The 57671-nt window shown below is 47.2% G+C and carries 52 protein-coding genes (1 of these 52 running past the window's edge); 6 read left to right on the plus strand and 46 right to left on the minus strand.

The genetic code is table 11. The annotated features are described in order from the left end of the window. Nucleotides 1-454: Spy/CpxP family protein refolding chaperone (locus ABY044_RS07520; protein ID WP_373019612.1), on the plus strand; the 454-nt coding region annotated here is incomplete at its 5' end. 432 nt (nt 455-886) lie between these two features. Here the strand turns inward: ABY044_RS07520 and ABY044_RS07525 are convergent. The 3 genes from ABY044_RS07525 to ABY044_RS07535 are packed head-to-tail and all read right to left on the minus strand — an operon-like array spanning nt 887 to nt 2756. Further along, nucleotides 887-1765: a carbon-nitrogen hydrolase family protein gene (locus tag ABY044_RS07525; RefSeq protein ID WP_373019613.1), complete on the minus strand. Its 879-nt coding sequence runs from the start codon at nt 1763-1765 to the stop codon at nt 887-889. Beyond that, on the minus strand, nt 1762-2349 hold the full coding sequence (locus tag ABY044_RS07530; protein WP_373019614.1) for a GNAT family N-acetyltransferase: 588 nt from the start codon (nt 2347-2349) through the stop codon (nt 1762-1764). The genes ABY044_RS07525 and ABY044_RS07530 overlap by 4 nt, the downstream gene beginning before the upstream one ends. Further along, nucleotides 2349-2756, minus strand: coding sequence for a ketosteroid isomerase-related protein (locus tag ABY044_RS07535; RefSeq protein WP_373019615.1), 408 nt, complete (start codon nt 2754-2756; stop codon nt 2349-2351). Before ABY044_RS07535 ends, ABY044_RS07530 begins: the two co-directional genes overlap by 1 nt. Nucleotides 2757-3055: 299 nt before the next feature. Between ABY044_RS07535 and ABY044_RS07540 the strand changes: the two genes are divergently transcribed. Next, nucleotides 3056-4669: a diguanylate cyclase gene (locus ABY044_RS07540; RefSeq protein WP_373019616.1), complete on the plus strand. Its 1614-nt coding sequence runs from the start codon at nt 3056-3058 to the stop codon at nt 4667-4669. A 176-nt stretch (nt 4670-4845) separates the two neighbouring features. Here the strand turns inward: ABY044_RS07540 and ABY044_RS07545 are convergent, their stop codons facing one another. From ABY044_RS07545 to ABY044_RS07620, 16 genes are all read right to left on the minus strand, one after another. Then, complete coding sequence (locus ABY044_RS07545) at nt 4846-5895, minus strand: putative zinc-binding metallopeptidase (RefSeq protein ID WP_373019617.1); 1050 nt, start codon at nt 5893-5895, stop codon at nt 4846-4848. Nucleotides 5896-5928: 33 nt separating this feature from the next. Next, nucleotides 5929-6870 carry an alpha-E domain-containing protein gene (locus ABY044_RS07550; protein WP_373019618.1) on the minus strand — a complete coding sequence of 314 codons (942 nt, stop codon included), beginning with the start codon at nt 6868-6870 and terminating at the stop codon, nt 5929-5931. Nucleotides 6871-6880: 10 nt separating this feature from the next. Next, nucleotides 6881-8323, minus strand: a complete 1443-nt coding sequence (locus ABY044_RS07555; protein ID WP_373019619.1) for a circularly permuted type 2 ATP-grasp protein — start codon at nt 8321-8323, stop codon at nt 6881-6883. Between the two features lie 24 nt (nt 8324-8347). Further along, nucleotides 8348-10120: a sugar phosphorylase gene (locus ABY044_RS07560; protein WP_373019620.1), complete on the minus strand. Its 1773-nt coding sequence runs from the start codon at nt 10118-10120 to the stop codon at nt 8348-8350. A 78-nt stretch (nt 10121-10198) separates the two neighbouring features. Beyond that, nucleotides 10199-11410: a glycosyl transferase gene (locus tag ABY044_RS07565; RefSeq protein WP_373019621.1), complete on the minus strand. Its 1212-nt coding sequence runs from the start codon at nt 11408-11410 to the stop codon at nt 10199-10201. 32 nt (nt 11411-11442) lie between these two features. Continuing rightward, nucleotides 11443-12222, minus strand: coding sequence for an HAD-IIB family hydrolase (locus ABY044_RS07570; protein ID WP_373019622.1), 780 nt, complete (start codon nt 12220-12222; stop codon nt 11443-11445). A gap of 32 nt (nt 12223-12254) precedes the next feature. Then, complete coding sequence (locus tag ABY044_RS07575) at nt 12255-13121, minus strand: hypothetical protein (protein ID WP_373019623.1); 867 nt, start codon at nt 13119-13121, stop codon at nt 12255-12257. Between the two features lie 69 nt (nt 13122-13190). Beyond that, nucleotides 13191-15788 carry a methyl-accepting chemotaxis protein gene (locus ABY044_RS07580; RefSeq protein WP_373019624.1) on the minus strand — a complete coding sequence of 866 codons (2598 nt, stop codon included), beginning with the start codon at nt 15786-15788 and terminating at the stop codon, nt 13191-13193. A gap of 17 nt (nt 15789-15805) precedes the next feature. Next, complete coding sequence (locus ABY044_RS07585; RefSeq protein ID WP_373019625.1) at nt 15806-17050, minus strand: EAL domain-containing protein; 1245 nt, start codon at nt 17048-17050, stop codon at nt 15806-15808. A gap of 199 nt (nt 17051-17249) precedes the next feature. After that, entirely contained in the window at nt 17250-17849 is a 600-nt protein-coding gene (locus tag ABY044_RS07590) for an ANTAR domain-containing response regulator (RefSeq protein WP_373019626.1), read from the minus strand. A 309-nt stretch (nt 17850-18158) separates the two neighbouring features. Then, nucleotides 18159-19415: a hypothetical protein gene (locus ABY044_RS07595; protein ID WP_373019627.1), complete on the minus strand. Its 1257-nt coding sequence runs from the start codon at nt 19413-19415 to the stop codon at nt 18159-18161. Between the two features lie 711 nt (nt 19416-20126). Next, nucleotides 20127-20687 carry a flavodoxin domain-containing protein gene (locus ABY044_RS07600; RefSeq protein ID WP_373019628.1) on the minus strand — a complete coding sequence of 187 codons (561 nt, stop codon included), beginning with the start codon at nt 20685-20687 and terminating at the stop codon, nt 20127-20129. Between the two features lie 829 nt (nt 20688-21516). Then, on the minus strand, nt 21517-22896 hold the full coding sequence (locus ABY044_RS07605; protein WP_373019629.1) for a 4Fe-4S binding protein: 1380 nt from the start codon (nt 22894-22896) through the stop codon (nt 21517-21519). A 9-nt stretch (nt 22897-22905) separates the two neighbouring features. Continuing rightward, nucleotides 22906-25002, minus strand: a complete 2097-nt coding sequence (locus ABY044_RS07610; RefSeq protein ID WP_373019630.1) for a TonB-dependent receptor — start codon at nt 25000-25002, stop codon at nt 22906-22908. Between the two features lie 156 nt (nt 25003-25158). Then, nucleotides 25159-26907, minus strand: a complete 1749-nt coding sequence (locus ABY044_RS07615) for a cache domain-containing protein (protein WP_373019631.1) — start codon at nt 26905-26907, stop codon at nt 25159-25161. 200 nt (nt 26908-27107) lie between these two features. Further along, nucleotides 27108-28691 (minus strand): SulP family inorganic anion transporter, encoded by a 1584-nt coding sequence (locus ABY044_RS07620; protein WP_373019632.1) that lies wholly within the window; start codon nt 28689-28691, stop codon nt 27108-27110. A 234-nt stretch (nt 28692-28925) separates the two neighbouring features. Between ABY044_RS07620 and ABY044_RS07625 the strand changes: the two genes are divergently transcribed. Next, nucleotides 28926-29219 carry a hypothetical protein gene (locus ABY044_RS07625; protein ID WP_373019633.1) on the plus strand — a complete coding sequence of 98 codons (294 nt, stop codon included), beginning with the start codon at nt 28926-28928 and terminating at the stop codon, nt 29217-29219. A gap of 135 nt (nt 29220-29354) precedes the next feature. Here the strand turns inward: ABY044_RS07625 and ABY044_RS07630 are convergent, their stop codons facing one another. Then, nucleotides 29355-29672, minus strand: coding sequence for a pyrimidine/purine nucleoside phosphorylase (locus ABY044_RS07630; protein ID WP_373019634.1), 318 nt, complete (start codon nt 29670-29672; stop codon nt 29355-29357). 139 nt (nt 29673-29811) lie between these two features. Between ABY044_RS07630 and ABY044_RS07635 the strand changes: the two genes are divergently transcribed. Next, on the plus strand, nt 29812-30219 hold the full coding sequence (locus ABY044_RS07635; protein WP_373019635.1) for a hypothetical protein: 408 nt from the start codon (nt 29812-29814) through the stop codon (nt 30217-30219). Here the strand turns inward: ABY044_RS07635 and can are convergent. The 8 genes from can to ABY044_RS07675 all read right to left on the minus strand — a co-directional run bounded on the left by can (nt 30216) and on the right by ABY044_RS07675 (nt 38652). Then, a complete protein-coding gene (gene can, locus ABY044_RS07640; RefSeq protein WP_373019636.1) occupies nt 30216-30872 on the minus strand; it encodes a carbonate dehydratase in 657 nt (218 codons plus the stop codon). The two genes, ABY044_RS07635 and can, sit on opposite strands and share 4 nt — an antisense overlap. A 100-nt stretch (nt 30873-30972) precedes the next feature. After that, a complete protein-coding gene (locus ABY044_RS07645; protein WP_373019637.1) occupies nt 30973-33237 on the minus strand; it encodes a nitric oxide reductase activation protein NorD in 2265 nt (754 codons plus the stop codon). 184 nt (nt 33238-33421) lie between these two features. After that, nucleotides 33422-34222, minus strand: coding sequence for a CbbQ/NirQ/NorQ/GpvN family protein (locus ABY044_RS07650; RefSeq protein ID WP_373019638.1), 801 nt, complete (start codon nt 34220-34222; stop codon nt 33422-33424). 213 nt (nt 34223-34435) lie between these two features. After that, a complete protein-coding gene (locus ABY044_RS07655; RefSeq protein WP_373019639.1) occupies nt 34436-35815 on the minus strand; it encodes a ribulose-bisphosphate carboxylase in 1380 nt (459 codons plus the stop codon). Between the two features lie 304 nt (nt 35816-36119). Continuing rightward, a complete protein-coding gene (locus ABY044_RS07660; RefSeq protein WP_373019640.1) occupies nt 36120-36950 on the minus strand; it encodes a LysR substrate-binding domain-containing protein in 831 nt (276 codons plus the stop codon). A gap of 82 nt (nt 36951-37032) precedes the next feature. Beyond that, a complete protein-coding gene (locus ABY044_RS07665) occupies nt 37033-37260 on the minus strand; it encodes a DUF2798 domain-containing protein (protein WP_373019641.1) in 228 nt (75 codons plus the stop codon). Between the two features lie 158 nt (nt 37261-37418). Beyond that, a complete protein-coding gene (locus ABY044_RS07670) occupies nt 37419-37997 on the minus strand; it encodes a YceI family protein (protein ID WP_373019642.1) in 579 nt (192 codons plus the stop codon). Nucleotides 37998-38097: 100 nt separating this feature from the next. Next, nucleotides 38098-38652: a cytochrome b gene (locus tag ABY044_RS07675; RefSeq protein WP_373019643.1), complete on the minus strand. Its 555-nt coding sequence runs from the start codon at nt 38650-38652 to the stop codon at nt 38098-38100. A 302-nt stretch (nt 38653-38954) separates the two neighbouring features. On the opposite strand from ABY044_RS07675, the gene ABY044_RS07680 reads away from it, so the two are divergent. Beyond that, entirely contained in the window at nt 38955-39884 is a 930-nt protein-coding gene (locus ABY044_RS07680) for an MBL fold metallo-hydrolase (protein ID WP_373019644.1), read from the plus strand. 80 nt (nt 39885-39964) lie between these two features. Here ABY044_RS07680 and gloA read toward each other — a convergent pair whose 3' ends face one another. Genes gloA through aroC form a run of 4 tightly spaced genes read right to left on the minus strand, consistent with a single transcriptional unit; the run spans nt 39965 to nt 42822 of the window. Next, nucleotides 39965-40360, minus strand: a complete 396-nt coding sequence (gene gloA, locus ABY044_RS07685) for a lactoylglutathione lyase (RefSeq protein WP_373019645.1) — start codon at nt 40358-40360, stop codon at nt 39965-39967. A gap of 38 nt (nt 40361-40398) precedes the next feature. Then, a complete protein-coding gene (locus ABY044_RS07690; RefSeq protein ID WP_373019646.1) occupies nt 40399-40563 on the minus strand; it encodes a hypothetical protein in 165 nt (54 codons plus the stop codon). After that, nucleotides 40560-41735, minus strand: coding sequence for an MFS transporter (locus ABY044_RS07695; protein WP_373019647.1), 1176 nt, complete (start codon nt 41733-41735; stop codon nt 40560-40562). Before ABY044_RS07695 ends, ABY044_RS07690 begins: the two co-directional genes overlap by 4 nt. Then, nucleotides 41722-42822 carry a chorismate synthase gene (gene aroC, locus ABY044_RS07700; RefSeq protein ID WP_373019648.1) on the minus strand — a complete coding sequence of 367 codons (1101 nt, stop codon included), beginning with the start codon at nt 42820-42822 and terminating at the stop codon, nt 41722-41724. The genes ABY044_RS07695 and aroC overlap by 14 nt, the downstream gene beginning before the upstream one ends. A 62-nt stretch (nt 42823-42884) precedes the next feature. Between aroC and ABY044_RS07705 the strand changes: the two genes are divergently transcribed. Beyond that, nucleotides 42885-43361: an acyl-CoA thioesterase gene (locus ABY044_RS07705; protein WP_373019649.1), complete on the plus strand. Its 477-nt coding sequence runs from the start codon at nt 42885-42887 to the stop codon at nt 43359-43361. A 34-nt stretch (nt 43362-43395) separates the two neighbouring features. On the opposite strand, the gene ABY044_RS07710 is transcribed toward ABY044_RS07705, so the two are convergent. From ABY044_RS07710 to prmB, 14 genes are all read right to left on the minus strand, one after another. Further along, nucleotides 43396-44079, minus strand: coding sequence for an arginine N-succinyltransferase (locus ABY044_RS07710; RefSeq protein ID WP_373019650.1), 684 nt, complete (start codon nt 44077-44079; stop codon nt 43396-43398). A 109-nt stretch (nt 44080-44188) separates the two neighbouring features. Next, on the minus strand, nt 44189-44830 hold the full coding sequence (locus tag ABY044_RS07715; protein ID WP_373019651.1) for a hypothetical protein: 642 nt from the start codon (nt 44828-44830) through the stop codon (nt 44189-44191). 4 nt (nt 44831-44834) lie between these two features. Further along, nucleotides 44835-47144, minus strand: a complete 2310-nt coding sequence (hypF, locus tag ABY044_RS07720) for a carbamoyltransferase HypF (protein ID WP_373019652.1) — start codon at nt 47142-47144, stop codon at nt 44835-44837. A 24-nt stretch (nt 47145-47168) separates the two neighbouring features. Beyond that, nucleotides 47169-47744: a HyaD/HybD family hydrogenase maturation endopeptidase gene (locus tag ABY044_RS07725; RefSeq protein WP_373019653.1), complete on the minus strand. Its 576-nt coding sequence runs from the start codon at nt 47742-47744 to the stop codon at nt 47169-47171. Then, nucleotides 47745-49445, minus strand: a complete 1701-nt coding sequence (locus ABY044_RS07730; protein WP_373019654.1) for a nickel-dependent hydrogenase large subunit — start codon at nt 49443-49445, stop codon at nt 47745-47747. Beyond that, complete coding sequence (locus tag ABY044_RS07735; protein WP_373019655.1) at nt 49442-51883, minus strand: hydrogenase small subunit; 2442 nt, start codon at nt 51881-51883, stop codon at nt 49442-49444. The genes ABY044_RS07730 and ABY044_RS07735 overlap by 4 nt, the downstream gene beginning before the upstream one ends. A 66-nt stretch (nt 51884-51949) precedes the next feature. Continuing rightward, complete coding sequence (gene hypA / locus ABY044_RS07740) at nt 51950-52294, minus strand: hydrogenase/urease nickel incorporation protein HypA (RefSeq protein ID WP_373019656.1); 345 nt, start codon at nt 52292-52294, stop codon at nt 51950-51952. Nucleotides 52295-52316: 22 nt separating this feature from the next. Further along, on the minus strand, nt 52317-53324 hold the full coding sequence (gene hypE / locus ABY044_RS07745; protein WP_373019657.1) for a hydrogenase expression/formation protein HypE: 1008 nt from the start codon (nt 53322-53324) through the stop codon (nt 52317-52319). Beyond that, the gene (gene hypD, locus ABY044_RS07750; protein WP_373019658.1) at nt 53321-54487 is read right to left on the minus strand and encodes a hydrogenase formation protein HypD; all 1167 of its coding nucleotides are present in this window, start codon (nt 54485-54487) and stop codon (nt 53321-53323) included. The genes hypE and hypD overlap by 4 nt, the downstream gene beginning before the upstream one ends. Continuing rightward, a complete protein-coding gene (locus ABY044_RS07755) occupies nt 54484-54744 on the minus strand; it encodes a HypC/HybG/HupF family hydrogenase formation chaperone (RefSeq protein ID WP_373019659.1) in 261 nt (86 codons plus the stop codon). Before ABY044_RS07755 ends, hypD begins: the two co-directional genes overlap by 4 nt. A gap of 26 nt (nt 54745-54770) precedes the next feature. Beyond that, nucleotides 54771-55520 (minus strand): hydrogenase nickel incorporation protein HypB, encoded by a 750-nt coding sequence (hypB, locus tag ABY044_RS07760; protein ID WP_373019660.1) that lies wholly within the window; start codon nt 55518-55520, stop codon nt 54771-54773. 34 nt (nt 55521-55554) lie between these two features. Continuing rightward, nucleotides 55555-56196 carry a hypothetical protein gene (locus ABY044_RS07765; RefSeq protein WP_373019661.1) on the minus strand — a complete coding sequence of 214 codons (642 nt, stop codon included), beginning with the start codon at nt 56194-56196 and terminating at the stop codon, nt 55555-55557. Nucleotides 56197-56466: 270 nt separating this feature from the next. Beyond that, nucleotides 56467-57438, minus strand: a complete 972-nt coding sequence (locus ABY044_RS07770) for a carbonic anhydrase (RefSeq protein WP_373019662.1) — start codon at nt 57436-57438, stop codon at nt 56467-56469. Nucleotides 57439-57548: 110 nt separating this feature from the next. Then, a protein-coding gene (gene prmB, locus ABY044_RS07775) for a 50S ribosomal protein L3 N(5)-glutamine methyltransferase (protein ID WP_373019663.1) crosses the window boundary here: on the minus strand, nt 57549-57671 show its end. It continues 810 nt past the right edge of the window; only the last 123 of its 933 coding nucleotides appear in the window; its start codon lies beyond the right edge, outside the window — the gene reads right to left on this strand; it ends in the stop codon at nt 57549-57551.

The following is a 57671-nucleotide window of genomic DNA, read 5'->3' on the forward strand; positions in this document are numbered from 1 at the left end:
GATGGGCGGCTACGGACCGGGTATGATGGGCGGCTACGGCATGGGCATGATGGGTGGTTACGGACCGGGCATGATGGGTGGTTACGGACCGGGCATGATGGGCGGCTACGGCATGGGCATGATGGGTGGTTACGGACCGGGCATGATGGGTGGTTATGGTATGGGCATTAATTTGAGTGACGACCAAATCAACAAAATGCAAAAAATCCAATCAGAGTTTATGAAGGATATGTTTTCTACGATGAACACTATGTGGAAAGCCCGAAACGAAATGTGGAAAGCAATGCGTTCACAGGACAAAAAAGCGGCCGGAAAAGCCATTGACGATATGTCCAGCGCGATGAAGGAGATGTTCATGCAACGCATGGATATCCAAGAAAAGATGCAAAATTTATTAACGAAAGAGCAAAAAGAAAGGTTTAACAATGCCTATAGAGGCATGATGAATTATTAACTTTTGATCATCCCTGTGCAAACAGGGCTATTTAGAGCAAAATCCGAATGAAGGTAGTCAGTGTGCTCTAACATTAGTGTTTATACTGTCTCTAAAAACCCACAAGATATTTATCATATATACTTCTTTAAAGCCACTTTCAACTGAGTGGCTTTTTTATGGCTTTAAGTGGGGAATTTGAAATGGCAATAACTGGATTATTAGCGCCAATAAGAGGGGAATTTGCGTCGATAATTAGTGGTGACTCTGACCAGTAATATGCACGCTTCATTAGACTCGTCAAAATTACGATCATGCCTATCAGAAAGGCTTAGTCCAATAATACACAAATCCAAACATGAAAAAACAAAAAAAACCACTTATTCTTTACGGATAAGTGGCTTTTTATTTAAGAAGTGAAAATGAATAATCGATTGATAATCATTGAGTTGATTATTTCACCGTCAGTTGCAGTTCGTCCTGTTTCGGCCAATCGCGATAATTAAAAACCTGCCCGCTGTTTCTAATCTCTCGCGCTTTAGCTAAATCCAACTCGGCAAACACCCACTGGCTGGTTTGCGCTTCGCCTTCGGCCAAAATCCCGTTGGACGGAAAACCGTAATCGATCGGTGTATAAATACTGGCAAGGCCGGTATTGACGTCCACGGCTTCCGACCAAGGCGCTTCGCCTGCCGTCGGCGATTGCACCACATAACACTGGTTTTCCAACGCGCGCGCCTGACAGCCTACTCTCACTCGATGAAACCCGGCATCGGTATCGGTACAACTCGGAACGAGAATCAGATCGGCTCCGGCACGTACCTGCTGTTGAGCGATTAACGGAAACTCCGAATCGTAACAAATGTTGATGCCGATCATGCCAAGATCGGTCGGGATGACTTGAATCTCTTTCCCCGCCGTAACCAACCACTGTTCGTTTTCGAAACGGGTCATGATCAATTTATCTTGATAGCCGAGAATGCCTTCGGGCCCATAAAGGGTCGCCCGGTTTCGAAAACGGCCGTCTGCCAACTGCAGCGGAAAACTCGCTCCCAAAATAATACAGTCATGCTGACGCGCCAGACTCAAATGCAACGCCTGTACGTCTTGATACAATGCCTGCATTTCATGAAGTTGTTTATTCAAATCCCGGTAGACGGTTTCGTCGAACAAAGACGCCAATTCCATGCTGCCGTATTCCGGAAACACCAATAACTGCGCTTCTTTCGCAGTAGCGGAAGCGATCCAGCTTTCCAATTTCGCGGCGTAATCGTCCCAATGCTGAAAAAAGCCGATGTCATATTGAGCGGCGGCTACCTTAAACGCACTCATGCCAGTTCCTTCATCCAAAAGGTCATCAGCTTGGGCGATTCGGTTTCTTCCCCCACTTCCTTCCAACTGAATTCGGTCTGCAATTGCGGTTGAATCCGATATCCCCGATTCTCCCAGAACCGGTTCAACGGTACATAATCCGCCGGTCGCAAAGGATGATCTTGCGGGCGTTGCACCGCACAAAAACAGCTGTATTTATAGCCGTTCTCTTTGGCGTGCGCTTCGCGGTGTTCGAAAAATGCGACCCCTGCACCCTGACCTCGATATTCGGACAACAACACCGATTCGCCACAGTAGAATATCTCGTCAACCGGATACCCGGCTTCGATAAAAGGGGCTTTAACATTTGGCGTCTCTTCGCTCAAAGGAATTCCGGTCGATGCGCCAACGATCCGCTCGCCGTCCCACGCCAACACCACAACGCTGCCTTTAGATTCAATATAGGTTTGCAGATAACGTTCTTCATAAGCCATCTCCCCCTCATAAAGATAAGGAAATTCCCGAAATACCGTTATCCGTAAACGTGCTAAATCCGGCAGATATTGTTGCAGCGCCTCACCGGAAAGACGTTCAATGCGTAACATTAAGCTTCCACCTGACGAATCCAATCGGCAAGGTTGTAATAGTTTGTCACGCGGGCAACTTTACCGTCACGAATTTCAAAAAAAGCACCGGCCGGCAACACGTAAGTTTGACCGTTAGCTTCCGGCAGGCCTTCATCGGTATTGAGGTATTCGCCGTTCACTACAAACTCGGCCGATGCCCGCGTACCGTCTTCGTTCGCCATGATCACCATATCGGTTAGTTGCTCACGGTAGTGATGATTCATGCGCTCCATAAAAGCGGCAAAAACATCTTTGCCCGCTTCTCTGCCACCCTGATTGATGTCATGAACCACGTCATCGGTCAACAGGCTAAGAAACGTATTCATATCCTGACGGTTGAATGCAGCGTAATAGTCTTGAATCAGTTTAATGGAAGCGTTTTGCATGTTTGAATCCCACATAAATAAAAAGAACCGAGAGGCCGCTATTATAAAAGTCATCAGCCGCCTCGAAAACAAATTCCACAAAATAATTGTCATTACCTCTAAACATCATTCAGTTTTTACCTTATAATGCATACATTACGTAATTTTAGTTACGTGTTTAGTTTTTAAACCCATTGTATTCGATTTATTTCTAACCAACGTATGGCGAATTTAAAAGACCAACTTAAATGCTTAGGAAGGCGTCAAGTTATCTCCCTTCCGAAATACCGATCGAATCATTTACGAGAAGCTGAAATTCCATGTTATCCATCAGATTAAGAATCGTATTAATCGCGTTATTGTCCATCGGTGTCGTGGCTTTACTCATACATCATGAATATAGCGTTATCAATAAAGATCTCGAAAACTCGACCGCCTCTTTACAGGTGGTTAACGAAGTCACCACGCTTTCCGAACTGATCCACCCTCTGCAAAAGGAACGTGGGCTGACGGCAACGCTGTTGGTAAAGCATGCCGATGCACTTCAAGAAAAACTGGAAAAACAGCGTCAAATCAGTGATATACATCTGAAGAAAACCATACATTTTTTCAAAGCGTCCAAGGCCGGCGATTTTTTAGCACTTCAGGAACAAATTGTGCAAATACGCCGCAAATTCGATGGCGGTGAAGCGACTTGGAGAGAAGTAAAAAACGTCTATTCAGACGGAATTGAAATGCTATTGACAAGAATGTCCGTGCTTTTGTCCGAACTCGAACATTCAAAATCGGTGACTCATCAACTTTACGCTCTGATCCACCTTGCCAAAGCACGTGAAAATATGGGATTGTTACGTGCCAACATGTCACGCTACTACCAACGTGGTGAAATCACGCGTAAAGAATTATTGGACATCAGCAACTACTACGGGATTTTCTCCGAAGAATTAAGTCGTTTCCGTTTTCAAATGAAACAAACGCAATGGAATAATAGCCTGCAGAGCAATGTCCTTTTCGCTGTTAGAAACCAAATTCTCCAGGTTTTAAACAATGCGCAAATCGACGATAGCCACCTGTTTGAAAATTCGGTTTCAACCTGGTGGAGCGAATCGACACAAGTCATTGATTCAATGAAGAATCTGGAGAACGCCATTCTTAAGGAAGTTCAAACGTATTCGGATCAAAAGATCGAAACCGATCAAAAACACCTTTTAACCTTTATCTTTCTGGCGATCATCACCATGATCACCATTATTATGTTAACGATCATCACCGTATTTAGAATACTGCAGGCGCTTTCGATTCTGATTCGTTCCATGAACAAAGTTGAAGAAACCCAAAATTTTGGCGTTCGCATCAAAGCCAATGCAAACGACGAATTCGGGCAACTCGGCGTCTCGATCAACCGCCTATTGGACTACACCGATCGGGTGATTCAAGAAAAAGAAAGACTTGCCTCGATCGACTTGTTGACGGAGCTTATGAATAGACGCAGTTTTTTACAAGCCGTAGAAAGAGAAATCGCTCGCAGTCGCCGTTACAATACACCGCTGTCCTTAATCTTCTGCGATATTGATAAATTTAAATCGATTAACGATCAATTCGGCCATGCCGTAGGCGACCAGACCCTTCAAATGTTTGCGAACTTATTGAAGTCCAAAACCCGAAAGAGTGATTATGTAGCGCGCTGGGGTGGTGAAGAGTTCGTCATTCTCGCCACCGAAACCAATCTATCTCAGGCCTCGATGCTGGCAGAAAAACTGAGAAAAGATGCCGACGCTCTCGATATTCCTACGGTAGGTCACATGACGTGTAGCTTTGGAGCAAGCGAGTTATTAGAATCGGATTCTTTTGAAAAACTGTGCGATCGAGCCGATCAGGCCGTCTATCATGCTAAGCAATTAGGAAGAAATCAGGTTTATGCAATCGATCAATAAAAAGCATCGCCGCAACAAAATAAATTAGCGTAATAACAGATAATAACGCACATAAAAAAAGCCGCTCTTACGAGCGGCTTTTTATTTAGGGATATCTTTATAGACCGGCTTGAATCGTACTCCAAACCCCAAATGTCTCTTCGCTTGCTCTTACAGATTGATCACAAGAAGTCCGGCTAAAAAGTCAAATCCGCCGAGTCGACTAATTCATCGATAAACCGCAGTTTGCCTTGAACCACCGGAGAAAGGGTAAAGGGATAGGGATCGGCCATCCCCATACTACGGTTAAGTGCATTCATCACCTGAGAAACCCGACGCCATTCGTTGAACCATCTGTCGAAATCGTTCTCTTTCGGCTCGTAAACACTCAGGCCGTAACTTACGGCCGTTTCCAGCGTATCGACAATGTGCATATAGTGCGCCCAAGTCTCAGCCCAATCTTCATGCGGATGACTACTGGCGTAAAGCGTAATGTAACGCCCCATCCAATGATTTTCCTTACCCTTCTCGTAATAGCGTTTTAATGCCTTTTCGTAGTCTTGACGTTCGTCGCCGAAGACCTCCCTGAAAGAGTCTTCCAAATGCTTGTCGGCGATCAGATGCTGCCAATAATAGTGACCGACCTCATGTCGAAAGTGCCCCAACAGAGTTCGGTATCGCTCCCCCATCTGCTCTTTCATGGTATGCAAAAAACCTTCGTCGGCCTCGGCAGCGTTCAATGTGATCAGACCTTTATGATGTCCGGTCAAAACGTGCTCCAAAGTGACGTTCGGATTGGTTCTGCGGTCTTCCAAAAAATCGAATTTCAGATCTTTATTGGCTTCCCCGCCGTGCGGCGAAATCAGTTTCAACTCCAGCAAGGTATACATCAATTGGCGTTTAGCCCTTTCCAGATATTGCCAGCGCTTAGGATTCTTTTCCTGACTCAAATCCGGTATAACCCGGGTAGTCCGGCAAGAGATGCACTGACACTCCGACTCACTGTCGCCGGAAGCGATAAGCCAGTTGCAGTTGACTTGCGATTCGCGCAACTGACATAACTTAAGGCTTTTCGGCGGCGGTAAATTCGGATCAGAAGAGTGTGGATAAAAATACTGGTCGTCGTGAATTTCGCCACTCCACATGGTTTGAATAGAAGGGTCGTAGGCTAAATCCCGACCACATTCACCACAATACAAATTGTGAAAAAAGACTTCTTGTCCACATTGACAAAAAAATCGTTTCATCGAGCTCTTTTCCTTAACAAATATGCTGCCAAATTATGCTACCGCCTTTGGATTAAACCAAACTTCATAAAACTTGGAATGAATGGATGAAAGCTCTAATTGTATTTCATCTAGGTAATCATGTAGAGCCGTTGAGCCCACTTCATAGAAATCATTTTCGTCGATGTACTTTAAAAACTTCTCAATGTCCGCACTCATCTCGCTGCCGTTCGGCAATTTAGAAACCATACGGCGCATGACGCTGACGCAATAACGGATCGAACGGGCGAATTCCTTATCATGTATAAGGTAATCCACCACTTGCTGACCGTTGATCTCAGTCTGCACATTCTGACGGTACATGAAATAGGCGCTGATCGATTTCAAAAGATTCGCCCACAAAATTCCCTCATACTGGTATTCATGGTCAACGGTGGTTTCCTGCGATACGAACAAGCCTCCCACATCCAGAATACGCGACGTCATATCGGCACGTTCGATGCTCATACCCAGTTTGATGAAACGGTATGTTTCATTCTGACTCATGGTGCTCGACAACATGCCCGACCAAGCCTGACAGGAACGAATGATTTTCTCCAGAAGCTGGTTGCGCTTACTTCGAACCTGAAAATCGGCCTGATTATCCTTGACCAACAAATACAGTTCGTTGATGTGAATCCAAGCTTCACGCGGCAGGATATCCCGTGCGGTACGGGTATTTTCACGCGCCCACCACAAAGAAGAAATCAGCGATGCCGGATTGTTTTGATCCGCTAATAACATCGTCATGCAATTCTGCTCGGTTCTGGCGTCATAATGCCGATCGAAATAATCTTCATTGCTGGTGATCTCTACCAGGCTGTACCAATTTAACTTAACCGACTTGGGCAAATCGAACATCAGCTGTGAATGCACTCTGGCCAAACGCGCAGTATTCTCAACCCGCTCGATGTATCGAGCCAACCAATAAACCCTTTCCGCTACTCTAGATAACATCGCCGCTCTCCTATGATTCCACAATCCACGTGTCTTTACTGCCCCCGCCCTGCGAGGAATTGACCACCAGCGAACCTTTCGTCAAGGCCACACGGGTCAATCCGCCGGCGGTTACATAACTTTTCTTACCCTGCAAGATAAACGGCCGCAAATCGACATGCCGGCCTTCAATTCCGTCTTCGCAGAGCGTCGGCACGGTCGACAGACTCAATGTAGGCTGTGCGATGTAGTTTCTCGGATTCTCAACAATCAGTTTTCGAAACTGTTCAATCTCCTCTTCGGAAGCCTTTGGACCGATCAATAAACCATATCCACCCGATTCGTTTGCCGGTTTAACCACCAATTCGTTCAAGTGTTGCAGAACGTATTCACGGTCTTCATCAACACTACACAGATAACTCGGCACGTTCTGAACCAGCGGCTCTTCCTTCAAATAGAAACGAATCATGTCCGGCACATAAGAGTACACCACCTTATCATCGGCCACACCGCAACCCGGCGCATTGGCGATCGCCACATTCCCTGCACGCCAAGCACGCATCAATCCCTTAACACCCAGGGTGGAATCCGGACGGAACACCTCCGGATCGATAAAGGCATCATCGATACGACGATAGATCACATCGACTTTTTTAAGGCCGTCGATGTTACGCATGTAGACACAATCGTCGTCCAACACCACCAGATCACTCCCCTCCACCAATTCCGCCCCCATCTCATGAGCCAGGTAGGCGTGTTCGTAATAGGCAGAGTTGAAGATACCCGGGGTCAGCACCACGACTTCCGGACTATCGGATTCATTAGGCGACAAGGAACTCAACATCGACAACAGATTCGCCGGATATTCGTCAATCGGCATAATATTGATGTCATGAAATACCTCCGGCATAACCTGCTTCATCACCGCACGGTTTTCCAGCATATAAGAAACACCGGAAGGCACCCGCAGATTGTCCTCTAACACATAGATGGTACCGTCCGCGCCCCTGACCAGATCCGAACCGCAAATACACGCCCAGGATCCGTGCTTCAACTTCATGCCTTTGCATTCAGGGCGATAGTCCTTAGACGATAGAATCACCTCTTCGGGAATAATTCCGGCTTTGAAAATAGCCTGATCGTTATAGACGTCTTCGATAAACATATTCAGGGCTTTAAGACGCTGTACCAATCCATTGGAAATCGACTTCCACTCGGTTGAGGAAATGGTCCGAGGAAAAACGTCGAACGGCCAAAGTCGATCGATGTTTCCTTTATCGCTGTATACCGTGAACGAAATTCCCATTTGAGCAATGGTAGCATTCGCGTTTTTCTGCAGTTCTTCCATCTGCTTGAACGTCACCCCCTCCAAGTGCTGAAAAAGCTGCTTGGATGCCTCTCTAGGCTGATCTGCAGCCGCCAGAGACTCATCATAAAACCCATTAAGTGCATAATTGGAAAGCGCGTTTATCATAAAATTTCTCACTTTAGCCGATTGTTAATCCGTAAACGGAGCCCACAATGCCGATACGTCATCGACGGTTTCCGGCATCAGCCAAACCGATTGGTACGGCTGTAACACATAATTGGTTTCCGCCGCAGCAACCCCGCTGTTATCCAGCAGGTTGGTCCAATACGAGAACCTTTCCATGCCTTCAATCTCGGCGAGGTTCACCATCTTGATATCGCTGGTCAGGTTATGAATGGCCAACAACGGGAACCTTAACTCCTCTGAATCACGCCACAAGGCGAAAAAATCCGATCCCAGATTCAGCACTTTCTGCGGCGTATCCGGATGGAACGCCTTATGACGTTTACGTCTCTGCAGAATGTTGGTCAAGCGCTTGATGACCTCGGCGTTGGAAGTACGTCCGCTTTCAATCAACGCTTTCAGATACTCATAATCCCAACGGCGGCGGTTGATCGAACGCGTGCGACCGGTTTTCTCTACCCCGTCACGGTCGCTCGGCGTTGCAATCAAACTGTGAATGTAGAACGCTGGAATCCCTTGCAAGGTCATCATGATGTTCTGCGAACAGATAAAACGATCCACCTGCCATTGATCCGGTCCGTTGGAGTGATAGGTCTCGCGGAATGCACTGAACAACGCAATATTGATTTCGTAAGGGCTTTCCGAACCGTCCGGGTTGGATTTGGTGGTCAGGAATCCGCCTAAACGGTGCATGCTGGTGATCAAATCGTCCACTTCTCGTTTCGGCAAGATTCCTTCGATCGGACGTACCCCGATCCCGTCGTGAGAAGCGGTAAAGTTCAGGAAGGTGCAACCCTCGGGCGGCGGTCCGAGCTCCATCGCCCAATCGGTCAGGTAACTGCCGTCGCCGCGATGTAACGCATGCAATACCAAAGGCGCCAAAGCGAACTGGTAAACCATGTGCGCTTCGTCCTGATCGCCGAAATAGGAAAGGTTTTCATGGTGCGGTACGTTGGTTTCGGTCAACAAGATCGCCTGCGGTTTGATGAACGTCATCACATCGCGCAGTAACTTGACCACCTCGTGCGTTTGCGGCAAATGAATACAATTGGTGCCTAACTCCTTCCATAAGAAAGCGATGGCATCCAAACGGATAATGCGTGCGCCCTTCATCATGTACAGCAACAGAATATCGACCATTTTCAACAACACTTCCGGGTTTTTGAAATTCAAATCGATTTGATCGGCACTGAACGTCGCCCACACCATTTTTCGACCGCGGTGCGTATAGGCCGGAACCAATAACGGCGTGTTACGTGGACGCGTCACCTGGGAAACGTCTTCGGTGCCTTCCATCTCGATAAAAAACTCGTTGTAAGGCGGGTTGTTGGCTTTATAGTCGGTAAACCACAAACTTTCACGCGAAATGTGGTTGATGACCAGATCGAACATCAGGTCATACTCTTTTTCAAGTTCTTCGACGTGCGACCAGTCACCGAGATCGGGATTCACCATGGTATAGTCGATGACCGAAAAACCGTCGTCCGAACTGTAAGGAAAAAACGGCAGGATATGGACATTGTTGATCGCGTTCTTGATATAGGTTTTCAGGAAAGTCTGCAAGGTCTGTAAAGGCGGCACACCTTCTTCCAAGATCGAATCTCCATAAGTGATTAAAACCACATCGTCCTGTGTCCAACGCGGCGGCGTATCGTCGGCCGAACGGCCGGGATAGGCTTCCATAAGACTTTTCATCTTAACGAAAACATCTTTCGATCCTTCTTCGCCGTACAGGTAAGCCAATCTGTCTTGTATACTATTTAGAATTTTTTCGCGCATTATCCTGTCCCTCACGGCAATCGACCAATAACAGCGATCGCCTATTCTCTTTTTTTCAATTCTGTACCGCCGACAACCTTATTGATTGTCTAGTTCAACCGCTTCCTTGATCTCTTGCAGAATCGTAGGACACGCACTCGACACACGGTTCCAGTTCGGCATAAACGGAATTTCTCCCGGTGTTTCGATAAAGTCTTTACCGGCCAACATAATATTCTCGGCGAACAATTCAATCACCTGCTCTTCCGAGTGCAGATCCAACTTCAATCCGTTCATTTCCGCATCAAACGCATAGGACTCCAACTGATCCAGAGCGGTACGATAGTAAATGGCTCGAATGGTTCTCAAGGAACTGTGCGAAAAGGTATGTCCGCGTACCGCCAACTTACGGAATAACGATTTGGAGATATCCTGACTCATTCTCGATAGACCGGCCTGTTTGTTGTCGAACGAAACGTCCTGATGCTTATGATCGTAAACATCGGCAATGTCCACCTGACAGACTCGGCGGTTGGAATAGTTCGTCAAAATCTCCGACATGACGCCGATCTCCAATCCCCAGTCGGATGGAATGCGAATTTCTTTTAAACAGTGGACGTCCATGGCAAACTCCCCCGCCAACGGGTAACGGAAGCTGTCCAAATAACTCAATAGGTCGTCTTGTCCGACTACGCCTTTCAACGCTCGCAACAATGGCGTCACCAGTAAACGCGACGCACGGCCGTTCAATTTACCGTCCGCATAACGCGGGTAGTAACCTTTTGAAAATACAAAGTTAAACGTCGGGTGGGCAACCGGATAGATCAGGCGTGCCAGCAGACTTCGGTCGTAAGTCAAAACGTCGCAATCGTGCAACGCCACCGCTTTCGCTTTCTGCGACGCCAGAACATAACCGTAGCAGTTCCAGACGTTACTGCCTTTACCGCGCTCTTTCGGCGCCAAGTCCTTCTCTCTCAGTTTTTCGGTAATCGCCTGCATTCTTGGCCCGTCGTTCCAGACAATTTTGAAATCCTGCGGAAGACCTGAAAAATACTCCTTGGCATACTCGAACTGCTTTTCGTCTGCGCGATCCAAACCGATAACAATCTGATTCAGATAAGGAACATTTTTTAACTCTTCAACAATATTCGCCAATGCCGGCCCTTCAAGTTCGCTGAACAAAGACGGCAAAATCAACCCTAACGGCTTCTCTTTACTAAACTCGATCAGGTCTTTTTCCAGCTCTTCAACCGGTCGATCCGTAATATTGTGAAACGTCGTAACCGTACCATTTTGGAAAAAATCACTCATTGGATTCCCCTTTCTTTTATGAATTTACAGGACTAACACAGTCCCTCTTGCTGCAAAATACTTTCAATCGATTCCACCCAGCCAAACGGGGCTTCCGATTTTGCATATACAGCATTCTCGACCTCCAGAGCCGTTCCGGATGCCGGCGGCAATACAACCGCAATATCGGCATGACATAGCATGCTCAAATCATTCTCTCCATCTCCCAAAGCCACCACCTTACATTGCAGGTCGCACTCAAACGGCGGTTGACTCAACAAGTAACGCATCGCGTCGGCCTTATCGTGTCTCGCCATCACATGATGGAAACGTCCTCCTCTTTTTAAAATCAAATTTTCCTTTCCCAGTTCGGTTTTGAACTTTTCCAGATTCTCTTCGCTGTCCTGCCATAAGATCGGTTCCGTCACTTCCCGCTCTTTAGCTCTAACTGCATCGGCGGATTTAAGCCCGGTCTTATTCATGACTTCGGCGACGGTCCAATCGCCGAATCCCTCGAACACCCATTTGTTCGCTTTACGCAAGTGTTTGATATAAGAACGAATTTCTTCATAAGGCGTACCGATCAGATGCTTTTGACCTTTCTTGCCGTCATTCAGCAAAATAACGCCGCCGTTTTCTGCAATGACCGGAGGCAACAACCCCAAACGTTGCTGCCAGGATTCCAGTTCCGACAAGGTCTTGCTCGAATTCAAAACCACCGGAACGCCCGCTTCTTTCAGGCGTTCGATTAAAGGCTTGACCACCTCGTAAGCATAGGTATGGTGGTTCAACAAAGTTCCGTCTAAATCCGTGAAAATAATTAACTTTTGCATGAAAAAGCCTCCGTTGATTCACTTTCTCAAGCTTAACTTTTTGTGTTGCCGTCTTTAATGACAAGTTTGTTATAAACAGCCAAAGATAAAATAATCAACGCCACGCCAATAATCAGATACAACGCATAGAGCATTTTCGCCGGATCGTTCAGGGCGGTTTTAAACACCACCATCAAGGCTTCGATAGACAAGGCGATAATGATTGCAGTCAAGAACTTGGATAATAGGCGCGCCTCGTCTTTCTTATCGGAATAGGCCTTATAAATAACCTCTCGCTCCAACAGTGTTTTTGCCAAATCGAAAATGGCCAAACCTAACGTCAAAGCAACGATCGGTTTGAAGACGCTTTCCAAGGTGTATTGAGCCGGATTGACCAACTGAATGAAATAGTCGTAAAAAGCGTATCCGATCGACATTAAAGAGAAAAAGATCAAAGAGATGCCGATTCCCAAATAAAACCCTTTAGAAATCGTATTGAATACAGGATGTCGTTCCACCAGGCCGAAACGGCTCAATAAGGTGGTCAGATCGAAATCGAAGAAATAATATTTGCCTTCTGCAAAGAACATTGCAGTGACGCAGGTCTCACCCGTTGCCGAACTCAAATAAGGGCGGCTGATGGAAACGTCCTTTTCGACCACTTCCAGTTTAGGCACAAGGTATTTACGGTTTTTACCGATCGCGCTGTCGTCGGTTCGACTGCGGTAGATATTCGGGGTGGTTTGGTTAAAGTCTTCGTCTGTCACATACACTAAATCCAAACTCGGAAGAACGCGAAATACACGCTGCACCGCCGACACGTCAGCATCCATGACTTGTCCGTTGTTGCGTAAAGTTTCAATCAGAAACTTTTCTATATCAGATTGGTATTGGTTGTACAGATCGATAAATTCTTGCATAAACTCTCTTAGTTCCTTTTCATGTCATCAAGAGGCCTGCCCGAACTTATCGATTTGGTTCGGGCCCCGTCAGTGGGTTCTGAAATAGGCCTCGTTAAACTCATTCAATGCTTTATCGAGCGCATTTGAAACATCGACGAATTCATCCATCAGACTATCGCGAAGTTTCATATCGTCGAAATTCATTCCCGACGATTTATCCCTGAGTTCCATGACATCTGCAATCAGCCCGTGCTGTTTGAGATGCAATTCTTTTACAATTTTGTACTCAGGCATCTGCTCAACAGAAGGCTCGTTAGAAAGGATACTAGCCAATGCCGTGCCAACACCACCTACGGTCGGATTCTTTGCCTTCTCCATATCGATCGAAACGTTCACACCGTTCAGATAGGACTGTACATTCGTCAGCCAGATACGCATTGCCTGGCGAACGCCGGCCATGCGTACACCGTGAATCTCCGGAGTCTTTTGTATCAGCGTCTCCGTATGGGCTTCGTTGATCTGGAACTTGTTGGTTTCGACCATTAATAACTCGGCCTGTTGCTTTAAAGATTCCGAAGCAGTGGAGGTCTCTTCCACCAAGGCTGCGTTATTTTGGATATTTGCATCCAACTCTTGAATCGCCTGCGAAACCTCCGCAACGCTCTGCTGCTGCTCAGTAATAGAACGCACCACTTCGGACAAGGATTGACCTATTTGGGTCACGCCTTCGTTAACGACGGTAAAGGCATTTTCGGTCTCCTGGACCTTCTCCACACCCTGCTTAACCTTAACGCTCGATTCATCGATCAATTTTTTAATATCCTGTGCGGCTTCGGCGGACTTCTGAGCCAAACTGCGAACCTCACCGGCCACCACCGCAAAACCGCGACCGTGTTCGCCGGCACGCGCCGCTTCAACGGCTGCGTTCAAAGCCAACAAGTTTGTTTGGAATGCGATACCGTCAATCAAACCGATAATATCGGAGATTTTTTCCGAGGTTTGCTGAATATCTTCGATCGCATTAATAGTCGAACTCAAAGCCAGCTTAGCCTTATCATTCTCGCTGATTGCCTGCTCGGTAAGATGACTCACCCCTTTCAACTCATTACTGTTCTCTGACTGTAACTGATTAACACTTTGCATGGTGGCATTGATCTGCTCCAAAGTCGCCGCGGCCTGCTGCGTTCTGGATGATAGATCCAATGAGGCTTTAGTCGATTCGTCAGCGGCTTGGCTAACCGTATGGGAAGCGTTCTTGATATACCAGATAATCAAACTCAGGTTATTCAGGGAAACGTTGGTCGCCCCTTTCATCGCCGCTAAGGAACCTTGCAGATCTTTTTCGACGCGTCCGCGAATGTCGCCGGTCGCCAAGTTGTTCATCACAAACACCATGTCTTCGATAATTGCATTCAACGAGGCAAACAACTGGTTGATACTATTGGACGTATCCAGGAAGAACCCTTTAAGGTTGGTGGTATCCAAATGTAAATCGGTATGACCTAAAGAAGCCATTTGCAAGGTCAACTGCAAGGTTTCTTCGACACTCTTCTGCTGAGTGAGATCGAGCCATTCGATCACGGTTCCGATTTGCTTCTCTTCCTCGTTATAGACCGGACGAATCTTAATGTCGAAAATGAAATCGGCAAAATGGTCTTCAAAGTCTTGAGTTCGAGTCAGGTCGGTAAAATTACTTTTATCCACAAACACGTCACTGAGTTTTTGTCCGATCAAACGATCTACCTTAAGTTCCGGGTAGGCACTTTGCAGCAGAACTTCATGTTGCTCAAAGAATTCTTTTAAAGCGTCATTCAAATAGAGGATATTGCCACGCTTATCCACCATCATAATTTGAGAGGTCGCACTGTCCAATGCCGATTTAAGACGGGTACTGCGGTTCAACTTTTCGTAAGCGTCGTCATACATGGCGCCCAATTGAACCTGCATCATTTTCACCGCGGCAACCAGCTTGCTCAAGGAGTGGTTACCCAGGAAGTCCACCTGTCCCGAGAAGTCTCCCTGACGCATCATATCCATGACCTGTTTGGATTTACCCAGACGTTTAAATGCATATTTTCGTCCTGCCCAGGCATACAGATAGAACGCCACACTGATTGCGGCAACCCAACCGACCGGAATATCGATAATGCCTGCCTGAATCAAACTCGCACCGATGCCGAGAATCGCGATCATTGCCACCATCATATTGATCGGATGAATCGCATTAAACGTACAAAATCTTTCTCTAGGCCCGATCAGATAACCGTTCTTGATCTGCTTACGACCTTGTTTGATCTCCTGATACGCCAATTCGGCTTGTTTTTTGGTTTTATCGTCAACGGATCTACGTACGGAAAGGAAGCCGACAATCTTGCCTTCTTCCAGAACCGGGGTCATATTGGCTTCCACCCAGTAGTATCTGCCGTCTTTACAACGGTTTTTAACGATTTGAACCCACGGCTTACCGGATTTCATCGTCTCCCAAAGATCTTTGAATACCGCCTTGGGAACGTCAGGATGTCGCAGAATATTATGGGGCTGGCCGATCAGCTCATCTCGGCTGTAACCGCTGGCTTCGATAAACGCCGTATTCACCTCGGTAATCGTCCCGTTCAAATCGGTTTTCGACACGATGGTTCCTAAGGAGGATATATCTTTTTCTACTTCTGCACCCGTCTGTTCCATGACTTACCTATCTTCTTCTAAACTGAAATCTGCACCGTTTCGATCGACTTGTCGTGATAATAAACATCAAAACAAGCGACCAAACACTGCCCCGAATTAAATTCAACGGTCTTAGAAACCGTTAGACACAATTGCATGTCAATCAAAGAACGATAAGGCTCCGACACACAAACCTCATGAGTATTCTGCATTGCGCTGGTAAAGTAAGGCCGGTTCTTCCAGCACAACCCTTTACCCTTTTTTAGAATATCCATCGTCTTGACCGAGGATTCGTCCTCTTCGCTGATCTGATAACCGAACTCGTCCAAAATAAAGAAACGTTTTACAAACGAAAGGCTGGAAAGCTTTTTCATTTCCGCCTCAAGATCGTTGAAATCATTCAACAATGAAAAGCTTTCGAACAAGGTTTCATAACCTTTCTTCTGAATCTGTTTAACGAAGTGTTTCTCGGCGACATAAGCCGGATAGCTTTCGGTCGTGTGCTGAATGCACTTCTGTCCTTTTTCAACCGTACTCAACAAAGCATCCGGACGGGCAAAATAAAAACCTTGTACCAGATCCACTCCGGCATCCATCGCCAACAGCGCTTGGCTCTCGGTTTCAATCCCTTCCAACAAGGAGATACTGCCGGCCTGTTGAATCAGTTGAGTAAGGTTTCTCAGGATACTTTGACTGCGCATGCTTTTGGTCGCTTCCAACAACACCTGACGATCCAGCTTCACGATATCGGGTTGCGCTTTCCATATCCGGTCGATATTCGAATGGCCGGCTCCAAAATCGTCCAGAGCAATCAAACAACCCAGTTCACGTAAAATAAAGATCAACCTTTCAAACAATGCTTCATCGGTAATTTCACTTTCAACGACTTCAACCACGACCTCATGGCCTTTTATCTCCAATTCGGAGAGCAGATCGCCTAAGCAGAATTCGTTCAAACTCGAGACGTTCTCAAAATCCAAGTTCAGGAACAGCCAGCTATCCGGCGGACGGGTTTCTTTCCAGTGACTGAGATGCATTCGATTGATTAACCGAGCGTAATCGGCTTTAGACACACCTTCGGGCGGTTGAAGGCAATCGGCGGCCTTCATAGACTTTCCGGATATTTTAGTTCGCCCCCTAACCAAGGCTTCCGCACCGATACAAGCCTGATTGGAAAAACTGTATATAGGCTGAAATACCGAATATAGATGGCTGTCTTTGACGGCTTCCGAAAGAGTGATGCTGGGCCTCTCTTTAACTAATTGTAAAATCTGGGCATTCATAAATTAAAAAGCACCTCACGGAGGTGCAGATAAAAATCAATGTTCCGTTGTGTATTGTTTTTCACTTAGAGACTCAATTCTTAGGAACGGTAATATTTAAAAAAGGATGATTGATCATTGCCGACACCGTATCTTTCGCAAATACGACAGCGTCAATTGCGGCAAAAAGGTGGGCAAACCGACCAATAACAAACATACGTCAAGCGCTCTCCTGTTGGGACAAACCGGCAATGACACTCACGATTTCATGAGCAATGACCGAAATCTTCTTCCCTTGATCCATCGCCATTTTTCGCATCGCTTGATACGCTTGATCTTCCGACATATTCTTATACTCGATCAACAAGCCTTTGGCTTTTTCGATAACCGCTCTTTCGGAAAGCTTATGCTTTACCTGAGCCAATTCTTTTTTGACCGCCTGACACTCATTAAAACGTGCCATCGCCACATCGATAATCGGCTTCATTCGCTCCGGACTCTTACCGTCGACGATATAGGCTGTAACACCCGCCTTAACGGATTTGGCGATAATTTTGGAATCCCTTTCATTACTGAAACAGACCACCGGTTTCGGGCAGTATTCATAAACCACTGCAAACTGCTCAAACAATGAAGACGTGGGCTTTTCCACATCCAACACGATTAAATCCACCGACATCTCACCAACCGCTTTCAGAACATTCTCCGAAATCGAAATCGTGTTGACCTGAGTTGCACCCGATTCCCTTAAGCCAGACTCTAATTCAACGGTATTCGCCGCATCGTCGCAAACCAATAATACATTCAAACCTGACTGCACTTCTCTTCCTCCCTGGAAATTCACCTCCACTTAATAACAACTGTTAGACCATCGATCATTAATCATTAAAAATCAATGGGTTAAGTCAATTTTTAATGGAAAATCCATCAATATTAAGTTATTAGATATAGGCAACCCGTTTGAAGGGCACCATTAAGGTGCATAATAAGCCGGATTACCATGCAAACTCTCACACCCACAAAGCGCCGGGAAAGGGAAAAAACTGAAAAATCATGTCCGCTAAAAAGCAAAAAGCGGCGTCTCCCGTTCAGAAGACGCCGCCCGATTTTTCAAACCAAAAATATCGTTTTAGAACTTAACCGTTCCCCACACCCAAAGCTTGGATGTGTCAGTCAAATACGTATCAGCATCATATGTTGCGTACTTAACACCGGCGGTATAGTTTTTACCGAACTTTCTAGCCAACAACACATTCACTTCCGAACCGTAATGATCACCGCCCTTGTCGGCTGAATAATCATGATAAACCGCCAACAATTTATTTCCGGCAATCTTAGTTGCGACTTTAACCGAGTTATCAACCAAACCGTTCACCGGCGTAGTCAAGAACTTATCAGCCCAACCGTTATAGGCATGCTTAGTTGCTAAAGGCGTTTGGAACGATTTAACACCGTCACCACCCAACACTTCCTGGGCCGCAGCCAAAGTAACGCCAGACACTTTCACACCCAACTCAAGGTTACGGTAATCGCCGCCGATATTATCGGAATCCGCATAATCATCCTGGCTGGCGAAATCCGCTTTATAGATCAGATTCACGCCTTCAGACACCTTAGGAGAACCGTAAACGCGCACCCCCATTGTCTGGCTATCCGCAGCACTGTCGTCATAGTCGATGAAATAACCGTAACCGCTAACCTTCATCGCCGGAAACGCATCGAAATCCGCTTTAAAGGCATGTGTTTTCATCGGAACCTTAACACCCAACAGGTTATCGGCTTCCACCACATACGCATAATCCAACTTAACTTTGGAAATCTCTTTTACCTGAGCGGTAAAACCGGTAAACACTTGCTCTGTTTGACGGAAACCGACGTTCCCCATAAAACGTGGATCGATGATAATGCGCTGCTTACCTAGTTTAAAGCTACTATCGGAAATTCCGTAACCGATCCAAGCCTGGTTCAGACGCGTTACGACCGGATCAGCAATAACCGCGACTGCATTGGTATCGGCATCCGGTCCAGCAGGAACATGATAGTCGTTACGTTCGCCAATCGACTCGGTTCCGGACATTTCAACAAACGCATCAAACCCTTTGAATTTACCTGTTTGGTAACCGATACGAGTTCTTTCTGTTAGAGCAGACGCATCGTCGACACCTTTCTGATCAACCGCTTCATAACGCACGTTAATATCAACAGAAGCTTTACCGCCAACTAGCGCTTCCGTAAACGTATCCGCAGCCAATACTGGTTGTGCAACGGCAGCCACACCCAAAGAAGAAGCTAGAACAGCCTGTTTAATTCCCTTAGAGACCAGATTTAATTTAAAACCGGATGAAAACGTAGATTTTTTAACCGAACAAGACAAAGATTCGCCCATCATGTACTCCTTACATCCCCTCACGCACCTCAATCGCACATTAAGCAAGCCGTGCCGTGAAAGAAAAAACATATTAAAGACACTTTTCTAAACACACCGGATCGGTGCGATCAAAAAGATAATAAAGACTATTCAGACCACTTTGCCCGTAACGCCGATAAGACTTCAACTTAACGGCGAGATGTTTCAACACCCTGTCAAAACAAAAAGAAACCTTTCGATTCCCGCGAGTTTAACTTAATCAACCAAAACAAATAGATTCAAGATCCGGCCTAAACGCCTCTCGTTTAGACCTCACCAAAACTAATGTTTACTTAGCGCCAGCAGTGCCACAAACCAATTAACCCTTAAAAAACAAACAGATAACCTTAAAAAACACATATAAAAGCCGAAACAGCCACTCAAAAGCACAACAATGTAGTTACAAAAGCCATCATTAACAGACAATTACTTACATTTGTATACAAAACACGCCGTACAAGAAATCCACTCATCCCCCTCACGACGATGGGAAACACACCGCCTTACAGAAATGATTAAGTAGAAGCTCGACAAACAAATGTAATGAGATAGAGAAAAAACGTTTAGATGAGAAGCAAAACGAGGATTAGCCGAACCTTGACCAAAGTTCGACTAAAGCAGAAAACAATCAACAAACAGACCGAATGCCTGCGAGAATCCGACAATCGGACAAAGTACGCCTCATTGAATTCAGGCGTAATCCTTTCCAAGAATCGTTGAAGAAAATGTCGTTTCCGTTGCTTGCCGAGCAGGCACGGATAAAGCAACAAGATTCTGCGGCAGTTCGTCGATAGGCATGCCGCACAGTTCCGATAAAACTTCATGCGCCCAAGAGGCATACAATTTCTGATAACCGTCTTCGGCAAACACCGGAGGGGCAATTAAACCGGCCTGCTCGGATTTAAACGCCAGGTGCAATTTTTTGCCCGCCCATGAACGCTGCCCGCAATACCGGCTTCCCAAAGCGAAAATTGCATAACGCATATTGGATAAATCCGACTTGGCAAACTGCGAACTGTCAAAAAATGCTTCGCCGTTTTCCGGAAGCTCGCCATTTCCTTTCGAACCGATAAAAAACACCACCGAAGATTTAGAAAAGTTTTCTTCGGTCAATGCGTTCAGGCAAAGCAGTTCGGCACGGATTCCCAAAACCTGACAGCGTCGCGCAAAATCTTCGGCTAACGCTTTTGTTGTTCCTCTACTACTTGCGTAAACCACATACACAGAGGAAGCTGCCTTGAAATATTTCATACAACCTCAGAATAAAAATCGACAAGAATCCATGAGAAATCGAATTTCCCACTTAAGAACAAACCGGGATTCTTTTGCTCATCAGAATGCAAGACCATGAATCAAATGGACTACCAGAGTCTACGACTTGAAGAAAAAATCCTTTTATTCAATCCGCGTCTTTCAAACTTTAAATACGATCCTTTCCACGAAACCAACTGAAACAACCACTTCAAAATCATCCCCCTCTATTTATTAGTCACGATATTTCACTTGATGCGATAAGAATTTAATCGGCTTAAACACACTTAACCTCAAGGCGTTTAAACATCAACGACATAGCAAAACTGATATTTAGATACGACTATATTTGTCAAATTCGAATCAAAAAGACGGAATTCAGCTTAACCGGCCGACGGAAGCTAAGGTTTTGAACGGTTCCCTAGAAAGAACTAAATCGGGAACTTATGCATTATCTGCGGAATGGCTGTATGAAACCGTGCTACATCCCCGTCAATTTGATTCCTTTATCTCCACCTCTATACGCCGGATGTCATACCACTTTGACAAACGACCGAGGTGTTCGTATCAATTGACAGCTTTGCCAAACACTTAACAATTACGTTAAAAATGCTAAACAACAAACCTTCCAAAAGATCATTAATATTTAAAATCAATGAGTTAGATTAAAAATGACTTTTATAAAAGGATGAAACAGAAATAAAATGCCGGAAATTGCACAGTTTTAGTTCAAAAAAAACACATTTTGGAATAAAACAGAGAGAACGCTAACCTCCCGTTAAAACGGAATGCAAAACGGAAGGTTAACGAATATGATTGCGTTGAAAGCTTAATGCCCGTGCGGCACCATGGCACGCAGCACGACTAAAAACAGATAGAACCAGACGATTGATCCGCTCAATAACCATACCATGACGCGCTTAGTGCCGGTAAGCGACAGCAGACCCAAACGTTTGTGCAAGACAAACAACGCCCAGACTACCGCCAAGTAATTAAACAACCCAAACAAATGAACCCAGCCGTCTCTGAATGACGCTAAGGGTTGCGCTACAGCAACCGAACCGATCAACCAATACCAGGCGTTCATCAGATCGGAAGCGTAATGCAGGAAGAAGAAACTGCCTACATGACTTAAAGCACCGATCAACATCAACGGCGCCATAAATTGACCGACAGACTGAAAATACTCCTTAACCGGCAATTGCACCCACTTGGCACTCAGTGCAAAGCTGGCCCAGACGATTGCAAACGTTGAAATGATCGCCATGCTCAATGCCATGAATCCAACCCAATCCAATACGGGAATCGGCATAACCGCTTCCATCCACTGCCCGGCCTGAACCCAAGGCAAGCTCTCTTTGATGGAGGAATGCCCCAATGAATGATGGAAACGCATGGTGATCGAGATCACGGCCAACAGCCAGACGTATACCCACACATTCATGGGCTCTTTCGCACTGCTCGGTTTCCACAACTGAACTGACGGTTTGGTCAACTTCAACTCGACGGCATCGCAGGCCTGGGAACAATCCATACACAAAGTACAATCGCCCATGGAGTTCTTCTTCTCAAAAAAATAAGGGCGCAGATTCCATTCGCACGCTTTGGTGCAGTCGAAACTGCGACACGTGCTACAGTGGCTCTGGTCGGTTTTCAGCTCGACAAAACCGACCTTTCCGAACGAACTGGTCACACTGCCGATCGGACAGACCGAACTGCAGTAGGCCATGTTTCGATACAAATAAAACAGGGTCCAAGCCACTGCGGTCAGTACCAAGAAGAATAAAGCGCTGACCCACGGCGTTTTCAAAACACCCGGGAAGAGGTAAATCGGAATCCAATAGGCGACCAACAGTAACCCGAATCCGATCCAACGATTTTTCAACCAGGCCGGCAACGGCTTTTTAGGGCCGATGCGATTCAGATATTTACCCACAAAACTATGCGGGCAAATTCCACAGAAAGCCGAACCCAAAGTCGCCATGGTCACGATCAGAAAAAACGGCCAGAACAAAGACCAAAAAATCGCTCCCGTATAGGGATTGACGTCTTCGGTCGGATACACCAAACCGAAATAGACCGCCGACACCATCATGGCAAGCGCGATTAATCTGACCGCCATCATCAACTTGGAGTTGGTGAAAAACCACCCGACTACCGGCCAACCGAGCAAATCCAGCTTACTGCGAGTTTTATCCAGAGTTTTCATACCCTACCCTTAATATTTATATTGATAGCTCAACATGATGTTACGCGGCGCACCCGGAGTGTAGTAATAGCTGTCCGGCCCCCAAGAACTGACGGTTTTAGACACTTCTGCAGCATAACGCTCGTCAGTGATATTGTGGACGCTCAACGCGACCTTATGCGCTTTTCTGTCATATCCCATTGTTAAGTGAGAAACTCCGCTGTAACCCGAATATTTTTCGGTATTGGCATCATCCATATAGTATTCGCCCACTCCGGTGGTTTCGACACGAGCGCTGTAAGGGCCCTTTTTCCAATCGACAAACACGCTGTACTGATAATCCGGCGAGAAACGCAACAGGTTACCGGAATAATCGTTGTCGCCGCTAATGTAATCCACATAACGGTATTCGCTTCTGGAACCGCTCGCTCCGATCGCCCATTGAGGCGTTAACTGATACGCTGCGGTCAACTCAATCCCTTTCTTCTCGGTTTTACCGGCATTCTCGTAGTAATCCGCATAACCGTTTTCGACCTTAACGATCTCGTCACTCAACTGGTTGAAATATACCGCTAAATCCGCAGACCAAGTCTTACTACGATGCTTCAGACCGATTTCGTAATTGGTTGACGTTGAAGCCTTAAGATCGACATTCGGTGCATTGTCGCGCGTTGCCTGCATCTCACTTTCGGTCGGCGCCTGGTTTGCCGAAGCGACAATTCCGTAAACATTCAACTGATCGGTCAACGCATAGGTCAAACCGACTTTAGGCGAGAACAAATGATAGGTTTCGCTATATGAATAATCTCCGGCACCCGGAACGTAAGTACCGCTGCCCCAGTTGTATGCCAACATTTCGTTACCGTCAATCGATAGATCCACACGGTCGTAGCGTAAGCCAACATCCACCATCAAGTTTTTAAACGGAGAAAAACTGTCCTGGATGTAAGCACCTAAAATATTATTTTGACTGTCTTCAACCTGTGCCAAATCGCCTTTACTGTCGGTTAAAACCACGCCGTCGGCAGCGACGTCACGATAGGTATATTTCTTGCCGTTCTCTCGAATATCGGTACGCGCCGTAAAACCGAACAAGAACTCGGCCGAATTTCCGAACAACTCATGACTACGGTTCCATGCCAAATCCGTACCGATTACTTTGTTGTCTTGGGCGTCGTTGATCATTCCGGTTACAGGGTGGTAGTGCCCCCACTGAGTGAAATAAACCTGAGGCTTGAATGTATAGGCACCCATAGTCGTTTCATAACGGCTGTTGATGAACAACATGTTTGAATAACGGCCGCTCTTTCGCCAGTCGCCGTTGGTATTTGTGGTTTCACCCGTGTCTTTATAGGCAGCAAACTCTTCGGCGCTTAACGACTGCGGCAGTTGCAGGTTAGCTTCGGTGTACGCGATTTCGGTTTCCAACACGGAATCGTCTTCAAAGAAATGACCGTGTTTGACGCTGAACTGAGTGGTATCGAACTTGTTCCAGTCACGCCAGTCATTATCCGATTGACGACGGGAAACATTGAAGGCAATGCTGTCGTTTTCGTCCAACGTCACCGCTTTTTTGGCATTGAAGTTCAAGCTGTTGAATGAACCCACACCCAATTTCACACGATCCTGCTGATCGTCGAACACCGATTTGGACTTGATAAAAACCACACCACCACTGGCATTACTAGCGTAAATGGAACCCGGACCTTTATAAATTTCAACGCCTTCCATATCGTCGATATCAATCAAATCGAAACGGGTAAAGCTGTCGGGATCGGTCATCGGAACACCATCGCGAATAACCATAATTTCGCGCACACCGTAAGGCGCTTTTAAACCGGCACCGCGGATAATCAAACGTGAATCGTAACCGTTATTTTTGGAAACGGCCTGAACACCGGGAATATTATCAATCACATCGTTAATGTTCATGGCATTTTCGCGCTCTATTTGAGCTTCATCGACAACGGCAACACTCTGCGGAACAGCCTTACTTTCACGCCCGATTTTAGTTGCGGTGATACTGATTTGATCAAGCTGAGAGTCGGATTTCGAAGATTCTTCGGCCGAAAAAACAGCCGGTGAAAATGCCGTCATCATGGCGATGGAGAGCGCTTTTTTTTGCATGATATTTTCCCTTATTAAATTTGTGGGAAATTATAAAGACAAAAAAAAATTGCGATATTGAGAACTCCTTAACAAAGTATTAAGGAAGCCTTAACCGAAAACATTTATTTAACGTTATTAACGGCGACAGAACACGACGCCAGTCGACAATAAAACCTAACTTTCAACAATAGAAACCCGGTTTCTTCCCTGCTCTTTGGATTGATAAAGTGCAATGTCGGCGCGTTTGAGCGTCGCTTCAGCCAATTCGTCCGGCAAGTGTTCAACCACGCCCAAACTGATTGCGAGATTACCAATTCTCTCGAAATGATGTTTCTCCACTATTTGACGAATCCTTTCGGCAATCGCCGCCGCAGAATCCACATCGGTATTCGGCAACAAAATAATAAACTCCTCACCACCCAAACGGAATAACTTATCTACATCACGTAAACAACTCTGAACCAGATTCGCCAAAGAGACTAAAACCACATCACCGGAATCGTGTCCATATTGATCGTTCACTTGTTTGAAGAAATCAATGTCGAACATGATTAGTGAAAATTGGTTTTGGTAACGCTGAGCTCGCAGCACCTCTTCATCCAGGGCTTTCATGAACGCGTATCGGTTTAAAACCCCCGTTAAAGTATCGGTCGTCGCCAACAGTTCCAATTGACCGTTCGCTTTCTGTAATTCCTTGGTTCGCCTTGCCACCCTGGCTTCCAAAGACGTATTTAAATCCGTCAACTGTAAATTTTTAACTTCCAACTCGCTTTGATAGCGTAGCAACAACCGCTTGACCGCCAACGTTAAATACAACGACACCAAAACCGCCAAAATAAAACTCAGTACACTGATTTTACGAATATCTTCCATTCGGTTTCGATACTCGACTTCAAGTGTCTTCTTCACTGAATCGATCCCGGCTTCAATCTCTCCTTCATAATAACCGCTGCCAATCACCCACTGACTATTGGGCACCGCTTTCACATAGGTGAATTTTAAATCCTCTTTACGGGTGACCGGATTAACCCAACGGTATTGAATGAAATCATCGGACTGTTCGTCAAGCGCGTGTTCAATCTTCCGCCCAACTTCCCTAACATGCGGATCGTCGGAATTCATAACCATTTTCCCTTCAAGATCCGGACGCGCCGAATTTAAAATAATTCGCCCCTCTTTTCCCAGAATAAACAGATAATCGCTGCCGTTGTTATCCACCGTGGATATCGTTTCCAACAACTCCTTATCGGTTATTTTTTGTGCGGTATCCAAAAACTCCGCCGAGCCCAAATACCAGTCGTAATAGCCTAAGGCTTTCACATAGGCTAATTGCGCAAATTGTTTATCTTGAGGCTGCCCCGGTCTGGTAAAAGAGTCCCACATAAATCCTTTGCCCCTTGCTCTGGCAAGGGCTATTTCCTGACGAATCACATAATAACCGTTGGCGTCTTGAAGATCGATTATGGACTCGCCTTCAAAATGCGACAGGTATTGGGGAGATAAGTGTGAAACTCCGTCGTAATCAACAATCCAGATATAACTCTCACCATCGTTCCAGGTTAAAGAACGTAACGCTTCAACGATGATCTTCTTTACTTCCTCTTCCGAATAGGTGCTAGAAAATTGGTCATGGATGGAATGGGCAATCTTACAGGCATCCTCCACTCGTCGCTTGATGCGCTCGTGTAGTTCCTTTTTTATGATTGATTTGCGGTAAGCGGTTAAGTTGACGATGCTATCCACTTGAGCGCGAATAGCCGCCTGTTTGGATTCGATTAACTTGACCTCCAGGCGATTCAGCGTTTTTTCAAAAGCCGCCTGTTCCGAATGAATCAAAAGCAAGGCAACAAAAGCCACCATGGCCGGAATCACCAAAACCGGAGCCACCGCTAATAATTTAATCAGAAACTTGTCTGAAACCATGAGGCTTGTCCAAACAGAAAGGGAACTTTCATTATAACTAAAGCCCTGAAAAATCAAAGTACAATAGAAGATTCTGATATGTAGCCATCACTACAAATAAAAAAAGCACCTGAATAGGTGCTTTTTATAGGTTCTTTGTCTGCTTGAACGGTACTCAAAAAACGACCGAACACATTCGAACCGATAGGCCGGATTAAGAGCTAGTTCTTCTGGCCGCTGATCGAAACATGATAATGAGGATCTTCGGAAACGTTAACCTCAATCAGCTCTTTCGCGTCTTGCAACAACACCTGACACTCGGGGCTCAAATGCTTCAAAACCAGCTTCTTACCGGCCGACTGGTATTTCTTGGTCAGATTATCGATCGCTTCGATACCGGTATGATCGTAAACACGCGAATGCATAAAGTCGATCTGTACACACTCGGGATCGTTCTTCGGATCGAACCTGTCGATGAAATTTTTAGCCGATGCGAAGAACAAAGGACCTTGCACCTTGTAAGTTTTAGTCGTTTTACCGTCGCGCTCTTCCGTCGTCTCTTCCAGAATGATACGTTGCGCATGCTGCCAGGCAAATACCAAAGCCGATACGATCACCCCGGCGATCACCGCGACCGCCAAATCGAACACCACCGTCAAAACCGTCACCAAAACCATAACGAACGCATCCGCTTTGGTCATACCGCGCATGATATTCCAGCTCGACCAGTTAAATGTCGCAATCACCACAAAGAACATCAAACCGACCAAAGCGCCGATCGGCACCATCTCGATCCAGGACGAAGCGATCAATACAATCACCAACAAACCGAGTGCAGCAGTGATGCCCGACAAGCGCCCGGTTCCGCCTGAATTAACGTTGATCATTGATTGGCCGATCAACGCACATCCGCCCATGGTTCCGAACGTACCGGCGGTGCAGTTTGCCGCACCCAAAGCGATACACTCTTTATTGCCTTTGCCGCGCGTATTGGTGATGTCGTCGATCAAGGTCATCGTCAATAAAGATTCAACCGATCCGATAATCGTCAGAATCACTGCATAAGGCAGAACGATCCATAAAGTTTCCAAACTCCAGAAACCTTCCGGCAAACTCGTGAACCAACTCAAGCCCTGGAAACCGCCTTCAACACCGTCACCGTAAACCAGCGACTCCAAAGTACCGGAAACCGACGCACGGTCGCCGACTGTGACCGCATTGATATCCAGCATAATCACGGCCACGGAAACCAACACGATCGCCGCCAATGCAGAAGGCACCGCCTTAGTGATCTTAGGCAACAGATAGATAATCGCCAACGTCGCGGCCACGATCATCAACATGATGTTCATGCTGGTTCCCGTCAACCAGGCACCGTCGGCATCCTTGAACTGGCCGAACTGGGCAAATAGAATAATCAAAGCCAAACCGTTCACGAACCCAAGCATCACCGGCGAAGGCACCATTCGAATGAATCGCCCCCACTTCATGACCCCGATGAAGATTTGCATCACACCCATCATAATGACCGCTAAAAACAGATAAGAAGCGCCGTGCTCCATCACCAAGTGCATCATCACCACCGCAAGAGAGCCTGCGGCGGCGGTAATCATTCCCGGACGACCGCCGAACACGGCGGTGATCATGCCGACGATAATCGCCGCATACAAACCGACCAACGGATGGACGCCTGCAACGAATGCAAAGGCTACGGCTTCGGGAACCAACGCCAGTGCGACGGTAATTCCGGACAGGGTATCGTTTTTATAAGTTTGCCATTTGAAAGGCTGGCTGCTTTGATTCATGAGAACTCCTAAATTTCAGATGCTGCAAATTCTAACAAAAACCCAGTACAATTGTCCTTTAATCAAGTATTTAAACCCATACTAAGAGACAAATCATCATGTGGATTCATCACATCGGCGAAATCGCCATCGGTTTTTTCATTCTTTTAATCATCTTACATTTTGCATTGCACTTTATTTTTAAATCGCAACGTGTTAAAAAGGAACGGCAAAAACAACAAGAGAATTAAGGTTATGTTCAGTAAGTTTCTTGGGTTTCTCATTGGTACGGCTTATCTGATTTTTTTCTGGGTGGGCGGACCGTTTTCTTTATACGTTCTGTTTTTCGAATCGGCGGAGACCATTCGCGACTGGTTCTTCATCATGGCGATCGGCGCGGCCATAGTCAGTTTCCTGACGTGGCTTTACGAACAAGTGGCACGACGATCCAACCCTCTCAGTACCAAAAAATTCATTATGTTTCCGTTGGCGATCACGTCAATCCTATTGAATCTGGTCATCAGTAGCGTCGCTTCGTTTTGGATTTAACAACCCAAATCAGCAACCAACGAATAGATTGCAATACAGTCTAAAAATAACCGAGGAAACAAAAAAGCCCGAAGCGGATAAGTTGGTCCGCTTCGGGCTTTTTAAATCTATCACCGGAAAATTCCGGTTAAACGATTAGCAGGTAATATACGAGCAGCAATAATCCGCAATCGCATGAACCTTGATGCCGAACTTAGAGTTCGCAGGCACTTCAAAGCTGCTGCCGTTAGGAATCGCTTTCCATTCGGTTTCGCCCGGCAATAATACCTCAACATCACCCGACATCATTTCCATGACTTCAGCCGCTTCCGTACCGAATTCATACTCGCCCGGCATCATAATACCCAAAGTCTTTTTAGAACCATCCGCAAACAAAACCGTACGGCTGGTGACCTTACCGTCGAAATAAACCGACGCTTCTTTTAGGACCGTTACATTTTCAAATTTAGACATCTTAATTTCCTTGTGAAGTATATTTTTTCGTCGCCAATTATAGCGACAAAGCGAACAAGATACACAGACTATTCAACCGCTTTTCGCACTGAGATATAATATTCGCTTCAAATTTATGCATTTGCAATCGGAAAACACATTGAAAAACACCATCGTTGTCAAAATTCCCTTTTATTTCAAAGGTGAATTACAAGAACCTTCCACCCTATTCGACTTGGACGACTGGGTAATTCGTCATGAAAACGAATTGCCTGACTTCCCTTCCGCTATCGCTAAAGCCAACAACATCAGCGCTTATTCCTATGAACTGGAAGTGATGGAAATGTCGGAAATCCTGTTTGAACAACCCACCGGTTTAGCGGTTGAGTTCTTCTCGGAGGAAGACTCCAGCTTTGACTTTGAAGGTTTTAAACAACACTGGCTGGCAGATCAATCTTTGGACACCCTTAAGCAAATCGCCAAACACTATTTAGGGGAAGATCTTCAAACCGACTCCCCCTTACATCAGGCGTTAATGGCGGCCTTTATCGCCGGAAAAAACGCTTAAAACTCGTTAGCTCGAAGTACGGCGTTTTCGGCGGACTCCAAGTCGTTTACGCTGACATTCAAGTTCTGCAAGCGGCCGTCTTTGATATTGTAAATAAACCCGTGAATCGCCAGTTCCTGACCTTTTTTCCACGCGTTTCTAACCGCCGGAACGTGACAAATATTACGCACCTGTTCGGTCACGTTAATTTCACACAAACGGTTGATCTTTTCCTCGTAAGGCATTTGATCCAGATCGGCTTGCATACGCTGATAATATTTACGAATCGGACGAACCCAGTGATCGATCAAATCCGGATTATTCTCTTCCAGAGCCGCCATGACACCGCCGCATCCGTAGTGACCGTTGATAATGATATGTTTGACCTTCAACACCTCGACGGCGTACTGAATAACGGTCAAAACGTTCATATCACTGGAGTTCACCAAATTGGCGATATTACGATGCACAAAGATCGTACCCGGATCCATTTTCACTAATTCATTAGCGGGAACGCGGCTATCCGAACAACCAATCCAAAGATATTCCGGTTTTTGTTGATGGGATAAAGTTTCAAAGAAATTGGGACGGTTGGCGTTGACCTCGTCAACCCAAGCGCGGTTGTTTTGCAATAGTTTCTCGATCGACTTATCGCATTCACACTGCTGGCACATATTAATCCTTTTTGGAGTAGTTTTCTGCGGATACAAAAATGCCCTTAAACAAGGGCATTTTCATTAAAGGCCTACCTCAAAAAGAGAATTATACACAAATTTAGTGCGTTAGCTTCATAAACACTTGCGGTAACTGCTCCGGTAACTTATCCACATGGTCGATCACCGTATATTGATTACCGAAAATATCCGAAACATACTCGTCAGCCTTTGGATCCAGTGTAATGCAATAAGAGTAAATTCCTTTACCTTGTAATTCTTCGACCGCTTTATGCGTGTCTTGAATCAGCATTTGCGGATCCTTGGTATCAATATCCGCAGGCTCGCCGTCCGTTAGCACCAACATCAGCTTTTTCTCTGCTTTTTGAGCTTCCAGATAATGCGCCGCATGTCGCATGGCTGCCCCCATTCGTGTCGAATAGGATGCTTCCATGGCCGCAATGCGCGCCTTAACCTCATCGCCGTAACTTTCCGAATACCCTTTGATGTGCTGATAACGCACTTCGTGTCGGGTATCCGAACAGAAACCGGCGATCGCGAACTTATCACCCAACTGTTCAACCGTCCAAGCGGTAATCGCCAACGCTTCCTCGGACAATTCCAACAGGGTCTGACCGGTTTCCTGATTACGTTCGTTCAAAGACTGCGACGTATCCACCAACAACATCACCGCGATATTTCGGCTGTCCGTTGTATGGCTGTAATTGATTCTAGGATCGGGTGCCTGCCCGCTCTTAAAGTCAATCACGGAACGCAACGCCACATCCAAATCAAGCTCCTCGCCCTCTTCCTGGAAACGGATTCGTTTCTTGTTCTGAGGTTTGAGCATCTCGATCATTTTCTTCAAGCGTTTCGCCAGACCGTCGTGTTTTTCCATCAAACGATCAATTTTACCGGCATCTCCGGACGGATGAAGACGTTCGTATACCGTCGCCCAATCCGGACGGAAGGTTTCCGAAATGTAGTCCCACTCGTCGTAATGACGCGGCGGCAAACTGTCGGCATCGTCCACCACCCTTTCATCGGACTGGTATTCGTTGTTATGGAAGTCTTCGGATTCGTCGTTCTCTTCGTAATGGAACCAGATGTAACGGTTATCGTCTCGATAACTGATTTCGGTATCGTCGAAGAAAATATCCGGCAAACTGTCCGAAGACTGCTTACGCGACTTCACATAGAAACCGGTTCCCAATTTAGCCATATCCTGCGTCGTCGAGCTCTCGCCCTTTTCCGCCATAACGGCATGAAATTGCTCGCGGAAATCCTCGATCAACGGATTTTCGGAATCGAAATTCTGATCCAGCAAGGCGCGTGACAAACGGGTTGCACGATAACGCAGACATGATTGTTTACTGTCGTCGCAAGCCCCCTTTTCAGGGTAAGGGTGCAATGCCAAAAACAACTTTCTCAATCCGGGATAACGTTGCATCGCAAGGTATTCGACACGGCTGTCTTCGAAAACGGAGATAAACAACTGCATATGCGGAGCGAAGTTGTCCGCCATCAATTTGGTCGACCACTCGCGGTGCGCCATCATATGCGCCAACATCGCACGATAGCGGTCGATACCGGCCACGCCATTTTCAATATCATAGACGTCCGGTACCGCAATCAAGTCTTCGTCCAGATAAGGTACCGGTTTACGCAACTGGTCAAATGCAGTCGAAAAGACGGAGAACGGTAAATCACAATTCCACATACAGTCTTTCAACATATCCAGATGACGCTCGACGTCCTTGAACACCGTACCTTCACGTTCACGCTGAATGATGCTCTTGGCGTCATGCGAACTCAAAGAGAAATATTCGATCTGCTGATCCGGGGAATCTTTGTAGTTACGGGCGCCATACTCAACAAAATTACGAATACCCGCCAAGGTCAACTTGGAGATTAACTGCGGTACGCTTTCCATGAATGGAACCATACCCGGGCTTTCATGAATTGAGTGGTGGCCGTGGATGACGGTCTGAGTCTGCTCGACAAAGCCTTCGATGATATCGAAGTAATGCTGCAAATCTTCAATGGTATCGATACGGCGACATACGCTTCCCAAAGACTCAAGGAACGGGATCAGCGCCTTCTTATTCGGACTACGCGCGATTTGATAGGCGTAATCCGCCACCATCTTCATGGTGCCCTTCCCGATATGCGCGGCAATCTCAGGCATCACTTCCAAGTAAACCAGCACGGGCTCGACACCCATACCGATCTTACACAAGAAATTCGCGCCATCCAGATACGCTTGCACACCTTCAGGCGAAAGGGTCTGATGCGCTTCCGCGATACACGCCGGAAAAACATCCTTGGCCTTTTCGAACCCGCAGGTAAACTGCGTTTGATATTCGGCTAGTAATTCTGCATCCATAATGATTTCAACTCGGTTTTAACGGATAAAAAATTGAACGTCTTTGTTCAATCACATCAATAAAATCATGAGGTTGATTCATCTGATTTTGGTGCTAATCAAGGCCGGAAAAAGGGAGTGTACAATTAGTACACGACCGTTTCCAACGAAGAGTAGCGCCTAAAGCGGGTGAATCAGGCCATGATTAGCCGAAAATCATTTCGATTGCGTTATCTAGGGTCTGGCGGATGTCCGCATCATCGGTGATCGGACGAACCAACGCCATCTTACACGCTTCGATTGGAGTAATACCTTGATTGATCAGAGTCGCTGCATAAACCATCAAACGGGTTGAGATACCTTCATCCAAACCGTGACCTTTCAGGTTACGCGCAGTTTCACCGATTTGTACCAATTTCTTAGCCGTATCTGCATCGACACCACCTTCTTTCTGAAGGATGTGCGCTTCCACTTCCGGTTCGGCGTAATCAAAATCCAACGCGCAGAAACGCTGCTTGGTTGATTGCTTAAGGTCTTTCATCAATGACTGATAACCTGGGTTATAAGAGATAACTAATTGGAAATCCGGATGGGCTTTGATCAACTCGCCCTTTTTATCCAAAGACAATTCGCGACGGTGGTCGGTCAATGCGTGGATAACAACCATGGTATCTTGACGTGCTTCAACGATCTCATCCAGATAACAGATGGCGCCGTAACGTGCCGCCATTGTCAAAGGACCGTCTACCCAACGCGTTCCGTTGGCGTCTAATAGGTAACGACCTACCAAATCGGAAGCAGTAATGTCTTCGTTACAGGAAACGGTGATGATCGGCTTGCCTAATTTCCATGCCATATGCTCTACAAAGCGTGACTTACCACAACCTGTAGGCCCTTTGACCATAACCGGTAGACGGGCCGCATAAGCCGCTTCGTATAGTTCTACCTCATTAGACTGCGCATCGTAAAATGGTTCGTTATCAATTTTGTATTGTGAAATATCCATATCAGTTCCCCGTAACGTTTATGGTAATTAATCTTATATAAGAAAGCTCTTAAGTGATTTAACACTGTATTCTCATCGTATTCAAGATAAAAACAGAGTGTTGAATAACCTAGAAAATAGGTAGGTAATAAAATCCGGATTTAAAAAAACCCCTGCCCGAAAGCAGAGGTTTTTTCTTTTGGTTGTTCAAATAAACATTCGTAAACGAATATCTTATTTGTGAACACCCAATTTTTCTCTCCAGCCTGGGAAGATCTTGTCTGCATCGCCAGGGAAAGATTCGAATGCGCGAGCGAATTCTTTGTGATCTTTCGCGAATTCGATTGGATCTGCACCTGCTTTCCAACACTCGTACGACTGACGTAGAGAGATTGCACCAGCAGCTGGAGAATCGATGTGACCGTAAGATCCACCACCAGAAGTGTTGATTACGTTACCGTGACCTAGGTTCTCGAAGAAACCAGGTAGACGTAGTGCGTTCATACCACCAGAGATGATAGGAGTAGTCGGCTTCATACCGTTCCACTTCTGGTAGAAGACTGGTCCTTGACACTCGTCACGTTCGATCATGTATGCGATGTTCTTATCAGAAGCATCACCTTCCATCTTACCGTAACCCATTGTACCCACGTGGATACCAGAAGCACCCTGTAGACGAGAGATTTTAGCAAGAACGAAAGCAGTGTAACCACGCTTAGAAGACGGAGAAGTAATCGCTCCGTGACCTGCACGGTGATAGTGTAGGTACTGAGAAGCATACTCACGACGTGCAGTAGTGATCATACCTGGACCACCAACATAACCGTCAACTAGGAATGCAACTTTAGGTGCATCTTCACCGAAAGTTTCTAGGATGTAGTCAGCACGGTAGCACATTTCGTGGTGGTCATCAGCAGTGATGTTCGCAGAGAACAATTTAGCTTCACCAGTTTCGTCCTGTGCACGCTTCATAGCGTCAGCAACTAGAGGGATAACTTTCTTCATTGGGCAGAAAACTTGGTTACCTTGTGGCTCATCGTTCTTGATGAAGTCACCACCTAGCCAGAACTGGTATGCAGCGTCAGCAAATGGCTCAGGACGTAGACCTAGTTTAGGCTTGATGATCGTACCAGCGATGTAACCACCGTTCTCAACAGGACGGCCAAGCATGCGCCACATGTCAGAGATATCAACAGATGGACCGTCGTATAGGTATAGCTTAGATTCAGGAACCCAGAAATCGATCATCTGAAGGTTCTTAACGTCACCCATACCTTGGTTGTTACCGATAGCCAAAGTTAGGAAAGAAACCAACATTGTCTTACCATCAGTTCCGTTACGGTCGAACAGATCAAATGGGTAAGCGATCTTGATCATTTGGTTAGCTTCGTCGATTTCATAAACCAATGCATCAACACCACGAGTGAAGTCATCAGTTGTACAAACTTCAACGTTAGTACCAGTTGAAGATTCAGCAGCGATGTGAGCCGCAACTTCTAGGTAACCGTAACCAGCAGCTGGTTCCATGGTATAAGCAACCAAGATGTGGTTTTGACCTGCAATCAGATCTTCTTCTTTCAAAGACAAGTCAGCATAACGATTAGACTGATCCATTTTTCTTACCTCAATTTTAGGGACGCTTCAGCGATGAAGTTATCGCCCTTACTTTTTTGTCAAACCAAACTAAGAATTTGATTTGACCCCGAAATTTATATAACGAGGGCTATTATAGAGAACTGATCGATAACTTCAAATCAATAATTCTTATTTCTTCGATAGATCATCGTCTATGGATTTTAAATAATCAATTTAGCTTATTAAATGCTTGTGCACTCAGGGACTCGCCTTCCAGCTTGAGAAGTTCGATTAACTTCTCTGCGGCAATCGAAAGAATTTTACCGTTGGGATACGTCAGATACTAATGGCGGTTGATTGGAAATCCGCGAACATTCAATATCGCAATCTCTCCACGGTTGATTTCGTTCATCAAAGTAGGAACGGAGGTCACCGTAATACCCAGATTTTGCAACAGCCCGAGACGCAATGCCTCATTACCGCCCAGCACCATCTTGACGCTAGGCTGGAAATCAAACTGGTCGAACACCTTCTCAACCTGAGCACGAATACCCGAGCCGGTTTCTCTCATCAGAAAAGGCTCGTCCTTTAAATCCTCCACCGTCAGCGTCTTACCGACCAAAGGGTGATTGGCGTTAGCCACGAATGCCAACGGATTGACCGCCACCGGTTCCGATGTCACGTTCAATCCCTCCGGCGGCTGTCCTAACAGGTAAAAATCGTCTTTATTCTTGGCGATTCGGTCTAATAAAGTTTCTTTATTACCCACACGCATCACAACCGTCACATCCGGATAGGCCTGATTGAATTCATGAATGACTTTAGGAACGAAATATTGCGCCGTCGAAATCACCGATAACTTGACGCTTCCGCCGGAAAAACCTTTAAGGTGATTGATCTTCTGTTCGGCGGTATTAAGTTTACGCAGTATCGCCTCGGCCGCCTCATACAAAGCCTGCCCCGCACTGGTTAGAAACACCTTACGTCCGATCTGTTCGAATAGAGGCGCCTCTAACACATCCACCAGCTTCTTAACCTGCATCGATACCGTAGGCTGCGTCAGATGCAACTCTTTGGCCGCTTTGGTAAAACTTTGATTACGGGCGATGCTTTCAAATACCTGTAACTGCCGTAAGGTGGCATTCCTTGCAAGGATGGAATCTTTTTCAGGCATATTTATTCCTAAAATTTAAGATCGAAAAAAACCTAATCTTACACCAGGATGAAAACAGGCCGGTCGATTTTTGAGAAACGACTTATTCGACGCGAATCAAACGGGCCACAATTTTACGCACCATCGGCCCCACAAAAATCACAATCGGAAACGCGATCACAAAGGCGCTAATCCAAGCATGCATCCAGATATGCATAAAATCATCCGGAATGCCGATATTGATAATACTAATTGCTGCGGACATCAAAAATGACATGAAAAACGACATGAAAAACGCAAACAGAATATGTTGATATTTTGGATGGAACATAACGAACTTGATTAACCTCAACCAGTATTAATGTTGATTATTAGCATTGTATAAATGACAAAAGGCCGGATCGACAAATGTTCGTCAACCCAACCTTCTTTCTGAAAATAGTGTAATAGATATTACACTATATTATTGCAATACGTTAGAACAACCGATTATTTTTTAACCCCTTCGATATTCAATTCCAAGAACACTTCGGCGGAAGCCGGCCCTAAATCATAAGTAATCCCGTAATCGGCCATTTTAATTTTAGTCGCTCCGCTAAAACCGCTACGATAACCACCCCAAGGGTCTTTCCCCTCACCGATTTTGTGAGCAACAATCGTGATCTCTTTAGTAACGCCATTCAAAGTAAACTTCCCTTTGACCAGCATTTCTTCATCGGCACCGCTGATCGAATCACTCACAAACGTGGCTTCCGGATATTTTTTTACGTTAAGAAAATCCGCACTGCGCAAATGCTTGTCGCGTTCTGCATGATTGGTACTGACACTGTCGGTATCGATTTTAACCGCGATCTTGCTGTTACTTAAATTTTCGGGATCGTAAGTGAAATCGCCTGAAAATTTCTCGAAACGGCCGGTCAGCCAACTGTACCCCAAATGCATAATTTTGAAGTTAACCGACGCATGCATTCCCTGAGTGTCGATAACATACTTTGACGGTGCCGCAAACGCCAAGGACGATACCAACATAAACGAAGCGGCCAGCCATAATTGCTGTAATTTTTTCATGATAAATCTCCTGTTCAATTTAAAGGTCTGGTTTTTAACAAAATAAATTTTTAAACGGTTCTAAGTTTCAATTAATCCGAATTAATTAGTTCAATTCGATTCAATCCGATTCAGCTTTCAACATTCGTTTCAAGGTGTTATCGCGATCTATAAAATGATGCTTTAAGGCTGCTGCGGCATGTAAAACAACCAGGCCGATTAAAGCAAACGCCAACCACTCATGGACTTCTCCGGCCAAATCACCTTGACCCGAAAATGGTTCAAATGCCGACGGTACTTCAAACCAACCGAATACGCTGATCGCATGATCTTCCGCTGTAGAGATCAGGTATCCGCTGAGGCCCAATAGAAAAACCAATAGATATAAAACCCCATGCATTGCCCGGGCCATAAGCCCCACCCAATGATTCTTAACACCGATCAATTCAGGCTCGGCATTTAGCAGATTCCACAACCAGCGAAACAACATCAGGCCCACCAAAAGAACGCCAACGGATTTATGGATAAAAGGCGCATCGTGATACCATGTCGAGTAATAACTCAAATCTACCATCCACAATCCCAAAGCGAACATCCCCAATACGGTCACGGCAACAACCCAGTGCATTGCAATACTGATCCAGCCATAATGTTTAGTGCTATTGGTCAAGTTCATAAACGCCTCTGTCTACTGCTTTGTATAAAACTTAAAGACATCTTACAAACTCGTGATGCGTGGAAAAATAGGCAAAAATTCAAAATACTGTTGCTAATAGAAGAACAATTAGCGAAATTACAGGCATAAAAACCCCACAAGTTCTAGGTAGTTTGATTCATCACTTGATTACCTTTATTAGGGAAGCGTCATTATTATTTTCTATTATATTTGCCTATACAAATATCATATAATCGAATTTCAATTGGAGGCGTTTACCGTTTCCCACCGAATAAACGGATTTTGCATAAAGAGGATAATCCATGAAAAATCTACTAAAGCTATTGGCAACCTTTATCCTTGCTATCTCGCCATGGAATGCTTTTGCGATGGAATTCAAGGCACAAAAAGTAACCGATGGTATCTATGCCTATGTAGGACCTCTTACAGACCGCACACCGGAAAACTTAGGCCTTAACAACAATATCGGTTTCATCGATACCCAAGAAGGTTGGGTGCTAGTTGACTCCGGTGCCGGTGATGCCGCCGCCCAAAAGCTTGAAGCCATTGCCAAAGGCATCAAAGACCAACCGATTGTCGCCGTCATTAATATAGGAAGCCAAGACCACCGCTGGCTGGGGAATGATTATTTCTCAAAACAAGGCGCCAAAATCTACGCTTACAAAAAAAGCGTTGAAACCCAATCTTCCATGTTCAATCAGGAGGTAGACAACCTAGTGTCAAAAGTTCCTGAACTAACGGGCGTTAAGATGAAAACCGCAGATGTGGTATTGGAAAAGGATTCCAACACACTGACGATTGGCGGCGTGGAAATGCAGCTTAACTTCTACGGTGACGCCCACTTCCCTGGCGATTCCGTTCTTTGGTTGCCAAAACAGAAGGTGCTGTTTACCGGAGACATTGTTTATTTGGACAGAATGTTAGGCGTTCACCCTTGGTCAAACCCGGTGTCTTGGAACCAAGCTTATCAAAAGATGCGTGAATTACCGGCTCAATATATCGTACCGGGTCACGGTCGGGTTTCGGACTGGAAGCAGGCGGATGCCGAAACCGGCGATTATCTGAAAAAACTGGTTGAAACGATGAGTGCAGCCGCTGAAGAATTTGCAGGGGTTGATACAGCGGTTCAAAACAATAAGGACTGGCCTGAATTTAAACATCTGGAACACTATGATTCCTGGCATAAACGAAACCTCAATCAGACCTACTTGAAGCTTGAAGCATCCATGTAATGACACAAAGCTCTAAATAACAGACATAAAAAAACCAGCAAACTGCTGGTTTTTTTTTAAAGATGAAAACGGAATTTTGATTAACCGCGGTCGTGACCTGCACCGATGAATTCGATCGGGTATCCGTCCGGATCTTCCGCAAACGCAATGATGGTGGTTCCGGCGTTCATCGGGCCCGCTTCGCGAATAATCTTACCGCCTGCTTGCTTGATTGCTTCCGCCGTCTCGTAGACGTCAGGGACTTCAATCGCAATATGGCCGTAACCGGTTCCCAAGTCGTAAGAATCCACGCCCCAGTTGTAAGTCAGTTCAAGCACCGTGTTTTCGTCTTCGTTTCCGTAGCCCAGAAACGCCAACGTAAACTCGCCCTGCGGATAATCTTTACGGCGCAACAATTCCATTCCCAAAACCTTGGTATAAAACTCGATCGACTTGTCCAAGTCGCCCACACGCAACATGGTATGCAACATTCTCATTGTGACTCTCCTAAAAATTTTTTAATTCGATTCCCGCCCTAGTCAACGCGCTTTAACAACATCAGCACAATCAACGCTAGCGGTCCAAACAGTAAACCCATCGTACCCCAAAATGCCGCAGGACGATGCTTGGATTGTGCCATTTTATGACAATAAAACGCACTGACAACCCCTATCAATAACGAAACTAAAACCAAAATCATTCGCGCACCCCTCGCCAAGCGAAAAACCATGCAATCGCCACTGCAATCGCACACAAACCATAAGCTAATTCGGCCTGCCCTAACGACCACGCATAACCAGCCATCAACATCCCTAAAGCACCGCCCAAACCGTGGCTGCTCGCTGCGAAAATCGCCTGCCCTTTACCGTGATGCCGTCCACGGAAATAGTGGTCGATCAGGTGGATCGCCGCCGCATGGAATAATCCGAAACTCGCCGCATGCAATATCTGCGCAACAATCATCCACTCCAGACTAGCCGCCAGATAGGCGTTCATCAACCAGCGAATCAACGTCAGCACAACACTGATTAAAATCAAATTGCGAACCGAATACGCCTTGAATAGCCAGGCCATGAAAAAGAACACGCCGATTTCGGAAATCACACCCAATGCCCACAACCAGGCGATGACGGTTTTTTCATACCCTAACGCACTCAGTTGGATAGTGAAAAACGCATAATAGACGCCATGTGAAAGCTGAACCAGAAAGGCCACCACCAACAGATGCCAAACCGGAGACTGTTTGAGAATTTCGATAAAGCCGACATCTTTTTCCAGATGCACTCGCGGTGCACTATCGCTGACCAGATAGGCCGTCAGCCATACCGCGCCTAATAACGCCAACAGGTTCCAAGGCAACACCCAGATACCGAAATGCTCGACCTGCCAACCGATCGCCAGTACCGCCGCGATGAAACCGACCGAACCCCACAGCCGAATCTGGCCGTACCGATGTTTCTCGTCGCCTAAGCAACCAAAGGTATAAGATTCAAATTGCGGTAAAGAGGCATGCCAGAAAAAGCTGAAAAATAGAATCGTCAGCAACAACGCCCAATAACTGTCGAACGCAATCAAACCAACGCCGCTGACTAGCGTCAAAGCGGTTGCCAGACGCACCCATTTAATCGACAAGCCCGACCGGTCAGCCAACCAACCCCATAGATTCGGTGCAATCACTTTGGTTGCCAACAACGCCCCCATCAATTGTCCGATTTCCACCGGTGTAAACGACAGCGATTGGAAATAAAGGCCTAGATAAGGAAGCAGTCCGCCGAGAACGGCAAAGTAGAAAAAATAATGGCTAGACAGCCTGTAATAGGCTGTCTGATAGGATGGATGTGTCGAGGAGATTTCCCCGTTATTCGCCCGCATGAGCTAGGTCAACGATCGGTGCCACCACATCGCCGTTTTGGGCACGGTTACGCATGAAGTGATCCAACAGCACAATCGCCATCTGCGCTTCGGCGATTGGGGTGGCACGGATGCCCACGCAAGGATCGTGACGGCCTTTAGTGACCATTTCGATCGCTTCACCTTGAGTATTGATGCTGCGGCCCGGAGTCATGATGCTTGAAGTCGGTTTCAACGCAATGTGCGCAACAATGTCCTGACCGGTTGAGATACCGCCCAGAATCCCGCCCGAATGGTTCGATACAAACCCTTCCGGGGTCATTTCGTCACGGTGTTCGGTTCCCAACTGCCCTGCGACTGCAAAACCGTCGCCGATTTCCACACCCTTGACCGCGTTGATGCTCATCAAGGCGTGCGCCAAGTCTGCGTCCAAACGGTCGAATACCGGCTCACCCAATCCGACCGGAACGTTTTTAGCGACGATGCTGATCTTTGCACCAACCGAGTTTTTCTGCTTCAACAGATCGTCCATATAAGCACGAATCTCTTCGCGCTTGGCTTCGTCCGGGCAGAAATATTCGTTGTCATTGTCGAACGGCCAGCTCACGTTTTCAACCGTGATCGGGCCCAACTGAGAAAGGTAACCTTTCACTTCCACGCCCAAACGCTCTTTCAAATACTTCTTGGCAATCGCTCCCGCCGCAACACGCATTGCGGTTTCACGCGCCGAAGAACGTCCGCCGCCGCGGTAATCGCGCAGGCCGTACTTTTGGGTGTAAGTGTAGTCGGCGTGAGACGGACGGAAAGTTTCCGCCACTTTTGAATAATCTTTTGAACGCTGATCTTTGTTATGAATAATCATGCCGATCGGCGTACCAGTGGTCTTGCCTTCGAACACGCCCGAAAGAATCTGCACTTCGTCGTCTTCGCGGCGTGCCGTGGCGTGCTTGGACGTTCCCGGCTTACGGCGGTCCAATTCGATCTGGATATCCGCTTCGCTCAATTCCAATCCCGGAGGACAACCGTCAACGATACAACCCAGTGCGATACCGTGACTCTCTCCAAAGGTAGTGACGCGAAAATTTTGTCCAATCGTATTGCCCGACATAAGTGTACTTCTCTAAGATTCGTTATAATCGGTGTATTCTACCTAAAAACCCTTTAAAAGTAATGACCCAAAACAACGATTCCACCCCACTTTCAACGAGTTCGCCGGACTGGCAGGCATTCGATTGGCAAGCGCCCGACCCTTTCATCCATAAACATGTGGTGAGCGAAGAAGAACTGGACTTCCTAAACCACGTCAACAACAAGAGTTACGTGGCGTGGATGGAACAGGTCGCGTGGATGCACAGTTTGGCGGTCGGCATCAATCACGACACCCAAAAAAGACTTAACCGCATCATGGCGGTGTACGAGAACTGCATGCAGTACAAAGCGAGTTGTTATTTAGGGGACGAACTGTTGATTGGAACCTGGGTGGGAGAACAAAAAGGCTGCTGTCTGAGAACCAGAAATTTTCAGATTATTCGACCGCGCGACGGCAAAACCGTGTTCACCGCGCAGGCCACTTACGTTTGTATCGACTTGATAAACCACAAACCCAAACCGATACCTAAAGAATTTATCGAGCCTTATCGAAAATAACCGAACTTGAACGGTTAACGGCTTATTCGACTTATTACTCCTTGAGCTTAACGCTCAACTCGCCCTCTTTGACCGAAATGTTCTCGACCCCTTCGGCAAAGCCCTTCCAGAAACCGGGATCGGCACCGAACTCGTTCACCAAATCGACGTTCTGGAGATTACCCAGCCAGGCATTCGGAATCGGCACCCCCATCAGACTCACGCCCTTAAGTTTCACAATCGGTCTGCCGTCCCGATAAGCCAACTCCGCACCGGCGTTGATACGCAATGTCTTACCGCCCATCACCGGAAAATCCTCTTCCAACGGAACCAATACCTTCACGCTCAACAGGTCGTCGGACAAATCCACCGCCACTTTCTTCGCCAGATCGGTATTCTTGGCAAGCAACGCATTCAATTCACGTTCACTGAACAGCACTTCGCGCTTGGCACCTACCTCGCTGTACGCTTCCGGTTTCAGGTTGCCCTGCGCGTCGTATTCACTGACCTCAACACCGATGACTTTCAACTTGGCGTTAAGCACCTGCTCCTCTTTCGGCTTCAACTCCACCGGCGTGAATGCTTTCAGAAAAAGCGTCTGACTCAGAATCCAATAGGTCAAACCGACTGTGACCAGAATGGTGGCCAAAACAATCCAAACCACCTTAACGCCACTGACGCCCTTACTCACCTCTTGCTTCGTTGCTTCCATCGGTTCGTTTTTAGATTCATCATTCATATCTCTTACCTTATCGTTACGCAGTCGAACTAATCGTTTGTGATTTTAATTAAGCCACATTCTATACGAATTATTACTCAAAACAGAAGCTCAGTTAAAATTATCACATTCAGTTATCAACAATAAATGCACCATCAGCAATAGCTGTAATCATTGAGGCATTTTTCGTCAAAGAACCTAATTCAACAACAAAAGCAAATCGCGACTTTGCATCCTGAACAAAGGTTGCATGCAACCGCAACAAATTCCTAATTTTTGCAAAGTAACTTGGTAATTCTTTGGCTAGTTGCATATACCCCTTATCATTACCCCAAGGGTTATCCGCATGCAAATATTTACCTAAACGATCATATAATTTTATGTATTCGTTTTTAGTTAAATACCCATCAGCCAAACTATCAAAATGCCATCTACGTGGTGCTAATAGTTTTGGTTCAAGCAAAGGCTTAGGATAAAAATCTTCATTTATTTTTGATAGATGTTTGAGAATATATCCACCATGATAATCTTTTCTAAAATCAACAGGCCTTTCAGAATCATTACGAAATTTTGAATAAGATTTCTTATTTGGAGCTATTGAAGCATATGCAATAATTTCAAGAATTTTCCTGAGATTCAAAATCACATTTTCCAAATCCATTAATTCATTATTTTTTTCAAACTTTTCTAATTGTTTTTCTGCATAAAACAAGCGCTTTTTCACCATCTCCATTTGATTTAAATAAATTTTAACGACTTGAGACTGATTCATCTATTCATACCTGCCCCAACGCAATCGAACCATCGTTCATAGGTGTTTTCTGTTGGAAAAACAGTGTTTGTTTTTTATTTTCAAAACGTTGCGACAACAATTTCAACAGCATTTTATTCTGGAAAACGCCGCCGCTGACGATGACAGGCAAATTTGGGTATTGGTCTGAAACCTGTTCGATTAGGTTCACGAGCATGTTAAAGAAACGGCTGACGATGACTGATAACTCGATCCCCAGTTGTTGATCCTTGAGTAACGCTTCGATCATCGGCGCAACGTCAATCAAGCCGTCTTCGATTTCAAATCTATAAGCGTTGGTAATTGCTTCGTCGTAATGTTTTTCCAACAGCAATCCGCTTTGTCCTTCGTAGTCGAGGTTCTGCTTCAAGCCCAGTAAACTCGCCACGGCGTCGAACAGGCGCCCTATCGAACTGCTTGCCGGACTGTTCAGGCTCTTGTGATGAATGTAATTCAATTGTTCGACTTCCACTTCGCTGAACGCCTGAACCGTCGGTGAATCCAGCATCAACACGTCATCCAGAGAAAACTGGTCGAACAGCAACGCTAACGCAATACGTCGAGGTTGGCGGTTGGCAAGATCACCGCCCAACAATTTGAACGGTTTCAGATTCAGCAAACGGTCGTAACCGTTCAGATCGGCCAATAACGTTTCTCCGCCCCACAAGTCGCCGTCTTCACCTAGTCCGGTGCCGTCCCAACTGAATGCCAACACGGTTTCGGTCAACCCGAATTCGGCCATGCATGCCAACACATGGGCATAATGATGCTGAACTTTAGTCAACGACAGCCCGTTTTGCCCTGCCTGTTTTTTTGCCCACTGGCTGCTGAAATACTGCGGATGCAGATCGCTCACCAGTTTTCTCGGCTTGGATTGACAGAGTGTTTTCATGCGTTCAACCGTCTGTTGAAAACGCTGTTGCGAAGCTAAGGAGTACAGGTCTGCAATATAAGGAGACAGGATAATTTGGGCGTTCTTGGCAATTGCCACGCTGCTTTTTTGTTGTGCGCCGACCGCCAACGTTTCCGGGCAGCTTCGTTCGGATGATTTTCCGTTGGCACAATCCGTTTTCTTCAGTGGCAGATAAAACGGTGCCAACCCACGCGCCAACCTCAAGGTCACGGTTTTACCGTTCACGCTTTGCACAATGCTGTCGTCACATGGATTAACTATCTCGCGGTCGAAATCCAACACGTAATCCACTACCGAATTTTTACTGCGACACAATTTGCCGAACACCTCTTCGGCCTGATAGATAATCGGCTCTCCGGAAAGGTTGGCGCTGGTGGCGACCAGAGGCTTATCGAAATATTCGAACAACAGATGCTGTAACGGCGAATAGGCTAGAAACAGACCCAAACGGTCGATCTCGGGTGCGACTTGCTCGCTCAAAACCGTGTTGGGTTTAGGTTGAACCAATACAATCGGCCTGGCGTCGGACGTGAGCAGTTCGATTTCGTGTTCCGTTAAATCGGCCAACGATTTCGCCATCTCCAAATCTTTGCACAACACAGCAAACGGCTTGGCCGGGCGGTGTTTACGCTGGCGAAGCGTTTCAACCGCCTGCGTATCGGTCGCGTCACACAGAATATGAAAACCGCCGATTCCTTTAAGTGCAACCAGACCGTCTTGATTTAAAATTTCCGCAACTTGTCGAACCGCCTGCTCGCCTTCGGCCAAGGTTTTTTGAGAGGCATCATACAAATGCATGTTAGGGCCGCATTCAGGGCAGCAGATGCCCTGAGTATGAAAACGTCGGTTGCTGGGATCGAGATATTCGCTTGCGCAGGCCTCGCACATTTCAAACGGCTGCATCGCCGAATTTTCACGGTCGTAGGCAGGCTTGTTCAAAATCGAAAAGCGCGGCCCGCAATCCGAACAGTTGATGAATGCATCGTGATAACGACGGTTATTAGGATCGTGAAATTCCGTTAGACAGGTTTCGCACACGGCGATGTCCGGCGAGATTCGGTTATGGCCTTTGGCGTTTTTACCGCCTTTTGCAGATTCGCTTTCTCGAATGTCAAACCCGTCGTAATCGGACAATGGCAAGGATTCGGATTCGACCAACTGAATTAAACTCTGTTTAGGCGCTTCCGCCATTAACCGTTGATGAAACCGTTCGACGGCGTTTGCTTCGCCCTGCACATGAATCAACACTCCTTGCGAGGTATTGCAGACGGAACCTTGAAGATTCAGTGCTTGCGCCAACTGATAGACATACGGACGAAAACCAACCCCCTGCACTTTGCCGGATACCTGTAAAGCAAGATGTTGGAAATCGGTTAAAGACACTTCATCACCTGTAACGCCCCTAAATTATGCAAACGATTGAGCCTGCGGTCGATCGTATTCGTCAACGATCTGATCCAGCGACCTGACCTTCGGCTGCGGCTGCGGTTCGACTTTCACGCCCAACGCTTCCAGTTGCTCGATCACGGTATCGATCAATAACGGCAGCGCTTGTCGTACGGTATCGGTCAAGGAGATCGAAACCGATTCCATGTCTTCCGGCACCATGGCGATCACTTGAATTTCGGCCATATCACCCACTAAGGCACCCAACTCCAAAGTCTGCAACACTTCAACCTCATGAGCGGTCTTACGGTAGTTGCCCATCCCCTGCAATACGTCGGCAGGCAATGAATAAACGGTGCCGGGTTCGTCGTTTTCGTCCACGCTGATGGTGTCCAATAGCAATAGATGGTCGTAACTCTGATAGTAGTGAATCAGATTCATACCCAAGGTGCCGCCGTCGATCAGGTCAATTGACGGTGAGAAAACGTAATTGTCTTTCAGAAATTGCGTGGCGTAGATACCCAGTCCCTCATCCCGAAACAGGATATTGCCGATGCCGAGCACGGCGATATTGGCTGAGTTTTCGATTTGCGACACTTACAGCCCGCCGACCGGATGAACCCGGTATTCCGCCAGGGTTTTACCTTTGGCGTCGATGACATGCACCGCACACGCCAGACACGGATCGAACGAATGCACCGCGCGCAGCACTTCCAACGGCTGTTGCGGATCGGCCAGTTTCAATCCCACAATCGCTTCCTCGTAAGGCCCGCGTTGGCCGTTGGCGTCTTTAGGCGAGGCGTTCCAAGTAGTCGGCACCACCGCTTGATAGTTCTGCACCTTGGCCTCGTCGATACGCACGAAATGGCTTAAAGTACCGCGCGGCACTTCCAATACCGCACATCCTTTGGTGGTGGCCGGAAGGGATTCAAAATCGTATTTCGTCCAGGTCTCTTCGTCGTAATACTTGATGTTCTCGATCAACTCGCTGACAAAACTGAAAATAACGTCGCACACCACCTCGGCCTCGACGGCACGCGCTGCGTTACGTCCGACCGAACTGGAGAAATCGATCAATTCCATACCGGTGTCGTCCATGAAATGCTGCATATAAGGCTTCACATACTTGCCGTCTTGCAAGTAGCCGATCAGCATTCGCGCGATCGGCCCGACTTCCATCGGTTCGCCATGATAACGCGGCGCTTTGATCCAACTGTATTTGCCTTCGGTCTTCAAAGTACCGTCGTCGTTCAAGTCGGTATAAAACGGTTCGGTGGTCTCGTCGAACGGGCTGGTCGGCGCTTCGTCCGCATACCAGGAACGCGACGCCTCTTCAGTAATTTTGGTTTCGTCGAACGTACCGACCTGATCGAAATTATGCCCCCAGATCACACCGCTTTCGAACAGCGGTTCGTCGTCGCCCAACGGATAACCGCCGGACGTCATGAAATTGCCGTTACCGCGTCCGACGCCCGCTTTAATGTCGTCGTTATAAGCGGCCACCACCATTTTCATATCCGGCAGATAGGCGCGTTTCAGAAATTCCTGGGTGTCTTTGATAATGAACAGATAGTCGTTCAAACGCTGCGGATTGAGCATATCCATAACGCTGGTCACGCCACCGACCACCAAGTTTTGAGGATGCGGCGTCTTCCCGGCAAAGATCGCAATCGCCTTGCTGACCTCACGCTGAATGCGCAAGGCTTCCAGATAGTGATTCATGTGAATCAGATTCTCTTCCGGCGACAGCTTATATTGTTGGTGTCCCCAGTAACCGTTGGCGAACAGACCCAATCGCCCCGCTTTGACGAAGCTGCTGAGTTTTTCCTGCACGGCGGCCAAATCGCCTTGCGAACAGTTATAGGGCTGTTTGTGCCACTGATGAGCGATCTTACTGGCCTGTTCGCAATCTGCGCTCAGTGCGCTGACGACATCGACGTAGTCCAACGAATGCAGATGGTAATAATGGACGATATGATCCTGTACGAACAAGGCCAAAGAGACCAGATTACGGACAATCTCGGCGTTTCTCGGCGGCACGATTTCATAGGCGTTTTCTACCGCCGTGATCGAGGCACGGTAATGCGAGTTGGTACAGACGCCGCAGATACGCTGCGCGATCAAACCGGTATCACGCGGGTCGCGCCCTTTAAGAATGGTTTCGATGCCACGGAACAGCTGCCCCGACGCCCAAGCCTCGGTGACCACATTGTTTTCGTCCACCTCGATTTCAACCCGCAAGTGACCTTCAATACGCGTGACCGGATCGATTACGATTTTCTGTTTTGGCTGTGTCATGACTTTAACTCGTATGGAACATTGATTACTTTGCGGTTGTTGGCCAGTTCGTCGAAGGCGACCTTACCTTTACCGCAGGCGATGCAACCGTGACCGACCTGAACCGGCCAGGAAGTGCCTTCGTTGAATTTCACCTGCGAACAGTTGATGTCTGCATACGGGCCTTTACACCCCATCTCGAACAGACACCAACCTTTCTTGGCACCTTCGTCTCCCCACTCGCGGACAAATTCGCCGGCGTCGTAATGACCGCGACGTTCGCAGTTGTCGTGCACGCGCGGCCCGTAAGCCCATTCCGGCTTATTGTTCTCGCCCAGTTCCGGAAATTCGCCGAACATGACGTAATGCAGCAAAGTACCGACGATATTGATCGGGTTCACCGGACAACCCGGCAAATTGATAATGTCTTTACGCCCCAAGGCTTCGGAGACCCCCACCGCGCCGGTCGGGTTCGGCGCGGCGGCCACGACTCCGCCGTCATAGGCACAGGAACCTACCGCAAAAATCGCCGCCGCTTTCTCGGCCACGCGTTTCAACAACGCCTCGCCGGTTTCGCCTTTAGGGCCGATACGAAGAAACTTACCTTCCATGCCCAGCGGTACGGCACCTTCGACAATCAGGATGTAATCGCCGCCGTCCTCTTCGATCAACTGGTCAAGTCGGTTTTCGGAATGCGGTCCGGAGGCGGCCATCAACAATTCGTGATAATCCAAGGAGATGAATTTCAGAATCAATTCGTCCACCGTCGGGTTAACCGACTTGATGAAACCTTCGGAGTTGCCGGTACAGTCCGCCAACTCCAACCAGATCACCGGCACCTTGTTCAAATGCTGAATCCCTTGATGCACCAGATGATCGAACTCCGGCGGCAGTTGCAGGTTTAAAGTCATCATCGACACCCAGCCGTTGAATTCGTTAACCTTGTCGAACGACTTCAACGCCTCTTCCAGATTGGTGTTGTCGATTTGATTACTCGGGTGCAGACGGTTGTATTTGTCCAGACGTCGCTTAACCTTATCCAATTGACGCTGCTTTTCGGCCGCTTCGCGTTCGGCTTTTTTGCGTTCGACTTCGGCCTTGTCCACATGCGCCGTCGCCACCAGATTGGCGACGTCTTTTTTGCAGCGTCCGCACACCCGACCTGCCTGACTGTATTCTTTCAATTCGGCAAAACTGGTGACCGCATTGGCTTCGATGATGTCGACTAGATCCTTTTGATAAGCGCCGGTACAGCTGCACACCAAACGTCCGCGCTCGCTCTCGTGACGGTTGTTATACAAATAAGAGGCATCGATGTTTTCGTTTTCGACAATCAACTGTTTGAGATAGAGCGCATCGACATTCGAATTGACGCCGATGAAGCGCATCAACTTTTCGTTATTGAGGATGTACTGGTCAATACGCTCCTCTTTCTTGGACCGCAACAACACCACTTCGTTGTCTTCGTCGCGCATGTTGTAATTGGGCGACGACACATCGGTGAACTGGAACGAACCGACTTTAAGGCCGTCTATGGCGACTTCGCGCTCAAAGGTTTTCGGCTCGACTTTGAGAATATTGCTCACCGCAACATCGGCTTGAATCCGGCAATCTTTGGCGTGCCCGGCGGTGAAACCGGTTGCGTCGATTTGCGCCGCCTCGCCGACCGCATAGATAAACAAGTCGGATGTGCGCTGCGTGTTATCGACCAGAATGCCGCGATCGCACTCCAGTGCGTCACGTGCGAAATCGACATTCGGCTTGATGCCGATGCCGAAAATCAGGAACGGGTCTTCAATGGTGTGCTTGAACGTGTTCAGAGTCGTGATGTGGCCGTTCTCCACCACCTTATCGGTAATCTGGTCGTTGAAGGAGATGGTGATGCGCGGATCGGCCTCGAACGTTTTCTGAATCAAGGCGACACTCGACGGGTCCAGATCGGGCGAATACAGGCTTTCGTCAATGACGATCATATAGATACGTTTCGGAGACGGCATGCGCATCAGCGTATCCAGTAACTCAAGGCCGATCGGCCCGGCTCCGATAATGACCACGTTACGTTCTTGCAGGTTCCGGGCGATTTTGAAACTGTCGTCCGCACTGCGGAAAGTCACCGCATTATCAATCTGCGAAATGTCGAATAGGGTTTTAGGCTGGGAACCGCTGGCGATAATTAAATAATCGTAATCGTAACGTCGATTGTGGCAAATCACCTGTTTGGCCTTGCGGTCGATGGCGGTGACTTCCTCGTTGAGTTTGACCTGAACCCCCGGGTGCAAGTCCAGTGTGATGTCATGGATGTCCGCAACCCCTTCTACGAGGTCGCATAGGTGGATTCGATCGTAAGGTGCATACGCTTCTTTGGAAAGAATCAGCACTTCGACATTCGGATCTTTTTCCAAAATGGTATTGGCGAGATAATCCGCGGCAATACCTCCCCCAATAATCACAATTCGCATGACAACGCTCCCGGCAAGACTGTCTGTTGAGAAAGTTTAATTTCCCTAAAATTGTTGGTATTAATACTACTTCATTTCAAGTTGCATTAGAAACATCTCTTCGCCATCCGTAATGGAAATTTCAACACTCTGGCACAAAGGACACACATAACGATGTTCTGCCAACGTACTGTGTTCGCCACACCCCCGGCAGAATATTTCCACCGGCTGAATCTGCATATCCAGTTCGGCCGTCCTGCAAACTGCAGACGCTTCTTTGAAAGTCTCAAAAGCCGTTGCCAGCAAGTCGGGTTCGACCCCGCTAAGCTTGCCGACCTTAATAACGACTTTACTGACCTCGGAAGCCCCGTTGTCCTGCGCATACCCCTCGCATTGATCGATTAAATCGCGAACGATGGAATATTCATGCATGGCAATCGACTCTCATCCGGACTCAGCAAATTCTCGGCAGGAGTTCGCCCTTGGGCAATTCCAAAACCCGCTGACTTCCCCAAGGCGTTTGCAACACCACCAGACCCGCTTGGAAATCGGTGACTTTACCGATAACGGCCGCATTTTTAGTGAACTCGAATTCGCTCAATACCCGTAAGGCTTGTTCGACTTGTGAACAGGGTAATGCAATCGCAAAAGTACCCTCGTTGGCAAAATCGTAAGGCTCGAATCCGAGCAATTCGCACAACCCTCTGACCGAATCGCTAACCGGAATTTTATCCTCTTCAATCTCGATGCAAATCTCGGAACTGTTGGCCCATTCGTTCAACAAAGCGGACAATCCTCCGCGAGTGGCATCGCGCAGCGCGTGTATTTCCAAACCCGCATCCAGCAAGGCTTTCACCGCAGGCCATAAAACTTGGCAATCGCTCTTAAAACCGCTTTGCAGCTTAATGCTTTCGCGCTCGGCCATCACGACTGCACCATGACGACCGATATCGCCGGAAACGATAATCGCATCACCGACTTCCAAATCATGCGCCGAAGGTTTTGCGTTTTGTTCCTCGGCAATCTCGCCGATTCCGCTGGTGTTTATAAACAACTTATCCACAGCCCCCTTGGGGACAACTTTGGTGTCGCCGCAGACGATTTGAACGTCGCTGTTCTGCAACTCGAGCGCCATGCTTTGTACTACTTTTTCCAGCGTATCGAAAGACAACCCTTCCTCTATAATGAACGCGCAGCTCAGATAAAGCGGCTTCGCCCCCATCATCGCCAGATCATTCAAGGTTCCGGCAATCGCCAAATTACCGATGTTACCGCCGCTGAAAAACAACGGACTGACGGTGAAACTGTCGGTGGTGAAAGCGGTTTTCCCCTGCAAAGACAACACCGCGGCGTCTTCGGATTTCAACAGAATCTTGTTGGAAAAGTGGCGGTAAAACAACTGCTGAATGAGTTGCTGGCTCTCCGCCCCGCCGCCGCCATGACTAAGTTCAATCACTTTCATGCGCTCGCCCTATTCATATTCTGTTTAGCGGAAGGCGGCAAAGTCACCTCGGCATAACGATAATAGGCGTTGCAAGCTCCCTCGTCGGACACCATGCAACTGCCCAGCGGACGCGTCGGATCGCATCCGCGGCCGAAAACTTTACAGTCTTGCGGCTTGGCAAGTCCTTTAAGAATGTCGCCGCAAATGCACAGCTTATGATCGTCGATCGGTTCGTCGGAAAGCCGGTCGGCAAAGGCGACTTCGGCATCCAGATGACGGTATTCGTCTTTCAGCCGCAACGCGCTGTGGGCGATGTCGCCGAGTCCGCGCCAACGAAAATGGCTGCGCGGCTGTAAATAGGTATCGATCATTTGCTGCGCTTTAAGGTTGCCGTCGAAACTCACCGCACGCGTGTATTGGATTTCCACCTCATGACGTTGTTCAAGCACCTGTTCGACAATCATCAGAATGCCTTGCATCACATCCACCGGCTCGAAACCGCTGACCACAATCGGCATATTGTGACTTTCCGCCAACGGACGGTAGATTTTGGCGCCGCTGATGACACTGACGTGCGACGGCCCGATCAACGCATCGATGCGACAGGCCGGATCGGAAAGAATCGCCTCGACCGCCGGTGGCACCAATACGTGATTGATATGGAAAAAGAGGTTTCCCAATCCTAAAGCGATCGCCTGCTTAATCACCGCCGCCGTCATCGGTGTGGTGGTTTCGAAACCGATGGCGAAGAACACCACCTGTTTATCCGGATTTTCCCGTGCGATCTGGATGGCGTCCAACGGCGAATTCAAAGCGCGAATGTCACAGCCCAAGGCACGCTGTTTCGCCAAACTGCTTTTGGAACCGGGAACGCGGATCATGTCGCCCAACGTCAGCAGGATGGTGTTTTCCATTTGCGCCAAGGCAATCGCATGATCGATGCGCTCTTTGGGCATGATGCAGACAGGGCATCCCGGACCGTGAATAAACTCGATATTATCGGGCAAAATTTGCTTTAACCCATATTTCATAATGGTATGAGTATGGCCGCCGCAGACTTCCATAATATGAAGCGGCGACTTAAGAGACGATGCAGCCTGACGGACTTTATCCGCCAAAACACGGATTGTCTGCGGTTCGCGAAAACCTTGATAGAGGTCTTGAAGCTGCAAACCGTTCATGAATTCCCCTGCGATACCTTAAGGTCTTCGGCATCCATAAGATCGACCATCTCCCGATACAGTTTCAGACTTTCAAGCGCATCTTCCTGATCGATCTTGTTCATCGCAAATCCGACATGAATCAACACATAGTCACCGATATCGACCGCTTCCGGCATCAGGTCAAGACTGACCTGACGTTGCACGCCCATGGTATCGACCGTGGCGATATTGGCGTCGTCTATTTGAATCACTTGGGAAGGAATCGATAGGCACATGACTTAGTTACTCAACGGAATTCGGGTTATGCGCGCATTTTGCGTTTGAACTCGACCCACTCGACCACTCGCTGAATCGACTCGGGATCTTTACCGGAAATCTCCAAAATATCGACGTTCGGTTTGAGCTGTCTGGCCATGGCTTTCGCCGCCTGCATATCGAAATCGAAATGCGGCATCAGATCGACCTTGCTGATCAAGACCAGATCGGCCTTATGAAACATCACCGGATATTTTTCGATTTTATCGTCGCCTTCCGGCACCGATACCAACACCACATTCAAATGACTGCCGACATCGTAACTCGCAGGACAGACCAGATTACCGACGTTTTCGATAAAACAGACGTCAATGTCGTTCAAAGGCATGGCATGCAGACCTTTATGCACCATAAACGCATCCAGATGACAGGCGGAACCGGTCTGAATCTGATAGGCCGGAATACCTTTGGCTTGAATACGCTCGGCATCACGAGAGGTTTGCAGGTCGCCTTCGATCACGCCGAATTCGAACGGACGATCCGACAATTCCGCCAGACTTTCCAACAGACTGGTCTTACCGCTGCCCGGGCTGCTCATCAGATTGATCGCCAACACGCCGGCCTTGTCGAAATGGGCGCGGTTATGCGCGGCTTCGTGATCGTTTTTATGCAAAATCTTACTGATGACATCGACGGTTTTAGCATCGTTAAGCTGTGGATTATCGTGAACCGGAACGAATCGCGTCGTACTTTCCAATGCCGAATCCGTTATTGAACATCCGCAATCTTCACACATAAGACCTCCTTTGAATCCAAAAACCGCTCAACCTTCAACCTAGCAATATCCGGCCGCCGACCACAATCGAAACCACACCCAGCACACCGAAGATACGACGAACATTCTTCAACGAATTCAACCAATAACGATTCACCGCGAGAATGAAAAGACCGAAACAGACAAACACCAGCATTACACCCAGCGCAAACAAGGCAATCATCATCCAGGTGACTTCCTGACTGCCGACCAGACTCAATGTCACCAACATGCCGCGCACCCCGCCGATGCCCATCAAAATACCTAAGCTCAATGCAGGCATCGCTCCGTTAAAACGGCTATGAGAGTGGTTTTTGGAAAAACTGATATGTAGGTGTTCGCGGCCTTCGTGCCTATGTTTGTGCAATGAAATACGATCAGCGACGACCAAATAAAGGAGATAAAACCCCATCAATAAAATGACGCTGGCGGAAATGACATCGCCGTAATCGGTAAACGCTTCGGACGCAGGAAATTGTTGCAGGATTTTGGCGAAAACAAACAGCGTTAAACCATGTCCCAAAGCAAACATTAAGGTAACGGCAGCGGTTTTCTTAAGGTTCTTACCGATTGAGAAATCGGCGATGGCCACCAGATGATCCGGCCCCATTGCATGCAGCACGCCATACCAGAAAATGATAAACAGTCCGACTTCCATTCTCGCTACCCTTTTCTATATCACACTAAAAACCACACTCTTTGAAGTACAAAGTGTATCACCCGACGCGCTCTTTAATGTTAAAAATTCGTGTCGTTTACGGACTTTTTCGCTGTGCACAAGAAAAATACGCACAACAAGGTAATGAGACAAAACACGGGGCAAAAAAAAGCCCGTGAAAACCGGTTTGGATTTTCACGGGCCTGTCCGTTTTAAAAACGGCCTGGTTTCACAACCGGGTACGAACGCTCCGTTCCCGGTTGCTATCCGTTAGTAAAACTCGTAAAGCGGGGTTTCAAAGTCCTGATCCAACCACGACTTCAAAATACTTCGGGCGAATTTCGGCTGAACCGGACGGGCGTTTTCGCCCATCAATTCGTTCATCTGCTGAATCTGTTCGGCGGAGGCTTCGATAGGATGCTTAAACACCATCCAATAAACGCCTTCCGAACACGGCGGTGTCGTCAAAGAACCGCTGTATTTATAGAACTCCGGATTAGGTGGAATGAAATGCGCCGGATTGAGTTTCAGATCGTTATGAATCTCTTGCTTGCCCATGACTTTTGGAAGTCGCTTCAACAGACCGTTCAAATAAGGATTCTCTTCGCCTTCCTGGAACAAAATACCAAGAACCGCCAGATTACCGTCGCCGTCCTTGTGCACCAAATGCATTTCCATCGGATAGGCAAATCCTTCCTTGTGATGCTCGCTTGGCGTATGGAAGTGGTATTGCAGCAATTCAAAGCGGTGGCCGCCGACTTTGATGTAACTTCCCAACGGGAAATTGATCTGAATACTGTGACCGTTATTGATGATTTTCAACGGCACTTCGCGATAAGCGATATCCAGACCCGGCAACCCTTGTACGCCCAAAGCCGTTTTGTCGCGCAAATCGACCGGCGATTGGTTGCGTCCGGTTTTACAGGTTGCGTAATCGGCAGAAAGATCACCCCAATGCTGCGGCCCGCCTTCACCGAAATACCCCCAATGGATTGCATGAGCCGCCGGTGCCGCGTGCGCCGCCTTAGCCTCTTCCGTCGCCGGCTTTTCAGCTGCTTTAACCGCTGCCGCCGAATCCTTAGCAGACGCTTCTTGGGCTTTCTTTATTTTTTCCGCTTCGGCGTTCAAATCGACCAAAGGCTTGGTAAGCGGTACATCCGATGCCGAAACAGTGGCACTCACGCCTGAAAATAAGGCCAGCGAAAAACTTAAAACAACCGATAACGAGAGGTTTCGTCTCATGTAAAACTCCAAAAACTTAATGGGCTAATCGTCCTACAAAACATTAAGCAAAAAACCGGCCAGCCAACCATATTCCCACATTTAAAATCGGTTGTTCGCAAACTGTTTTACTACGGCTGAACGCGTTGATTCAAAATATCCTGAAACACGTCAAGTTCCGATTTATGAATGGCAAACACCCCTTCTCCGCCGTGTTCGAACTCAAACCAGTAAAACGGCAATTCAGGATAAGC

Origin of the sequence: Thiomicrorhabdus sp., assembly GCF_041583835.1 — a bacterium.
Taxonomy (GTDB): Bacteria; Pseudomonadota; Gammaproteobacteria; order Thiomicrospirales; family Thiomicrospiraceae; genus Thiomicrorhabdus.

Coding starts and splice junctions, on each gene's coding strand:
- can (WP_373019636.1), bottom strand. CDS start 30,872: ATGTGCCAGCAGTGTGAATGCGATAAGTCGATCGAGAAACTATTGCAA.
- ABY044_RS07595 (WP_373019627.1), bottom strand. CDS start 19,415: ATGGGCGAATCTTTGTCTTGTTCGGTTAAAAAATCTACGTTTTCATCC.
- ABY044_RS07600 (WP_373019628.1), bottom strand. CDS start 20,687: ATGAAATATTTCAAGGCAGCTTCCTCTGTGTATGTGGTTTACGCAAGT.
- ABY044_RS07655 (WP_373019639.1), bottom strand. CDS start 35,815: ATGGATCAGTCTAATCGTTATGCTGACTTGTCTTTGAAAGAAGAAGAT.
- hypD (WP_373019658.1), bottom strand. CDS start 54,487: ATGAACGGTTTGCAGCTTCAAGACCTCTATCAAGGTTTTCGCGAACCG.
- ABY044_RS07550 (WP_373019618.1), bottom strand. CDS start 6,870: ATGTTATCTAGAGTAGCGGAAAGGGTTTATTGGTTGGCTCGATACATC.
- ABY044_RS07650 (WP_373019638.1), bottom strand. CDS start 34,222: ATGGATATTTCACAATACAAAATTGATAACGAACCATTTTACGATGCG.
- ABY044_RS07605 (WP_373019629.1), bottom strand. CDS start 22,896: ATGAAAACTCTGGATAAAACTCGCAGTAAGCTGGATTTGCTCGGTTGG.
- ABY044_RS07730 (WP_373019654.1), bottom strand. CDS start 49,445: ATGACACAGCCAAAACAGAAAATCGTAATCGATCCGGTCACGCGTATT.
- ABY044_RS07620 (WP_373019632.1), bottom strand. CDS start 28,691: ATGAATCAAAGCAGCCAGCCTTTCAAATGGCAAACTTATAAAAACGAT.
- ABY044_RS07575 (WP_373019623.1), bottom strand. CDS start 13,121: ATGCAAGAATTTATCGATCTGTACAACCAATACCAATCTGATATAGAA.
- ABY044_RS07570 (WP_373019622.1), bottom strand. CDS start 12,222: ATGCAAAAGTTAATTATTTTCACGGATTTAGACGGAACTTTGTTGAAC.
- ABY044_RS07560 (WP_373019620.1), bottom strand. CDS start 10,120: ATGCGCGAAAAAATTCTAAATAGTATACAAGACAGATTGGCTTACCTG.
- ABY044_RS07535 (WP_373019615.1), bottom strand. CDS start 2,756: ATGCAAAACGCTTCCATTAAACTGATTCAAGACTATTACGCTGCATTC.
- ABY044_RS07735 (WP_373019655.1), bottom strand. CDS start 51,883: ATGCGAATTGTGATTATTGGGGGAGGTATTGCCGCGGATTATCTCGCC.
- aroC (WP_373019648.1), bottom strand. CDS start 42,822: ATGTCGGGCAATACGATTGGACAAAATTTTCGCGTCACTACCTTTGGA.
- hypA (WP_373019656.1), bottom strand. CDS start 52,294: ATGCATGAATATTCCATCGTTCGCGATTTAATCGATCAATGCGAGGGG.
- hypE (WP_373019657.1), bottom strand. CDS start 53,324: ATGAAAGTGATTGAACTTAGTCATGGCGGCGGCGGGGCGGAGAGCCAG.
- ABY044_RS07610 (WP_373019630.1), bottom strand. CDS start 25,002: ATGCAAAAAAAAGCGCTCTCCATCGCCATGATGACGGCATTTTCACCG.
- ABY044_RS07530 (WP_373019614.1), bottom strand. CDS start 2,349: ATGTTACGCATTGAACGTCTTTCCGGTGAGGCGCTGCAACAATATCTG.
- hypB (WP_373019660.1), bottom strand. CDS start 55,520: ATGTGTGAAGATTGCGGATGTTCAATAACGGATTCGGCATTGGAAAGT.
- gloA (WP_373019645.1), bottom strand. CDS start 40,360: ATGAGAATGTTGCATACCATGTTGCGTGTGGGCGACTTGGACAAGTCG.
- ABY044_RS07755 (WP_373019659.1), bottom strand. CDS start 54,744: ATGTGCCTATCGATTCCTTCCCAAGTGATTCAAATAGACGACGCCAAT.
- ABY044_RS07665 (WP_373019641.1), bottom strand. CDS start 37,260: ATGTTCCATCCAAAATATCAACATATTCTGTTTGCGTTTTTCATGTCG.
- ABY044_RS07675 (WP_373019643.1), bottom strand. CDS start 38,652: ATGAACTTGACCAATAGCACTAAACATTATGGCTGGATCAGTATTGCA.
- ABY044_RS07770 (WP_373019662.1), bottom strand. CDS start 57,438: ATGAGACGAAACCTCTCGTTATCGGTTGTTTTAAGTTTTTCGCTGGCC.
- ABY044_RS07660 (WP_373019640.1), bottom strand. CDS start 36,950: ATGCCTGAAAAAGATTCCATCCTTGCAAGGAATGCCACCTTACGGCAG.
- ABY044_RS07765 (WP_373019661.1), bottom strand. CDS start 56,196: ATGGAAGTCGGACTGTTTATCATTTTCTGGTATGGCGTGCTGCATGCA.
- ABY044_RS07680 (WP_373019644.1), top strand. CDS start 38,955: ATGAAAAATCTACTAAAGCTATTGGCAACCTTTATCCTTGCTATCTCG.
- ABY044_RS07630 (WP_373019634.1), bottom strand. CDS start 29,672: ATGTCTAAATTTGAAAATGTAACGGTCCTAAAAGAAGCGTCGGTTTAT.
- ABY044_RS07540 (WP_373019616.1), top strand. CDS start 3,056: ATGTTATCCATCAGATTAAGAATCGTATTAATCGCGTTATTGTCCATC.
- ABY044_RS07705 (WP_373019649.1), top strand. CDS start 42,885: ATGACCCAAAACAACGATTCCACCCCACTTTCAACGAGTTCGCCGGAC.
- ABY044_RS07615 (WP_373019631.1), bottom strand. CDS start 26,907: ATGGTTTCAGACAAGTTTCTGATTAAATTATTAGCGGTGGCTCCGGTT.
- ABY044_RS07580 (WP_373019624.1), bottom strand. CDS start 15,788: ATGGAACAGACGGGTGCAGAAGTAGAAAAAGATATATCCTCCTTAGGA.
- ABY044_RS07565 (WP_373019621.1), bottom strand. CDS start 11,410: ATGAGTGATTTTTTCCAAAATGGTACGGTTACGACGTTTCACAATATT.
- ABY044_RS07710 (WP_373019650.1), bottom strand. CDS start 44,079: ATGAATGATGAATCTAAAAACGAACCGATGGAAGCAACGAAGCAAGAG.
- ABY044_RS07525 (WP_373019613.1), bottom strand. CDS start 1,765: ATGAGTGCGTTTAAGGTAGCCGCCGCTCAATATGACATCGGCTTTTTT.
- ABY044_RS07625 (WP_373019633.1), top strand. CDS start 28,926: ATGTTCAGTAAGTTTCTTGGGTTTCTCATTGGTACGGCTTATCTGATT.
- ABY044_RS07645 (WP_373019637.1), bottom strand. CDS start 33,237: ATGGATGCAGAATTACTAGCCGAATATCAAACGCAGTTTACCTGCGGG.
- ABY044_RS07695 (WP_373019647.1), bottom strand. CDS start 41,735: ATGCGGGCGAATAACGGGGAAATCTCCTCGACACATCCATCCTATCAG.
- ABY044_RS07715 (WP_373019651.1), bottom strand. CDS start 44,830: ATGAATCAGTCTCAAGTCGTTAAAATTTATTTAAATCAAATGGAGATG.
- ABY044_RS07690 (WP_373019646.1), bottom strand. CDS start 40,563: ATGATTTTGGTTTTAGTTTCGTTATTGATAGGGGTTGTCAGTGCGTTT.
- ABY044_RS07585 (WP_373019625.1), bottom strand. CDS start 17,050: ATGAATGCCCAGATTTTACAATTAGTTAAAGAGAGGCCCAGCATCACT.
- ABY044_RS07670 (WP_373019642.1), bottom strand. CDS start 37,997: ATGAAAAAATTACAGCAATTATGGCTGGCCGCTTCGTTTATGTTGGTA.
- ABY044_RS07555 (WP_373019619.1), bottom strand. CDS start 8,323: ATGATAAACGCGCTTTCCAATTATGCACTTAATGGGTTTTATGATGAG.
- ABY044_RS07545 (WP_373019617.1), bottom strand. CDS start 5,895: ATGAAACGATTTTTTTGTCAATGTGGACAAGAAGTCTTTTTTCACAAT.